Source organism: Streptomyces sp. NPDC030183 (genome assembly GCF_055573455.1).
Genome location: NZ_JBVIBK010000026.1, coordinates 1 through 57,671, shown reverse-complemented (window position 1 = coordinate 57,671; position 57,671 = coordinate 1). Strand labels below are relative to the sequence as shown.

At 69.9% G+C, this 57,671-nt stretch carries 38 protein-coding genes and 4 pseudogenes; 11 read left to right on the top strand and 31 right to left on the bottom strand.

Going from position 1 to position 57,671, the window contains the following annotated elements; genetic code table 11:
• The first annotated feature begins 31 nt into the window (after window positions 1–31).
• Window positions 32–1,043, top strand: a pseudogene (locus ACZ4Z2_RS28665) (flavin-containing monooxygenase).
• 334 nt (window positions 1,044–1,377) lie between these two features.
• Complete coding sequence (locus ACZ4Z2_RS28660; RefSeq protein WP_468079840.1) at window positions 1,378–1,863, top strand: hypothetical protein; 486 nt, start codon at window positions 1,378–1,380, stop codon at window positions 1,861–1,863.
• On the opposite strand, the pseudogene ACZ4Z2_RS28655 reads toward ACZ4Z2_RS28660, so the two are convergent.
• From ACZ4Z2_RS28655 to ACZ4Z2_RS28630, 6 genes and pseudogenes are all read right to left on the bottom strand, one after another.
• Window positions 1,855–2,037 (bottom strand): annotated as a pseudogene (locus ACZ4Z2_RS28655) (transposase); the annotation flags it as partial. The gene ACZ4Z2_RS28660 and the pseudogene ACZ4Z2_RS28655 sit on opposite strands and share 9 nt — an antisense overlap.
• Before the next feature lie 339 nt (window positions 2,038–2,376).
• A complete protein-coding gene (locus ACZ4Z2_RS28650; protein WP_468079838.1) occupies window positions 2,377–2,598 on the bottom strand; it encodes a hypothetical protein in 222 nt (73 codons plus the stop codon).
• A 725-nt stretch (window positions 2,599–3,323) separates the two neighbouring features.
• A complete protein-coding gene (locus ACZ4Z2_RS28645) occupies window positions 3,324–4,763 on the bottom strand; it encodes a GH1 family beta-glucosidase (RefSeq protein WP_468079837.1) in 1,440 nt (479 codons plus the stop codon).
• A gap of 126 nt (window positions 4,764–4,889) precedes the next feature.
• Window positions 4,890–5,807 (bottom strand): carbohydrate ABC transporter permease, encoded by a 918-nt coding sequence (locus ACZ4Z2_RS28640; RefSeq protein ID WP_468079835.1) that lies wholly within the window; start codon window positions 5,805–5,807, stop codon window positions 4,890–4,892.
• Window positions 5,808–5,819: 12 nt separating this feature from the next.
• Window positions 5,820–6,791 carry a carbohydrate ABC transporter permease gene (locus ACZ4Z2_RS28635; protein ID WP_468079833.1) on the bottom strand — a complete coding sequence of 324 codons (972 nt, stop codon included), beginning with the start codon at window positions 6,789–6,791 and terminating at the stop codon, window positions 5,820–5,822.
• Between the two features lie 94 nt (window positions 6,792–6,885).
• On the bottom strand, window positions 6,886–8,196 hold the full coding sequence (locus tag ACZ4Z2_RS28630) for an ABC transporter substrate-binding protein (protein ID WP_468079831.1): 1,311 nt from the start codon (window positions 8,194–8,196) through the stop codon (window positions 6,886–6,888).
• A 317-nt stretch (window positions 8,197–8,513) separates the two neighbouring features.
• On the opposite strand from ACZ4Z2_RS28630, the gene ACZ4Z2_RS28625 reads away from it, so the two are divergent.
• Window positions 8,514–9,527 (top strand): LacI family DNA-binding transcriptional regulator, encoded by a 1,014-nt coding sequence (locus ACZ4Z2_RS28625; protein WP_468079829.1) that lies wholly within the window; start codon window positions 8,514–8,516, stop codon window positions 9,525–9,527.
• A gap of 113 nt (window positions 9,528–9,640) precedes the next feature.
• On the opposite strand, the gene ACZ4Z2_RS28620 is transcribed toward ACZ4Z2_RS28625, so the two are convergent.
• Complete coding sequence (locus ACZ4Z2_RS28620; RefSeq protein WP_468079827.1) at window positions 9,641–10,438, bottom strand: LamG domain-containing protein; 798 nt, start codon at window positions 10,436–10,438, stop codon at window positions 9,641–9,643.
• 487 nt (window positions 10,439–10,925) lie between these two features.
• Here ACZ4Z2_RS28620 and ACZ4Z2_RS28615 point away from each other — a divergent pair, with 487 nt between their 5' ends.
• Window positions 10,926–11,183 (top strand): hypothetical protein, encoded by a 258-nt coding sequence (locus ACZ4Z2_RS28615; protein ID WP_468079825.1) that lies wholly within the window; start codon window positions 10,926–10,928, stop codon window positions 11,181–11,183.
• Between the two features lie 519 nt (window positions 11,184–11,702).
• Here ACZ4Z2_RS28615 and ACZ4Z2_RS28610 read toward each other — a convergent pair.
• Window positions 11,703–12,908, bottom strand: a complete 1,206-nt coding sequence (locus ACZ4Z2_RS28610) for a cytochrome P450 family protein (RefSeq protein WP_468079823.1) — start codon at window positions 12,906–12,908, stop codon at window positions 11,703–11,705.
• Between the two features lie 188 nt (window positions 12,909–13,096).
• Between ACZ4Z2_RS28610 and ACZ4Z2_RS28605 the strand changes: the two are divergent.
• Together ACZ4Z2_RS28605 and ACZ4Z2_RS28600 are read left to right on the top strand one after the other, a co-directional pair.
• Window positions 13,097–13,517: pseudogene (locus ACZ4Z2_RS28605) on the top strand (helix-turn-helix domain-containing protein); the annotation flags it as partial.
• Between the two features lie 262 nt (window positions 13,518–13,779).
• The gene (locus ACZ4Z2_RS28600) at window positions 13,780–14,592 is read left to right on the top strand and encodes a methyltransferase domain-containing protein (protein ID WP_468079821.1); all 813 of its coding nucleotides are present in this window, start codon (window positions 13,780–13,782) and stop codon (window positions 14,590–14,592) included.
• Here ACZ4Z2_RS28600 and ACZ4Z2_RS28595 read toward each other — a convergent pair.
• A pseudogene (locus tag ACZ4Z2_RS28595) lies at window positions 14,589–15,063 on the bottom strand (integrase core domain-containing protein); the annotation flags it as partial. The gene ACZ4Z2_RS28600 and the pseudogene ACZ4Z2_RS28595 overlap by 4 nt on opposite strands.
• Before the next feature lie 12 nt (window positions 15,064–15,075).
• Window positions 15,076–15,495 carry a MarR family transcriptional regulator gene (locus ACZ4Z2_RS28590; RefSeq protein ID WP_468079938.1) on the bottom strand — a complete coding sequence of 140 codons (420 nt, stop codon included), beginning with the start codon at window positions 15,493–15,495 and terminating at the stop codon, window positions 15,076–15,078.
• Between the two features lie 124 nt (window positions 15,496–15,619).
• Between ACZ4Z2_RS28590 and ACZ4Z2_RS28585 the strand changes: the two genes are divergently transcribed.
• The gene (locus tag ACZ4Z2_RS28585; protein ID WP_468079819.1) at window positions 15,620–16,492 is read left to right on the top strand and encodes an alpha/beta fold hydrolase; all 873 of its coding nucleotides are present in this window, start codon (window positions 15,620–15,622) and stop codon (window positions 16,490–16,492) included.
• Window positions 16,493–16,741: 249 nt separating this feature from the next.
• Here the strand turns inward: ACZ4Z2_RS28585 and ACZ4Z2_RS28580 are convergent, their stop codons facing one another.
• The 9 genes from ACZ4Z2_RS28580 to ACZ4Z2_RS28540 all read right to left on the bottom strand — a co-directional run bounded on the left by ACZ4Z2_RS28580 (window position 16,742) and on the right by ACZ4Z2_RS28540 (window position 30,668).
• Window positions 16,742–18,382 carry an AMP-binding protein gene (locus tag ACZ4Z2_RS28580; RefSeq protein ID WP_468079817.1) on the bottom strand — a complete coding sequence of 547 codons (1,641 nt, stop codon included), beginning with the start codon at window positions 18,380–18,382 and terminating at the stop codon, window positions 16,742–16,744.
• 77 nt (window positions 18,383–18,459) lie between these two features.
• Window positions 18,460–19,383, bottom strand: a complete 924-nt coding sequence (locus ACZ4Z2_RS28575) for an NAD-dependent epimerase/dehydratase family protein (RefSeq protein WP_468079815.1) — start codon at window positions 19,381–19,383, stop codon at window positions 18,460–18,462.
• Window positions 19,384–20,412: 1,029 nt separating this feature from the next.
• Window positions 20,413–23,265 (bottom strand): glycosyl hydrolase family 95 catalytic domain-containing protein, encoded by a 2,853-nt coding sequence (locus tag ACZ4Z2_RS28570; RefSeq protein ID WP_468079813.1) that lies wholly within the window; start codon window positions 23,263–23,265, stop codon window positions 20,413–20,415.
• Window positions 23,266–23,293: 28 nt separating this feature from the next.
• Window positions 23,294–24,751 carry an RICIN domain-containing protein gene (locus ACZ4Z2_RS28565; protein ID WP_468079811.1) on the bottom strand — a complete coding sequence of 486 codons (1,458 nt, stop codon included), beginning with the start codon at window positions 24,749–24,751 and terminating at the stop codon, window positions 23,294–23,296.
• Window positions 24,752–25,215: 464 nt separating this feature from the next.
• Entirely contained in the window at window positions 25,216–26,472 is a 1,257-nt protein-coding gene (locus ACZ4Z2_RS28560; RefSeq protein ID WP_468079810.1) for an RNA polymerase sigma factor, read from the bottom strand.
• The gene (locus tag ACZ4Z2_RS28555) at window positions 26,469–27,671 is read right to left on the bottom strand and encodes a mandelate racemase/muconate lactonizing enzyme family protein (RefSeq protein ID WP_468079808.1); all 1,203 of its coding nucleotides are present in this window, start codon (window positions 27,669–27,671) and stop codon (window positions 26,469–26,471) included. Before ACZ4Z2_RS28555 ends, ACZ4Z2_RS28560 begins: the two co-directional genes overlap by 4 nt.
• 3 nt (window positions 27,672–27,674) lie before the next feature.
• Complete coding sequence (locus ACZ4Z2_RS28550) at window positions 27,675–28,502, bottom strand: carbohydrate ABC transporter permease (RefSeq protein WP_468079806.1); 828 nt, start codon at window positions 28,500–28,502, stop codon at window positions 27,675–27,677.
• Window positions 28,502–29,383, bottom strand: a complete 882-nt coding sequence (locus ACZ4Z2_RS28545; protein ID WP_468079804.1) for a carbohydrate ABC transporter permease — start codon at window positions 29,381–29,383, stop codon at window positions 28,502–28,504. The genes ACZ4Z2_RS28550 and ACZ4Z2_RS28545 overlap by 1 nt, the downstream gene beginning before the upstream one ends.
• Before the next feature lie 13 nt (window positions 29,384–29,396).
• A complete protein-coding gene (locus tag ACZ4Z2_RS28540; RefSeq protein WP_468079802.1) occupies window positions 29,397–30,668 on the bottom strand; it encodes an ABC transporter substrate-binding protein in 1,272 nt (423 codons plus the stop codon).
• 158 nt (window positions 30,669–30,826) lie between these two features.
• Here ACZ4Z2_RS28540 and ACZ4Z2_RS28535 point away from each other — a divergent pair, with 158 nt between their 5' ends.
• Complete coding sequence (locus tag ACZ4Z2_RS28535; protein WP_468079801.1) at window positions 30,827–31,597, top strand: FadR/GntR family transcriptional regulator; 771 nt, start codon at window positions 30,827–30,829, stop codon at window positions 31,595–31,597.
• 7 nt (window positions 31,598–31,604) lie between these two features.
• Here ACZ4Z2_RS28535 and ACZ4Z2_RS28530 read toward each other — a convergent pair whose 3' ends face one another.
• The 6 genes from ACZ4Z2_RS28530 to ACZ4Z2_RS28505 form a co-directional block, all read right to left on the bottom strand.
• Window positions 31,605–33,908 (bottom strand): RICIN domain-containing protein, encoded by a 2,304-nt coding sequence (locus ACZ4Z2_RS28530; RefSeq protein WP_468079936.1) that lies wholly within the window; start codon window positions 33,906–33,908, stop codon window positions 31,605–31,607.
• 84 nt (window positions 33,909–33,992) lie between these two features.
• Window positions 33,993–34,883 carry a sugar phosphate isomerase/epimerase family protein gene (locus ACZ4Z2_RS28525; protein ID WP_468079799.1) on the bottom strand — a complete coding sequence of 297 codons (891 nt, stop codon included), beginning with the start codon at window positions 34,881–34,883 and terminating at the stop codon, window positions 33,993–33,995.
• 4 nt (window positions 34,884–34,887) lie between these two features.
• A complete protein-coding gene (locus ACZ4Z2_RS28520) occupies window positions 34,888–36,075 on the bottom strand; it encodes a substrate-binding domain-containing protein (RefSeq protein ID WP_468079798.1) in 1,188 nt (395 codons plus the stop codon).
• Between the two features lie 22 nt (window positions 36,076–36,097).
• Window positions 36,098–37,069, bottom strand: a complete 972-nt coding sequence (locus tag ACZ4Z2_RS28515) for an ABC transporter permease (protein ID WP_468079796.1) — start codon at window positions 37,067–37,069, stop codon at window positions 36,098–36,100.
• Window position 37,070: 1 nt separating this feature from the next.
• Window positions 37,071–38,042 (bottom strand): ABC transporter permease, encoded by a 972-nt coding sequence (locus ACZ4Z2_RS28510; RefSeq protein ID WP_468079794.1) that lies wholly within the window; start codon window positions 38,040–38,042, stop codon window positions 37,071–37,073.
• The gene (locus ACZ4Z2_RS28505; protein WP_468079792.1) at window positions 38,039–39,622 is read right to left on the bottom strand and encodes a sugar ABC transporter ATP-binding protein; all 1,584 of its coding nucleotides are present in this window, start codon (window positions 39,620–39,622) and stop codon (window positions 38,039–38,041) included. Before ACZ4Z2_RS28505 ends, ACZ4Z2_RS28510 begins: the two co-directional genes overlap by 4 nt.
• A 592-nt stretch (window positions 39,623–40,214) precedes the next feature.
• On the opposite strand from ACZ4Z2_RS28505, the gene ACZ4Z2_RS28500 reads away from it, so the two are divergent.
• The 3 genes from ACZ4Z2_RS28500 to ACZ4Z2_RS28490 all read left to right on the top strand — a co-directional run bounded on the left by ACZ4Z2_RS28500 (window position 40,215) and on the right by ACZ4Z2_RS28490 (window position 46,692).
• Complete coding sequence (locus tag ACZ4Z2_RS28500; protein WP_468079791.1) at window positions 40,215–43,766, top strand: ThuA domain-containing protein; 3,552 nt, start codon at window positions 40,215–40,217, stop codon at window positions 43,764–43,766.
• Window positions 43,767–43,835: 69 nt separating this feature from the next.
• The gene (locus tag ACZ4Z2_RS28495) at window positions 43,836–45,329 is read left to right on the top strand and encodes an arabinofuranosidase catalytic domain-containing protein (RefSeq protein ID WP_468079789.1); all 1,494 of its coding nucleotides are present in this window, start codon (window positions 43,836–43,838) and stop codon (window positions 45,327–45,329) included.
• A gap of 73 nt (window positions 45,330–45,402) precedes the next feature.
• Window positions 45,403–46,692 carry a ricin-type beta-trefoil lectin domain protein gene (locus tag ACZ4Z2_RS28490; protein WP_468079787.1) on the top strand — a complete coding sequence of 430 codons (1,290 nt, stop codon included), beginning with the start codon at window positions 45,403–45,405 and terminating at the stop codon, window positions 46,690–46,692.
• Between the two features lie 67 nt (window positions 46,693–46,759).
• Here the strand turns inward: ACZ4Z2_RS28490 and ACZ4Z2_RS28485 are convergent, their stop codons facing one another.
• The 6 genes from ACZ4Z2_RS28485 to ACZ4Z2_RS28460 form a co-directional block, all read right to left on the bottom strand.
• On the bottom strand, window positions 46,760–48,472 hold the full coding sequence (locus tag ACZ4Z2_RS28485; RefSeq protein WP_468079786.1) for a lectin: 1,713 nt from the start codon (window positions 48,470–48,472) through the stop codon (window positions 46,760–46,762).
• A gap of 29 nt (window positions 48,473–48,501) precedes the next feature.
• Window positions 48,502–51,339 (bottom strand): RICIN domain-containing protein, encoded by a 2,838-nt coding sequence (locus ACZ4Z2_RS28480; RefSeq protein WP_468079784.1) that lies wholly within the window; start codon window positions 51,337–51,339, stop codon window positions 48,502–48,504.
• 339 nt (window positions 51,340–51,678) lie between these two features.
• A complete protein-coding gene (locus tag ACZ4Z2_RS28475; protein WP_468079934.1) occupies window positions 51,679–52,986 on the bottom strand; it encodes an RICIN domain-containing protein in 1,308 nt (435 codons plus the stop codon).
• 98 nt (window positions 52,987–53,084) lie between these two features.
• Complete coding sequence (locus ACZ4Z2_RS28470; RefSeq protein ID WP_468079782.1) at window positions 53,085–54,518, bottom strand: endo-1,4-beta-xylanase; 1,434 nt, start codon at window positions 54,516–54,518, stop codon at window positions 53,085–53,087.
• A 582-nt stretch (window positions 54,519–55,100) separates the two neighbouring features.
• The gene (locus ACZ4Z2_RS28465) at window positions 55,101–55,409 is read right to left on the bottom strand and encodes a hypothetical protein (protein ID WP_468079781.1); all 309 of its coding nucleotides are present in this window, start codon (window positions 55,407–55,409) and stop codon (window positions 55,101–55,103) included.
• A 130-nt stretch (window positions 55,410–55,539) separates the two neighbouring features.
• The gene (locus ACZ4Z2_RS28460; RefSeq protein WP_468079780.1) at window positions 55,540–57,279 is read right to left on the bottom strand and encodes a VanW family protein; all 1,740 of its coding nucleotides are present in this window, start codon (window positions 57,277–57,279) and stop codon (window positions 55,540–55,542) included.
• Window positions 57,280–57,671 lie beyond the last annotated feature (392 nt).

Genomic DNA, 57,671 nt, shown 5'->3' with positions numbered 1-57,671 from the left:
CGTAGGCCGTGGTCTGGCGTTGTAGGAGGCGATGCCCCCCACACCACAGCGAGACTTCCGTGCTCCCACGATCGTGATCGGAGCCGGCCCGCACGGCCTGGCGGCCGCCGCACTGCTGAACCGCTCCGGCGAGCCGACCGTGATCCTTGATCGGTCGGACCGCGTGGGAGCGAGCTGGGCGCAGCGCTATGACCACCTGCGCCTGCACACCACTCCCGGCGGGCCACCGGCCGCTGCCACACGCCCAGGACTCCGCGCTGGCCGGGGCGTTCGACGTTCACCAGCACCCTGCTGCACTCGGCCCACTACCGCTCTCCGGGCCCCTACCGGGGGCGAGACGTGCTGGTGGTCGGCGCCGGCAACAGCGGTACCGAGATCGCGAGCGTCCTGGCCGGCGCCGGAGCCGAACGGGTACGGATCTCAGTTCGCACCCTCGCCAACCCAACATCCTGCCCCGTTCCAGCGCACGATGGCATGCGGTCGGCCGGCTGACGGAGGTCCTTCCCCTGGCGTGGCGTGACCGCACCTCCCTGCTCACGCAACGTCTCGCGGTGCCCGACCTGACCTCACGGGGACTGCCCCGGCCCCGCATCGGTCTGTACACCCGCAATGTCCGTGAAGGGGTCAACCCGGTGCTCGACCACGGCTTCGTGGACGCCGTCCTGTCCGGCCGGGTCGAGCCGGTCGCGGCCGTCGAGGCGTTCGACGGCCCTGACGTGGTGCTGGCCGACGGCACCCGGCTGCGACCCGACACGGTCATCGCCGCCACGGGGTTCCGGTCCGACCTGCGCGACCTGGTGGGGACCCTGGGCGTACTCGACGACGCCGGGCAGCCCCCCGCCGTAGGCGGGCAGAGCCACCCTGCGGCCCCGCGCCTGTACTTCACCGGATACACCAACCCCCTCACGGGCGTCCTTCGCCAAGCGGGCGTCGAGGCGCGCGCGATTGCTCATGCGTTGCGGCGGGAGAAGGCGCGGACAGCCCTGCGCCGGCCCGGCGGCCGCACAGCCGACGCACTCGACAACGGTCACGCACCGGGCTGACGGAGGCTGTCGGGCTCGGCTGCAGGTCGACGCCAGGGCGCCGCGGCCCAACTCGCCGATCGTTTCCCGGATGGGTTTGCACCGGGGGGCGGGACATGCGTCGGGCCACTCGTGGTCGGTGCGAGCGGGGCGGTGCTGCTCAGATCGCGGGTCACCGGCGAACCCGGCTGTGCGCGGCCTTGCGGCCACTGACTGAGATCAGACCGATGCCGGTGTCGGTGAAGGCTCCCCGGCAGGCATCGGACGCTCTGAGTGGGGTGAGCTCGCCGACGCTGAATAAGACGTCGTTTCTCATGGTGGTTCCTGGGGCCACTGGCCATGCGGGGATACTGCTGTGGTGCTGCTGACATGGATCGCTGAGGTGGCGGACGAGCCTCTGGTGCTGGAGCCGGCTGACCGTCGGACGGAGTGGGAGACCAACACCTGGTGGTTGAGTGCGGAGGTCGAGGACAGGAGGTCGTTGTCCCTCTCCTCGGTGGTGGCCGCCTTCGAGCGGACTGCCTCCGCCCTCCAGGTTCGTGTCCGCCAGATGGGCTATCCCGGGGTGGCGACGTTCTACGTGTGGCATGACGAGCAGGCCGGGCAGCTCCGGTGCTCGACGGGATCGGTTGCGGCGGATGCGTTGCCGTTCGGTGGCGCCTACATACTTTCTGACGACCTCGGGCCGGTCATCGAGGGGTTCCTGGTCGACGGTGAGCCGGGCGTCACGGCCTGGTCGGGCCTGGATGGCGTGCGGAACTCCTCGGAGCAGACCGCAGCCGAGCCAGATCTCGTGCCCCTCCGGGTTTGGGCGAGCAGTGTTGGAGCAGTCTCACGCTGACTGGTTCCGCGCGTCCGCACGGGCGAGGCGGCGGTGGCAGATGAGGGCCGCGGAAATGCCCGCGAAGGCGAGGAAGTGCTCAGCCTTGCGCTCGTATCGCCGGTGCGGGTGACGGCAGTCGGCAAGCCAGGACATCGTGCGTTCCACGACCCACCTTCGTCCCGCGGGCCGCGCGCAGCCGGGCCGTGGCCAGCCCGATGCCGCTCGACCCGCCGGTCACGATCGCATGAGCCGAGCCGAGCTCCAGAGAACCGCTGCTTGCTGTGGTCGTCTTCACGGGATGCACCTCTCCCCTGCGCGCCGTCACTGTTGGTCCGACAAGTCCTGGTGTGCTCGCCCTACCAGATCCACGGAGCCTTGGGGATACCGCAGCGGAAAATGGTGACCGCCGCGGACGTGGGTGAGCCGTCCCAGTGCTCCCGCCCGGCGCAGAGCGTCGAGGAAGGTCCGCGCCCCGGCGGAAGAGGCAGGACCATCGGCGCCACGATCAGACATTCGCCGATCGCCGATCGCCTACGAGCACCGCGGCTCTCTCCTCCAAGCACGCCGCACGGTAAGAGCCTTGAGTTCGTCGAGCGATTCCCGCATCACCTGGGCCAGCTCGCGTTCCTCGGTGGCCGAGAGCCAGAGCTGGAAGCCGGCCTTGAAGACGGAGATCCCCGCCTCGGCGGTCAGGGGCGCGGACGGCTCCGCGACGCCGCGTCGGCGCAGGGCGTCGGCCATCGCGGCAGACATCGAGGCCGTACTTGGTCAGCTCGCGTTCCTGGGGTTCCGCGTTCGCCGCGATGACGGCCTGGCGCTGCTGGTACTCGCGGGGGTCGACGAATGCCTGGGCGATCGCCTCTAGTCCCGCCGCCACGGCGTCGATCGGCGCCATGGACTGCGGTGACTCAGCCACCGCGGTCATGAACTGCTCCTGCAGCGCGCCGGATTGAGCGACATCACCTCGCAGGTGGCGGAGATCGCCAAGCGGGCGGGCCTCTCGTAGTCGCGCTCACCGAACAGCTCCAACGCCGCTTGCGCCAGGCGACCGCATGCGTTCGGCTCCCACTGCCAGTGCCACGTGGGACCGTGACTGGGTCGACTTCGGGCGTCGCGTGGCACTGAGCGCCCCGTCCGACGAACCGCATCGGTCAAGACGCGGACCATACCCGGGCCGGCGATCCCGCCGAAGCCGAGACGGGCACCGTTTACGCTGGTTAGCGACACGCTGCCGCTGTACCGCCAGCAGACGAAGAACCTGCTGGTGTCGTACTCGCCGGAGAAGCTGGGCTTCTTCCAGAGACACGAACAAGGCGACTGGGCTGAATCTTTGCCTGTCAGGCGCCTTCCTCTCGGCGCGATGAGGCGGTGGGGCGCCCGGCACGGGTCCGCCTCTGCCCGCGCTTCCGCGGCGGGCGGAGGCGGTCCCATGGTGCGGCACACCACGCGGGGATGCTGTGTGTGCCGCACCGGCCGGGTCAGGCGCCGGGCAGCACGCCGGTACGGGCGACCTCGGCGTACCAGCGGGCGCTGGCCTTGGGGATGCGGGTGCCGGTCGGGTAGTCGACGTACACGGCACCGAAGCGCTTGCTGTAGCCGTGGGCCCACTCGAAGTTGTCCAGCAGGGACCACAGGAAGTAGCCGCGCACGTCCGAACCGTCCAGGATCGCCTGGTGGACGGCGGCCAGGTGCCCGCGCACGTAGGCGATGCGGGCGGGGTCGTTGACCTGGCCGGCCGGGTCGGCGTAGTCGTCGAAGGCCGCACCGTTCTCGGTGATGACCAGCGGCAGCCCGGGGAAGTCGACGGAGAGGCGGCGCAGCAGGTCGTACAGCCCGCTGGGGTCGACGGCCCAGCCCATAGCCGTGGTCTCGCCCGGCGGCTGGTGGAAGGCGACCCGGTCGGCGGCCGGCCAAGGGCTGTGGGCGCTGTCGCCGTGTCCGTCGGAGGTGTGGGTGCCGCTGCCGTCGGCCTCGGAGACCAGGGTGGGGCTGTAGTAGTTGACGCCCAGGAAGTCCAGCGGCTGGTGGATGTCGCGCAGGTCGCCGTCCTGGACGAAGGACCAGTCGGTCAGCTCGGCGGTGTCCTTGAGCAGGTCCCCCGGGTAGGCACCGTTCAGCATCGGGCCGGTGAAGACCCGGTTGGCGAGGGCGTCGATCCGGCGGACCGCGTCGGCGTCGCCGTCCGAGTCGGTGAGCGGGCGCACATGGTGGATGTTGAGCGTGACCGAGACCTGAGCGTCGGCGCGCAGGCGGTCGCGCAGCGCCTGGACGGCCAGGCCGTGGCCCAGATTGAGGTGGTGGGCGGCGCGCAGGGCAGCGACCGGGTCGGTGCGGCCGGGGGCGTGCACGCCGGAGCCGTAGCCCAGGAAGGAGCTGCACCAGGGCTCGTTGAGCGTGGTCCAGGTCGTCACCCGGTCGCCGAGGGCGTCCGCGGCGAGGGCCGCGTACTCGGCGAACCGTTCCGCCGTGGCCCGCTCGGGCCAGCCGCCCGCGTCCTCCAGTTCCTGGGGCAGGTCCCAGTGGTAGAGGGTCGCTACGGGCTGGATGTTCTTCTCCAGCAGTGCGTCGACCAGCCGCCGGTAGAAGTCCAGACCCTTCTGCACGGCCGGGCCGCGGCCGGTGGGCTGGATCCGGGGCCAGGCGAGGGAGAAACGGTAGGCGCCCAGACCGAGTTCGGCCATCAGGGCGACGTCCTCGTTCCAGCGGTGGTAGTGGTCGGTGGCGATGTCACCGGTGTCGCCGTTGCGGACCCGGCCGGGGGTACGGGCGTAGGTGTCCCAGATCGACGGCGTACGGCCGTCCTCCGCGGCGGCCCCCTCGATCTGGTAGGAGGCGGTCGCGGAGCCCCAGAGGAAACCCCGGGGGAAGGTGCGTGCGGCGTCCGGGGCGGACGGGCTCTGCTGTGCTGCGGTGACCACGTAAGTCCTTTCGGGGGGCGGGGTGGTGGTGTGCGGGGGTGCGGTGGGTGGCGCCCGGCGCGGTGGGTTCCGGGGCGGGCCGGGCAGGGGGCGGGGCCGGCTTGTTCGTGGCCGTGCGCGGGAGGGTCAGCCCTTGACCGCGCCCGCCATGATGCCGCTGACGATCTGCCGGCCGAAGACGATGAACATCGCCAGCAGCGGCAGGGTGCCGAGCAGCGCGCCGGCCATGATGAGCGACTGGTCGCGGACATAGCCCGCACTGAGCTGGGTGAGGGCGACGGGGACGGTCGGATTGGTCATGTCGAGGACCACGAACGGCCAGAAGAAGTCGTTCCAGGCGTGCACGAACGTGATCATGAACAGGACGGCCATCGCGGGTCGGGCGACGGGCAGCACGATGCTCCAGAAGATCCGCAGCGAGTGCGCCCCGTCCACGCGTCCGGCCTCGACGAGTTCGTCCGGCAGCGCCTCCGACAGGTACTGCCGCATGAAGAACACCCCCACCGCGCTCACCAGCGTCGGGAAGATGACGGCGGGCAGCTGCTGGGACCAGCCCAGCTCGGCCATCATCATGAACAGCGGTACGACACCGAGCTGCGGCGGCACCAACATCGTGCCGATCACCAGCATGAGCAGCGCGTTGCGGCCCTTGAACCGCAGCTTGGCGAAGGCGAACCCGGCCAGCGTGGCGAACATGACCGTGGACAGGGCGATCACCCCGGCCACGATGAGGCTGTTGACCATGGCCTTGCCCATAGCCGCCTCGTCCCAGGCCCTGGCGAGGTTGCTGAACAGGTTCGGCCCGGGCAGGAAGGGCGGCGGTGTCTGGCTGACCCGGGTGTTGTCGGTGGAGGCGGCCACCATCGTCCAGTACAGCGGGAAGATCGACAGCAGCGCCATGACGCCGAGCAGCACATAGGCCAGGGGGCCGGCGTGGTGCTGGCGGCCGGCGCGCTGGCGCAGCAGCCGGCCACCGCGACCGGTCGGCTTCGGGGAGGTGCGGACCGCGCTGCCGGTCCGGGCCGGGAGACTCTGAGTGGTCATGGTGACTCCAGGTCAGGACGTGCCGGAGCGCAGGCGCTTGACGAGGCGCTGCACGAGGAGGGCGAGGACGAGCAGCAGGAACATCACCCAGGCGACGGTGGCCGAGCGGCCCATCTGGTAGTTCTTCCAGCCCTCCTCGTACAGCAGCAGGCCCAGCGTCTGGTACTGGTTGTCGGCGCCGCCGGTGACGCCGTTCGGGCCCTGCCCGAAGATCAGCGGTTCGCCGAACAGCTGGGTGGCGCCGATCGTGGAGAGCACGATGGTGAAGACGATGGTGGAGCGGATCCCGGGCACCGTGACGTGGGTGAACTGCTTCCAGCGGGAGGCGCCGTCCAGGGAGGCCGCCTCGTAGCGGTCGGCGGGGATGGCCTGCATGGCGGCCAGGTACAGCAGCGCGTTGTAGCCGGTCCAGCGCCAGATGACGATGGTGGAGATCGCGATCTGGGCGGGCCACTTGCCGCCCTCCCAGTCCAGGGGGTCGATCCCCACCGTGCCGAGCGCCCAGTTGATCATGCCGAAGTCCCGCTCGAAGATCATCGTGAAGACGAGGGCGGCGGCGGCGACCGAGGTGGCGTAGGGGACCAGGGAGGCGACGCGGAAGAACAGCGAGAACCGCATGCGGTAGTTGAGCAGGTGCGCCAGCCCCAGGGCCATCAGCAGTTGCGGCACCGTGGAGATGACACCGATGGTGATCGTGTTCTGCAGCGCGTTCCAGAAGCGGGAATCACCCCACAGCTCCACGTAGTTGTCGAACGCCACCCACTGCATGACGTCGAGGGTCGCCAACTCCACGTCGTGCAGCGAGATCCACGACGTGTAGAGCAGGGGGTAGAAGCTGAACGCGGCGAAGACCACGAAGAACGGCGCGACGAACGCGTACGGGGCGCCCTTGAGGTCGAGGCGGTGCAGGAGCGCGCCGCGCCGCCGGGCCGGGCCCTTGGCCGGGGAGTGCCCGGTGGGGGCGGTGGTGGTGGAGGTGGCCACCGGAGGATCCTTCCTGCGAGCGGATGGGTGAGCCGGCCGTCCGGGCCCGCCGGCGAGAGGCGGGCCCGAACGGCCGCGGCCGGGCGGACGGGGGTCAGCCGACCGCCTTCTCGATGCGCTCCGCGGTGGTCTTCCACGCCTTGTCCCGCGTGGTGCCCTGCTGCTCGATCAGGGTGAGGCCCTGGGAGAAGGTGTCCTTGATCGTGCCGTCCTTGCGGCCGAGGACCTGCTTGTCCGGTATCTCCTGGGCTGCGGCGCCGAAGATCTCGCCGATCGGCGCGTCACTGAAGTACGCCGACTTGGCGTTCTTCACGTCGGCGCTCTCCAGTGCCTCGCGCGAGGAGGGAATGTTGCCGATCTCCTTGAAGATGTGGGCCTGCTGCTCCGGCGCGGTCAGCCAGGCGACGAGCTTCTTGGCCTCCTCCTTCACCGGGCTCTGCTCGATCACGCCGAGGAAGGACCCGCCCCAGTTGGCGCCCTTGGGGGCCTTGGCCACGTCCCACTTGCCCTTGTTCGCCGCACCGGCCTTCTCGCTGATGTGGCTGAGCATCCACGCGGGGCACACGGCCGTGGCGAAGGTGCCGTTGGCCAGACCAGGGTCCCAACCGGGCTGGAACTGGCGGAGCTTGGCCGTCAGGCCGTCCTCCGCGGCGTCCGCGGCGAGGTTCCACGCCTGCTTGACGGCGGGATTGGAGTCGTAGATCAGCTCGCCCTGCTCGTCGTAGTACTGCTCGGGGTAGCCGTAGACCATGGCGTTGAAGAGGCCGCTGGCCGCGTCCATGTAGGCGACCTTGTCGCCCTTGAAGTCCTTCTTGAAGGTGCGGCCGACCTCGACGTACTTCTTCCAGTCGCCCGCCCAGAGCTGCGCGACCTCGTCGCGGTCGGTGGGCAGGCCCGCCTTCTCGAAGTAGTCCTTGCGGTAGCAGACGGCCATCGGGCCGATGTCGGTGCCCAGGCCCAGCACCTTGCCGTCCGCGGTGCTGATCTGGGACTCCTTCCACGGCAGGAAGTGGTCGGTGCCCGACGTCCCGGCGAAGTCGGCGAACTTGGACGCCTGTGTCTCGGTGATCTCCTTGGCACGCCCGATCTCGATGCCCTGGATGTCCTTCAGGCCCTTGCCGGCGGCGAGCCTGGTCTGCAGCGCGGTGTAGTAGGTCTGCTCGTCACCGGCGACCTCCGCCTTGATGTCGACCCCGGGGTTCTCCTTCTCGTACTGCTCGAGAAGGCCCGTCTCCTTGATGCCCATCACCCCGAACAGGCCCATGGTGATGGTGACCTTGCCGTCCTTCTTGCCCCCACCGGTGACCGAGTCGTCGCTGCCGCTGCAGCCGACGAGAAGCGTCAGCGCGCCGACGGCCGCGACCGTCGCCACCGCCTTTCTGTGCGACCAACCGAAAGTGCCCATGGATCTCCTCCCAGCGGCGGCGCCGGCACATCGGAGTGACGAGTTCTGCGATGGCTGCAGCGATGCCGGACAGCGGCTCTGACAAATGGCGGTGGGAACGTGCCCAACTCTGGGTGGGCACGTTCCCACCGCGCATCGAAGACTCGTCGGAGCGGGGCTGGTCTGTCAATGACTTGAACGCAACTCGTCCTGAGGACGCGGCTTGCGCGGTCGGCACCGCGGCGTCCCGGGGTGCCGTGCCGAGGGCCGGGTCTGCAAGAATTGCCGCAGGTCACCTCCGCGGCAGGCACCGCCGCGCGACGCCGAGGGGGAAGCGCATGTCCGGCAACCGCCGCCCAACGATCAAAACGGTCGCCGCCCGCGCCGGTGTGGGTCGCACCACCGTCTCGCGTGTCGTCAACGGCTCCGACCTCGTCAGCGCCGACGCCCGCGCCCGGGTCCTCGCGGCGATCAAGGAACTCAACTACGTGCCCAACTCGGTCGCGCGGGGCCTGGTCACCAACCGCACCAACGCCGTGGCCCTGGTGATCCCGGAGTCCGAGAGCCGGCTGGGATCGGAGCCCTTCTTCGCCGCGCTCATCCGCGGCGTCAGCGGCGCCCTCGCCGACAGTCGCACCCAGTTGCAGCTCATGCTCGTCCGTGACCAGGCCGAACGCGATCAGCTGACCGAATCGGTGGCGACGCGCCGTGTGGACGGCGTGCTCCTGGTCTCCGTGCACTCCACGGACCGACTGCCCGGCATGCTCGAGGAGATGGGCCTGCCCACGGTGCTCGCGGGCCGCCGCGACGCCGGCGAACAGCTGAGCTACGTGAACGCCGACAACGCCGGAGGCGCCACCGCGGCGGTCCGGCACCTGCTCGAACGCGGTCGGCGGCGCGTGGCCACCATCACCGGCCCCCTGGACATGGACGTCAGCCGCAACCGGCTCGCCGGCTGGCACACCGCGCACCGCGAGGCGAACGTCCCCGCGAGCGAGTTGCTCGTCGAGGAAGGAGACTTCACCGAGGAGAGCGGCACCCGCGCGATGCGTTCGCTTCTTGAACGCGCCCCTGACCTCGACGCGGTCTTCGCCGCCTCGGACCTCATGGCCGTCGGCGCCCTCACCGAACTCAAGCGGCAGAAGCGGCAGGTGCCGCGCGATGTCGCCGTCGCCGGATTCGAGGACTCCGTTCTCGCCCGCCACACGAACCCGCCGCTCACCACGGTGCGCCAGCCCGTCGAGGAACTCGGCCGCACGATGGCCCGCATCCTCACCGACATCACCCAGCGCAGTGCGCCACGCCGGCAGGTCACGCTGCCGACCGAGCTGGTGGTGCGCGAGTCCACGTGACGGACCCACGCGTTCAGGCGGCCGGTCCCGCAGTGCGGTCCACGGCCCTGGCGCGCCCTCGGGCACCGTGATTCCCGGCGGGCGCCCTCGACCCCGCCTGATGAGACGTCAACTCACTCTCCGCCGCTGTCGGCCCCCGCCTCGGCCTCCGCCTCCGCCTCCGCCTCCGCCTCCGCCTCCGCCTCGTCGGACAGTACCTCCGAAAGCGCTGCCGGCCGCCTCACCACGAGGCGCTTGACCTGGTACGACATCTCCTTGACGTGCGGAGCCGGTCGGGGGTGATAGCGGCCCGCGCACACGGACAGGTTGACGATGAGGTAGGCATGCCAGGCGCGTCCCACACCTCGGCGGTCGGCGAACACCTGGCTGCCGTTCACCCACCAGATCACGGACCTCGGGCCGAACTCGACGCGAAGGTCGACCCACGCACCCGGGCCGATGGCGGGGTCGCGGTAGTAGAGGTTGGCGCCGCGGACGTGGTTGGTCAGCTCCAGGAGGTCGGGGTTGTCGGGGTGATACTCGAAGACGTCGATCTCCTGGTCGCCGTCGCGCCAGGTCCAGATGGCGGGCCAGGCGCCGACCTCGTACGGCAGTCTGACCCGCGCCTCGAGAACGTCCCCCGCGCGGACGGTGAACGCCTCATCGCTCCCCTCTGTGGTGAGCAGACCCGTGTCCCACCGACCGTCCTTGCGGAGGGTGGCACGGAAGGTGCCCGAGCGGCTGTACGCGGGGTCCGCCGTCAGGTGATCCAGTTTGTTGTCCCCCGGATTGATCGGTCCGCCGTTCGGATACGCCCACGAACGCCCTGCCACCCATTGACGGGTGGACGCGAAGTCCGCCGTGAAGACAACCCGGAGTCGGGACGAAATCTCCTCTGCCGACGGTGTTCCGTCGCATGCAGGATTCTCCATGCGCGGATGCTGCTCCTTATACGAGTTCGGCATGCAAATACCGCTGAAGCCGCAGAAAAGGCAACTCGGGCGGGTGATTCTGTTCGTCATCCCTTGCGCGAACAACTCGCCAGCTTCGAACAGTCACCTCCGCTGCGCACAGCAGGTGTCGCGACGTCGCCCGCGTGTTGTGCCCCACCACGTCTCCGAGGGACTTACCAGCTGTCTCAACGCGAACTGTGGCCGCGAGTCCCTCGGGCTCCCCGACACCGCCGCGACCGAGCCCAGCTCATCCGCCACATCCGCCTCGCTTTCACGATCGAGTCCCGGCTGGCGCCGATCGTGTCATGGGACTGAAACAGCCCCACTGCCCCCATCGAGCGGTGACGGCCGATCGGCTCGATGTCCTCTGCCGTTCGGCGAGGGCGGGTCCGGAGGCTCGGCAGACGCGTCAGGGCGTGCGGACCACGCATGATCCCATCGACAACACCACGTCCTTGGAGGCACCATGCGCACTCGCACAGCCGCCTGCGTCGTACTGCTCGCCCTCACCGCCCTCACCACCGCCTGCGGAAGCCCCGAGAGCACCAGCAAACCGAGCAGGCCCAGCAGCACCCCGACCACCGCCGGCACCACAGCGGCAGCCGCCAGCGCCGAAGATCTGAAGGCCTGTACGAAGGCCCTTGAGGCCGCACTCGACGCGGACTCCGGGGACGAGGAGTTGAAGAAGACCGCCGAGTGCGACGGCCTCAGTGAGAGCGACTAAGAGAAGGCCGCGGCTGCACTCCTCAAGGGCATGAGAGGCTGCGACGCACTCCAGGACGCCATCGACGAAGCTTCCACGGCCGCGCCAGCTCTGGCCGGCCCCGACGAGGCCGTGCACGAGCCGGCCCGACCGTGGCGGGCTGAAGGCCCCTGAAGAGGGCCCCGTGCGGCTCCGGACGACCTGTGCCATCGCCTGGAGTGGCCGGTGCGGGGAGTGCTGAGCGACGTCGGCCGCGGCGGCTGGGCGGCGATGCCGGACGCGCCGCTGTCGTGGTACGGGGCAAGCCGCTTCCGGGAGGTGAGGGGGACGTCCTCCCGCGCGGGCCCCTCCAACGCCGCCGGTGCGGGCCGAGCTCGAGGAGCACGTCGCCGAGCAGGGCGGAGGGGCCCGCCCCGCTTGCTGGCCGCCGACGCGCAAGCTCCGCCCGCTGAGTTGTCGCTGTGGGCATGAGGCCCACCGGCGCCGAAAGGGAGGCTCGGCGCACAGATCGGCGTTCGTCCTGTGCGGCGGGGGGCGCGTTCACCAGCGCACCGGCAGCTCTCGCAAACTCCGCATGAGACTGGGGCGCCACTGTGGTGTGCCGTCACCGTCGAAGGCCAGGCGGGGGAAACGGTCCAGCAGGATACGCAGGGCCAGGGTCGCCTCCAGTCGTGCCAGCGGGGCGCCCAGGCAGTGGTGCAGGCCATACCCGAAGGCGAGATGAGCACGGGTCTCGGTCGGATCACGGCGGATGTCGAACCGGTCGGGGGCGGGGAAGCGCGCGGGGTCGCGGTTCGCGGCGGCGATGGAGAGCACGACGCGTGCGCCCGCCGGTATCCGGGCGCCGCCGAGAGTGATCGGTTCAGCCGCGTAGCGGTAGGTGCCCGCCGGTGCGGGCGACTCGAAGCGGAGCGTCTCCTCCACGGCGCCCTTCAGCAACTCGGGGTCGGTACGGAGGGCGGCGAGCTGCCCGGGATGGCCGAGCAGGAGCTGGACGGCGTTGGCGATGAGGTTGACGGTGGTCTCGTGCCCTGCGACGAGCAGCAGGAAGGCCATTCCGAGGAGGTCCTCCGGGGTGAGACGATCGCCGCCGTCCCTGTCGTGGGTGCGGACCAGGGCGTGCAGCAGATCGCTGTCCGCGGCGTCCCGAAGCCGCCGTTTCTCCTCCGCCAGCCCCGCGAGGTACGCGGCCATCTCCTGGCTGGCGCGGGCGGACTGCTCCGCATCGTCGAGGGCGACGACCTTCGTGGACCACGCCCGGAAGGCATCCCGGTCCACGTCCGGCACGCCAAGCAGCTCGCAGATGATGGTGAGCGGCAACGGATAGGCGTACGCGGCCACAAGGTCGGCACGGCCGTCGGGGGCCACGGCGTCCAGAAGCGCACCGGCCGTCTCCTCGACGCGGGGCCGCAGCGCCTGGACGCGGCGGGCGGTGAACTCACGGGCCACGAGCGTCCGCAGGCGGGTGTGATCGGGCGGGTCGACCTGGAGCATGTTGCGGCCCACGGAGTACAGCCCGTCGTCCTCGAAGTCGACAGAGTGCCGTACGTCGTTGCGCAGCCTGGGGTCGGTGAACGCGACACGCACTTCCTCGTGCCCGACCACCAGCCATGACTCGTCCCCGGTGGGGAAACGCACGTGGTGGACGGAGCCGCGGGAGCGCAGCGAGTTGAAGGCGGAGTAGGGATCGGCCGTGAAGTCGTCGGTGAGGTCGGCGAGTCGGACGGTACGGCGCTGCGTGCGCATCGGCGGCTCCCGGGAAAGAAGTGGGGACCATCCCCCGTTTAGGCTTGGACTGCGACCGTAACACGAAGTGGGGAGCAGTCCTCGTTTCCCTCTGCGAGGGCAAGCCCGCACGTGTCCGGATGACGACTGACGCCCGGCGCCGATCCGGGCGACTGCGGCAACGAACCGTCTTTTTGGCCTCACCCTCCATGGAGAAGAAGGCGATGCCCTGGACAGGCCCGTTCACCGAGCTGAGCGCGCGCCGCTTCGGCAAACCGGTGACCGCCTTGCGCCACCAGGGAGCGGACACGGTCGGCAGCCGGGGCCCGACCCTGGAGCCTGCCCCTGGAGGATCGTGTCCTGCCGGCTGCGGCTCACTGGCGCGCCGACTTGACGCTTCGTCAGCTCGTTCCCCTGTTTGGAATCTTGTCGTCATCGACGCCGATACACGGCTGGCCGTCGCCGTCGACCGACCTCTGCCGGCAACCGCAAGGATGGCAAGGCACGGGGCTTGTCCGGAGCGAAGACCGCCGTCGGAAATTCCATGGTGGCCGCTGACAGCGGATACGCGGCACTGGCCTGGTGATCCCGCGTCGCCATGAATCAGGCCAGGCCGAACTCCCGGCCTGGACCGTCGACCCGAAGGCCGGAGGCCCCGTTGCGGAGCCACGAAAAGGGTAACGGGGAGGGAGCGGTGTGCTCCGCGAGGTACACGTCGGGGCCGGACAGTCCCCGCCCGTGACCGCGCCGATCACAAACCCGGCCGACGGCCCCGACAGACTTCGATTGCAATCTCGTGGTCCCCAACTCCCTTGCTGTTACTCTGCTTTGACTTTCAACTAGCGCCACTCGTTCGCAGCATCCGGCACCCCCTGACGGGAGACAGCAGCACGTGGACACCACCGGACCACGCACGGCCGAGAGCCTTGCCGCACGCTTCCACGACGTCGACTCCTCCGGCGTCCCCGAGGACTTCATCGCCTATCTGCGGAAGATGGAGGAGAGCGAGAGCGGTCGCGCGGTGCGGGAGGCCACCTACCGCGCCCTGGAGACCGCCGAGGGCAAGGGAACCGACATCGGGTGCGGCGCCGGCCGCGCCGTGGCGGATCTCGTACGGCTCGGAAAGGACGCCGTGGGAGTCGACAGCAGCCAGGCGATGGTCGACGCGGCCCTGGCCAGGTTCCCGCACTGCCGCTTCGTCCAGGGCAGCGCCTTCGAGCTGCCGTTCGAGGACGGTGAACTGTCGTGGTACCGGTCCGAGCGGACCTTCCTCCACTTCGGCGATCCCGCCGAGGCACTGTCCGAGGCCCGCAGGGTGTTGAGGCCGGGGGGCACCATCGTTCTCGCGGACCCCGATCTCGGGTCGATGGCGGTGAGTTCACGGATTCCCGAGACGACCGAGGCGGTCAAGCACGCATTCTGTTCCGCTGTCCCGAATCCCCACTCCGGCACCCGCAGCGCCTCCCACCTCGCCGACGCGGGCTTCACCGACATCGAGGTCGTTCCCCTCATGGCGGCGCTGAACGACCACGCGTCCGCGTTCGGCGTGGTGCTGGAGCCTGCCCTGACGGCGGCTCTCACCCAAGGCGTCGTCAGCGAGGAGGAGGCGGCGCGGTGGAAGGACGACCTGAGCGATCTCTCGCGCCAGAACGCCTTCACCGCGACGGCGACCTTCTTCGTCACCACGGCCCGCAAGGCGTCCTAGGTGTATTGACCCGCAGCGTTGTTGACGCGGCTGAGGGGTGGCTTGCCTCCGAGTGCGGTGTGGCAGCGGTGGTGGTTGTAGGTGTGCGGGAAGTCTGCCAGGGCGGCCGTGCGTTCGGTGTTGCTGGTGCAGGGCCGTAGGTAGGCCCATTCGTCGAGCAGGGTGCGGTTGAAGCGCTCGACTTTGCCGTTGGTCTGTCGGCCGGTTGCTGTTGGCGAGGCGGGTGTGGTCGTCGACGGCGGAGTGGATGTAGTCGAAGCCCATGCTGCTGCGCCGGGCGCGGCAGCCGGCCTGGCGGCCCAGGACCTTGTGGCCGCCGCCGTCGGGGATGCGGCCGAGCTTCTTGACGTCGACGTGGATGAGTTCGCCGGGCCGGTCGCGTTCGTAGCGGCGGATGAGCTGGCCGGTGGGCCGGTCCAGGTGGGCCAGACGGTTCAGGCCGTGGCGGACCAGGATGCGGTGCACGGTCGAGGCGGACGGATCCTAGACCGCTGCCTTCCGCATCCCCGTCAGAAAGCGCCTGATCGCGGCCAGTTCCCGCTCGTCGTATCCCCGCAGCAGGTCCACCGCCCGGTCGATGAGTGGTCCGAAGTGGGACCAGCCGAGGGCGACCGCCCGCTCGTCCACTTCGATGGTTACCTTGCGGCGGTCCCGCGCATCGCGCACCCGCCGCACATGCCCGGCCCGTTCCAGCCGGTCGACCAGTGCTGTGGTTCCTGCCGAGTTGAGCCCGAGAGCGGTGCCTAGGTGCCCTGCTGTGGTCTCCTCGCCGGCGCGGGCGGCGTCCATCAGGGCGATCAGCGCACGCACGTCGGTGGGGTGCATGCCGTTGCGCTGTGCGAACCGGGTGCTGTGCCTGCCCAAGTCGACGGCCACCGCGCGCAGCAGGTGGACGATCTCCATCTCGGGCCCTGGCTCGGCTCGTTCGACGAGTTCCTCACCCTCCTGATCGGGCACGGACCACCTCCACGTATCATCTCGCCCAACAAGTATCTTGCTGAGCGAGATAATAGAGGAGTAGCCGTTCATGAACGGTCGGGATACGTACGACGCCGACAGCTTCCTCATGGCCTACGACAAGGTCATGACCAAGTGGCCTGCCGCTCGCGAGACGGCGACCGTTCCCACGCCCTTCGGCACGACACACGTCAACGTATGCGGCCCGGCCCACAGGCCCTCGCTCGTCCTCCTGCCCGGCGGAGGGGGCGCAACCTCCGCGTCCTGGTACGCGCAGGCCGCCGAACTGTCCCGCACCCACCGGGTGTTCGCCGTCGACTTGATCGGCGCCCCCGGACGCAGCACTCCCGACGGCGACCGCCGCCCCCGTACGGTCGCCGACCTGTCGGCCTGGCTGGACGCGCTCCTCGACGGCCTCGGAGTGGCCGAGACCGACCTGGGCGGACACTCGTACGGCGCCTGGATCGCGCTGCATCACGCCATGCGCGCGCCCGACCGGATACGCCGCCTGGCCCTTCTGGACCCGACCCAGTGCTTCGCCGGGTTCAGCCCGGCCTACCTGCTGCACGCAATGCCCATGCTGCTGCGGAACACACCCCGCCGGGTCCGCGCCTTCCTGGAGTGGGAGACCAAAGGCTCCGCCCTCGATCCCGACTGGCTCGCTCTCCAAGAGGCGGCCGCCGGTTTCCCCTCTCTCCGACCCGTAACCGGGCCGCGCCCGGCACCGGACGCCCTGCGCGGCCTGGACCTGCCGGTCCTGTTGCTCCTCGCCGGAAGCAGCAGGACCCATGACCCCTCCAAGGTGGCCGCCCGCGCCCAGGCGCTGCTGCCACGCGTCGCAACGACCGTGCTGCCGGATGTGTCCCATCACGCGCTTCCGCACGCCATCCCGCCCGGGGCGAACCGTAGCCTCGCCGGCTTCCTGGAACGGTCCGGTGACTGAGTCTCAGCCCGCCCCGGGCACCGCCCCCTGGAAGTCAACCCTCGTTCAGCTCCGCTGACAGCACTTCCGATACACGGCCCTGCGCCCTTCTCCAGCGGTTCGCGGCACCAGCGCGACTCAAGGGTCAGGGCCACAGACCCGCCGCGTCTTCCTCTGACGGAGCCGAACCCACGCGGGGGCGGCCCAGGGCCCGCTGCGTGACAGTCGGGTCGCCCGGAGGTGGTCTCCCGGGCGACCCGAGCCTCTCGGTCAGTCCGAGCGGGGGCGAAGCCGTTCCCGGAGCAGGTTCTTCCGCACCTTTCCGGTCTCGTTGCGAGGCAGTCGGGGCAGGAATTCCAGGCGGGAGGGCTGGCACCATTCGCTCATGCCGAGCCCGCCGAGCCAGTCGCGCAGGGCTTCGAGGGTGGGCGTCCGCTCCCCCGCGACGACCACCGCGCAGGCGAGCTCGCCGCCGTGGCCGTCCGGGTAGCCGACCAGGGCGACATCCCGTACGTCGGGGTGGTCCAGCAGTGCCGACTCCACATCACTGACCGGGATCATGATGACGCCGATCCGGTCCTCGGCACGGCCGTGGAGCCGGATGCCGCCGTGGCCGTCCGGCGCCGCGAGGTCACCGGTGTCGTACCAGCCGTCGTCATGCTCGGCCAGCACGGTCAGACGGCCGTCGTCCCGGCCCCAGGTGGCCAGGCACAGCGAAGGGCTGCGCACGAAGAGGCGCCCGGGTCGGTCGTCGCTGATCGGGTGGTCCGCCCGCAGGTCGATCTCGTGGCCCGGCGCACCACGCCCGACCGTGCGTCCGGCCAGCTCCGGGTGCTCTCCGGCGCGGGTGAAGGTGTTGGCGCCCTCCGTCATGCCCCAGCCCACGTCCAACGGGATGCCGAAGGTCTCCTTCACCCGCCTGAACAGCGGCTGCGGGACCGTGGTGCCTCCCGCGCGGATGATGCGCACGGTGTCCGGTCGCCGCGAGGTGCGTTCCATCGCGTCGATCAGCGCGGAGAGGTGGACCGGGACGATGACCATCCAGGTGACCCGGGCCTCGGCCAGGAAGGGGACGACGGCCTCCGGCGCCCAGCGGTCCGTCATGACCGCGCACCCCCCACGGTGCAGCGGCATGAAGATCCCCATGGTGAGGCCGACGATGTGCGTCGCCGCGTTCGGTGAGTAGACGCGGCTGTGCGGGCCGATGCCATCGGCGGCGGCAACGGGGGCGTACCAGGCGTACAGGGTGTTGAGGGTGTGCAGTACGGCCTTCGGTTCACCGGAGGTACCGGAGGTGAACAGCACCAGGGAGACCCGGTCCGGGTCCACCACGGACGGATCAGGCAGGGTGCCGTGCTCCGTGTGCTCGAAGAACTCGCGGAAGTCGAGTTCCCCGTCGTCCCCGTCGGCGGTTCGCTCGCCGAGCACCACGCGGTGGCGCAGTGCGGGCAGCCGGGGTGCCATGTCGGCCAGGGCCGCGGCGTGCTCGAAGTCGTCCCACCGGTCGATGGTCACGCAGACGACGGCGTCCAGTCGACGGAGCATCCGCTCCAGCTCACGAGGGCGGAACGCGCACATGATGGGCGCGGCGACGGCCCCGAGCCGGGCGCAGGCCAGGAGCAGTGGTCCGACCTGCCAGACGTTCGGCACCTGCATCGCGACGACGTGACCGCTGCGCACGCCCAGCGTGTGCAACGCGCCGGCGAAGCGGTCCACGTACTCGGCGTACCGCTCGTAGCTCATCTGTACGACGCCCCGACCGGCCTCCGACACGAGAACGGCAGGTGCGTCGGGAGTCTCGGCACGCCACCGCGCCAGGTCGTCCAGGATGGTGTCGGGGCGCCAGAGGCCCTCCTTGCGGTACCGCTCCACGGTGTCGGCGGTCGGGCGTAACGTCGTGATCGGGTTCACGGTTTCCACTTTTCTTGGATGATCGCGTCAATGCATTGCGTGGGGGCGGCCCTTGGTGCCGCCCCGGACCGTGCCGGTCATTCCTCGCCCAGTCCCTCGCGCCAGCTCGGCCGCAGCGGCTTCCAGCCCAGAGCGGTACGGGCCCGGTCATTGGCCGCGCCGTGCGCGGCAGTGAGCTGATGGGCCAGGAACCAGCCGAGCAGTTGGGGCGCCTGGTCCGCCGGGATCCCACGAGGGGCCGGGCCGCCCAGCGCTTGGGCGTAGTGCGGCAGCCACTGCGCGGCCGTGGCCGGGTCGTCGTCCGTCACATGAAACACCCCGGTGGCCTCCGACTCGACGGCGGCGACCGTGGCCGCCACGGCGTCCTCCACATGCAGGAACGACGTGATCCCGGTGCCGTTCCCGGGCAGCGGGAGGTGTCCGGCCCGTACCGCCTGGGCCGCCCCGCCGTCGCGGGCGTACAGGGTGCCGGGGCCGTACAGCGTGCCGTAGCGCAGGACCGCGCCGGCGAGCGGTCCGCTGTTGAGAACCAGCCGCTCCAACTCGGCGACAGCCCGTACCGTGGCGGCCCAGCCGGGATCGGGTGCGTCCACGTACAGCGGTGCGTCCTCGTCGAGGACCATTCCCTCGGCCGGGGCGGCCGCGAAGGCGATGGACTGCGCGACCAGCCGTCCCGCACCGGCCGTCCGGGCCGCCTCAATCAGGTTGGCGGTGCCCTCCGTACGCAGCCGCGCGGTCAGGGCGAAGGCGGCCACCGGGTCGTCGCCCATCAGGCGCAGCGCCGTCATCTGATGGACCACCACCTCGGGGCGGACGGCCGACACCGCCGACAGCAGGGCCTCGCGGTCGAGGGCGTCGGCGCTCACGACGCGGTCCGCCTCCGGGGCCCGCTCCCGCGACTCATGGCGTACCAGCGCGCTCACCTCGTGGCCTCGTGCCCGCAGCGCTCCCACCAGGGGGTGTCCGATCACTCCGGTGGCGCCGGCGACGAGAATACGCATGCTTCGTTCCTCCGTATCGGTAGGGAAAGGGGAGCGGCGAACCGCCTCAGCGGACGCCATGCCTTGTCACGCCTGTGCGGCTCGCTCTCAGGCAGGGGCGCGCCTGGTCCCTCGGACCGGCTCGCGTGGATGTCGCGCACGGGCCGCCGTGGCCTTCCGGCGAACCGCCCGTCCGCGCTCTGGCGGGGGCGACGTTCCGCCGGAGCGTGCGGACGGTTCCGGGGCCGGCGCGGCGCGAGGTGTCCGGGAGGAGGCCCTTGGTGGACGCATCCGCCGCTTCTCCGCCAAGGCGGCGACCAGGCGGGCCGCCTGACACCCCGTTCGCTGCCGCGTGCCGTCCTCCTGGCCCGCCGCGCCGGTGCCGCGTGATGCCCGTGATGCATGTGTGGCGCCATCCGTCTGCAGGTGGCGAGCACGAGGCGCCGCGCCCAGCCCTCGATCGCGTCGAGCCGGGAGGCCGGGAGGCAGTCCTTTACCCCGGGCCCGGGCATCTTGCGGCAGGGACGGTAACTGGGCCTCCATACTCATGCCTTCGCCCCGCGCCGGACGTCCTCGCCTCCGAATCCGCCGAGGCACGGCGGGACCAAGGAGCCGATGTCGGGGATCGGGACATCCACGCCTGAGCGTGACTCCCGTCGCAGGGGCGGGCCCGATCGGCTCGGCGAGTCGAGACCTGACGCTCCGGCAGCCACCGTGGTCACGTGTGGACACCGGCCAACGACAGTCACCTTGAGTGAAATCGTGTGCCCCGTTCTCGCATCCCGCCGCCATTTCCCCACACGAAGAGCGATGGTCGTACAACTTTCAATAACCTGCCGGTCAACAGCATTCCCCTTGTGATCACACGTTGGCAAGGCGTAGTCACAGGTGGATTTTTATGCCGAGCAACGCATGATTCCCGCAGAGAAGAGGAGGAGGCAAAGGCGACCGCTGTCAGACTCGGACGGCCCCCACACCGCGCCGCTGTCGCGTCGCGCCGCAGGCCACGGCGAACACCGCACCGGTGGGCAACTCCGGCAGGACGCCTGACTACACGCGCTGGAGTTGGAATCGCTGATTGGCGCTGCCTCCGGCGGACCACTGGGAGATGCGGGCTCCGTCTGCGGTGGAGGCTTGCCACACGTCCAGGGCCAGGCCGCTCTGTCGGTTGATCAGGCTGATCACGGCACCGCCGTGGTCGACCACCCGCCACTGCTGGCCGGCGGCGTCGGTGACCGGCTGCTGGGTGATGTCGGCGCCGCTGCTGCTACTGGCGGCGTGCAGGACCAGACCGCTGTGGCCCACCCGGATCTTGTAGTGTCCGTCGTCGGAGGGCAGGAACTCGAAGTGCTGGTTACGACCGGTGGTGATCTGCCACTGGATCAGCAGCGCGCCGGCGGCCGACGACGCACCGTTGATGTCGGCGGCCTTGCCGCTGTGCTGGGCCACCAGCCGGTACGCCACGCCGGCCTCCACCGGCCCCGACCTGAGTGCGGACGCGCGGTAGGTCTTGCCGGCCTGGCCGGTGAACTCGATGAGATCGGTCTCGATCCGCTTCGGCTGGACCGGATCGCCGCTCGCGTCGTCCCGCAGTGTGAAGTCGCCGGTGAGGATTCTGCTGCGCACGCGGACGGTCCCGGTTCGGTCGGGCGTGACGACGAACTCGATCCGGCCGCTGCTCCACTCGGCGCCGACGGTGTACCCGCCGCGGCCGCGCAGTCCGCTCACGCGCCCGGTGGGCCAGGCTGCCGGCAGCGCCGGCAGCACGTGCAGTTCGCCGTTGTGGCTGTGCAACAGCATCTCCGCGATGCCCGAGGTGGCGCCGAAGTTGCCGTCGATCTGGAACGGCGGGTGCAGGTCGAACATGTTGGGCGCGAGCCGGTCCGTGCGCACCAGGTCCCGGAGCAGCTTGTGGGCCCGGGCACCGTCCTCCAACCGCGCCCAGAAGTTGATCTTCCAGGCGAGCGACCACCCCGTCCCGTCGTCACCGCGCAGCTCCAGCGTCCGCCGTGCGGCCTCGTGCAACTGGGGTGTCCCCCGCTTGGTGATCTGGTTGCTCGGGTGCAGGCCGTACAGGTGGGAGACGTGCCGGTGGTTCCGCTCGGTCTCCACCCAGTCGGCCAGCCACTCCTGGACATTGCCCCGGGAGCCGACCCGTGTCGGGGCCAGCCGGTCCCGGGCCGCCAGTGCCTGAGAGCGGAAGGCGGCGTCCACGCCGAGGGTTTCGCCGGCGCGGGCGACGCTGTTGAAGAGGTCGCGCAGGATCTGGTTGTCCATGGTGGGCCCCGCGCAGACGGTGGCGTTCGTGTGGTGAGGGAGCTCCGGAGAGTTCGACGGGTTGGTGACCAGGTGTCCGAGCGTCGGGTGGGCGACCAGGGTGTCGAGGAAGAACTGGGCGGCGCCCTTCAGGGCCGGATAGTTCGAGCGGAGGAAGTCGATGTCACCGGTGAACAGGTAGTGGTCCCAGATCAGCGTGGCCAGCCATGCGCCGCCGGTCTGCCACATCCCCCACTGCGCCCCGTCGACGACCGAGGCGCCCCGCCACGCGTCGGTGTTGTGGTGCGTCACCCAGCCACCGGCGCCGTACTGCGCCTGGGCCACCCGGGCGCCGGTCACGGTCAGGTCGTCGATCATGTCGAAGACCGGGCGGAAGCATTCGGACAGGTTCGTCGTGTCGGCGGGCCAGTAGTTCATCGGCAGGTTGGCGTTGATGGTGAACTTCGAGTCCCAGGACGGAGCCATCTGGTCGTTCCAGATGCCCTGCAGGTTGGCCGGCTGCGTGCCCGGCCGCGAGGACGAGATGAGCAGATACCGGCCGAACTGGAACAACAGGGCGGAGAACTGCGGGTCGTTCACTTGTGCGTGCTGCGCGATCCGTACGTCGGTGGGCTGGTCGGCCGCCGCCGTACGTCCCAGGTCGACCGACACCCGGTCGAACAGCGCCTGATAGTCGGTGCGATGCCGGCTGCGTAATGCGTCGATGCCCAGGTTGCGGGCAGCGTTGAGGTGGCTCCGCGCGATCCCCTGGTGGTCGCCGTCGACCCTCCGGAAGTCGACGTAGCTGGAGCCGATCGACACCAGGACCGTCACGCTGGTGGCGCCGGAGACCCGCAGCGTGCCGCCGGAGCTGCTGACCGTGCCGCCCGTCACGGCTGCGTGGGCCAGGGCGAGGAACCGGACCCGCCCGGCGATGCCCTCCATGGTGCCGGAGGTGCCGTCGAGGGCGATCGTGGCCCCGTCCGGGCTGGACAGCGTGGTCCGTTGGGGACTGTCGAACGTGGCGCTGAAGGTGAGGGAGTTGGCCCGGTCGGCCGTCAGCCGGACCACGATCACCTGGTCGGGGGCGCTGGCGAACACCTCACGCTGGTACCGCACGCCGTTCAGCACGTAGGTCGTGATGGCCGTGGCGGTGGTGAGGTCGAGTCTCCGGTTGTACTGCGAGGCGCCGGTGGCGCTGCCGAAGGAGAGCAGGAGGTTTCCGACCGGCTGGTAGGCCAGCTGTCCGGCCGGGCTGCCCAGCATCGTCTGGTTGATCAGGTCCTGCGCCGGGCCCCACTGATCCGCGAAGACGCGCCGCCGGATCTCAGCGATGTTGGCCGCGCCGCGGGTGTTGGCGGAGTCGTACGGACCGCCGGCCCAGACAGTGTCCTCGTTGAGCTGCAGCCGTTCGGTGTCGACGTTGCCGAACACCATCGCGCCGAGGCGTCCGTTGCCGATCGGCAGTGCACGCAGCCATTCCGCGCCGGCGGGCTTGTCGTACCACAGGGCGAGATCGTCTGCGGCCCGAACCTCCGGCGGCGCGGCCGAGCCGCTCCTGGCCCTGGCCGTCCACCCACCCGGCACGATCCCCGCTCCAGCCGCCGCCCCGGCGGCGAGGAACCGTCTGCGTGTCACTTCGGACATGTCGTTGTCCCTTCACGACTGGAGCAGGTCAATGACTTGGGTGAGCACCGGTGTTCTGGGTCTGCCATGTCTGGTTGTCGCCGCCCCAGCACGTCCACAGCTGCGCCTTGAGGGTGGCGGTGTTCACGTCGAGGCAGAGCCCGGATCGAACGCTGCGGATGGTGCCGTCACCGCCCACCGTCCAGCGCTGGTTGTCGCCGCCGTTGCACGCCCAGGTGCCGACCACGGTGCCGTTCGTCGTCCCGCCGCTGTACGCGTCCATGCATTTGAGGCCGCCCAGTGCGGTGATCTGTCCGCCGGCCGTCACGGTCCACTGCTGGCCGACCGTGTTGGCGCAGGTGTTCACCTGGAGTTGTGTGTTCGCCGTGGTCCCGCCGGGGATGTCCAGACAGCGCCCGGTGCCGACGTTGCGCAGCAGGCCGGCCGGGGCCGGTACGTCGCCGTCCAAGCCCCAGCCGTACCTGAGGCGCTCGCGGCCGCTGGTGCTGGGGGTGCTGAGCGTGAGGTTGGTACCGGTGCCGTGCAGTTTCTGCATGGCGTACCAGTCGTCGCCCTGACCGGCGCGTATCTTGCCGCCCAGCCCCGGCCAGTAGACGGAGCCGATCCGCAGTTCCCGGAGCACCGTGGTGGTGGCCCGGAAGTAGCGCACGAAGTTGTCGGTGCTGCCGGCATCGTGGTAGTTGAGCCCGGTGTCCATCGGCGCGCCGAACTCGTCGACGACAGTGCGGTCGGCGCAGGAGCCGATCGCGTTCCGCAGGTACGCCACCCACTGGTCGTAGGTTTTGGCGCCGCTGAAGAACGTGTAGTGGTGCAGCGACAGGAACGTTCCGTCAAGGCGGCGGTCGGCGCACATGGATGTGATGTCGGTGTTCAGGCCGGCGCCACTGACGAAGATGCGGTTCCGGGGGATCGAGGGGTGGCTGCTGATCCAGTTGCTCGCCACGTTCGCCCACTCGGCGGCGGTGTGTCCCCCGGGTTCGTTCATGGGCTCGAAGTAGACGAGGCTGTTGGAGCCGTACCGTGCCAGCACCGTGTTCCACATGGCGTCGAAGGCGCTCGGGTTGACGATGCGTCCGTCGCGGGCGGCCACCCCGTCGTCCCAGTAGGAGAGGACGACCTTGAATCCCTTCGCGGTGGCCGCGTCTATCGCGCCCGTGTAGGCGCTCCACCAGCTCGTGCCGACGGTGTAGGTGTTGATCGGGAGACGGACGGTGTTGGCGCCGAGGTTGTTCTCGAACCCGGTGTAGATGGCGTTGGCCTTCGCCACGACCGTCTGGTAGCTGTCGGAGCCGCTCAACCCGTGCAGGACCAGCGGTCCCGCGTGGAAGTTGTCACCGAGCCGGGCCCAGTTGACGCCGCGGAACTGGGCCGTGTCGGCGGCGGTGGCCGAGGCGCTCTCGTGCTCGGCGGCCGCCAGGACGCCGGGGACGGTCAGGATGTAGGCGAGCGCCCGGGCGAGGTAGCGCCGGCGGCGGGTGTGGGGCATGGTCGCGCCTTCCCGGTTGGCGGTGTGGTCGCGTCTGCGCGGTGCGGGATCTTGACGTCGGCCGCCTGCCGGCAGCCGGTCGAGCCGGCGCGGAGCTTGCCCTCTCCGCGCCGGCCCCCTCCCAGATCGCTCGCGCAGCGAGCATGTCAGCGTCATGCCGCTGCCGTGGCGTCTGGAAAGCCTTGCTCCCCGGCCTGGCCGGATCTCCGGTCAGCAGGTGGAGTGGCGGCGTTACGGTCCATGCGTTCGTGCAGGAAATGCAACTGACACGGGTTCAACCACGCGCTTCACGCGGTACCGTGCCGGGATTCCGCGGATCTCTTTCGGCTTTCGCCTTTAGAGGTCATGAATGGGGAACGTTCCGCGTGGACGACTAAAAGATTGACAGATTGCCATGGTTCATTCAAGAGGGAAACTGCGGCGAATCGGGAGTGGCGGACGCATATGAATTGCGGCAGTTTTCGTTATCGGTGACCGGCTTGGACAGTCGCCGCCGCCGTAGTCCCGAAAAGCATGGCCTTGTCGCCGAACGCGAGGACTCGGGTGCGGCTCGAACGGCTTTCAGGTCTTCTGTCGAGCACCGTGGCGGACCGCGCATGCGGGACGGGGAGCAGTGCCAGGGCGACGATCAGCCGTTCAAGGGGCACCAGTTCGTCGGCGGCCCGGCCGCAGTCCGCACAGGATCGGGTGTGCCGGGTGATGCGCTTGCGCCACAGCGCGCTCGGTACGCCGTCCCAGCCCCCCAGCGCGGCGGTCAACTGTGGGCACCGGGGGTCGGCTTCCAGCGCCGCGACGAGTGACCGGCTCAGCTCCAGTTGGTTGCGCATCCGCTGGACGCGCACACCCGCGTGGGCCACGCTCGTTCCCAGCGCCGCCGCGAGCTCCGCCCTCGTGAGCCGGCCCGCGGTCTCCAGCCACCACAGCGACAGCAGCGCCCGGGCGTCCGGGTCGAGCCACCGACTGGCGCGTACGGTCTCTCGGCGGTGACCGGACAGCTCGACGTGGATCAGGGCGAGGTTCTCGGCGTCGGCGTCCGGCGGGTCGGTCATCTCGTCGAGGGGGGCCGTCCGTTCGGCGTCCGTGTGCCGCCGGTGCAGATGGGTGCTGATCTGTCGTGTCGCGATCGTGGCCAGCCAGGGCCGGAAGCATTCCGGGGTGCGTAACGTGCGCAGTTCGGGAAGGGCCCGCAGCATCGTCTCCTGCACCACGTCGTCGACGTCCGCGGGGTCACCCAGCGCCCTGCGCACGATCGCGTACACCAGTGGCAGGTACGTCGCGGCCAGGTCGTCGAGCGCTCGTGGATCTCCGGCCTGTGCGGCGACGACCAGGCTCGTCTCGTCGCCTCGGCCGACTCGGCCGGCTCGGCCCGCTCGCGTCATGAGCCCGTACATGTCGCCCAGGGCAACGGCGCCGCGCACGTCGCCACTCTCGGGTTCGCGCGCACGATCGGATCGGGGGCGGCCGGGTGGTGATGCCGGGCGGCCCGTCATCGCCCCGGCGAGATCGTCGGCGCGGCTCCGGCGACCGGTCGGGATCCGGCCGGGGATCGCCCGGTCGCGTGGGGGGTCCGTGCGTAACGTCTCGGTGTCGACGGTGGCGATGCGGCCTGGTGTGATGGTGCTGACGCCGCGCCCGCTCCGCTCCTTCGCCGGGGCCGGCGCCTCGGCGACCCGGGTCTCGATGTCGTGGGTGCGGGCCGCGCGGTGGACAATCGCGTTCACCGATCCTCCATTCCCATGGTGTCGAACGTCCCTTCCGCGGTGGATCCGCGTGGTCCGGGGGTGACCGCGAGCAGCCGCCGGCCGGCGTGCTCCGGCCGTATGTGCGGTCCGTCGGGTGTGTGTGCCGTTCGCTGACGGTCTGCGGTCATCGCCGTCTCGTCGATCCGGATGCCCAGGCCCGGCGTGTCGCCGAGCACGAAGGCTCCGTCCTCGATGTGCAGGTCCATCGCGACGCCGATCGGCGGCCGCAGGGCCTGTAGTTCGCCGGCGAGGTGGTTGGGCACCGACGTCGCGGCGTGCAGCAGCGCGACCGGCGTGTTGCCGATCGGGCTGACCGGCAGGTCGTGGGCGTGCGCCAGCGTGGCGACGCGCAGGAAGTGGGTGACTCCCCAGACCGCGGCCGTCTGGACGATGTCGACGCCTCCCGCCGCGATCAGCGGGCGGAACTGCTCGAGCCCGGTGAGGTTCTCCCCGGTGGCGACCGCCGTCCGTACGCCGCGGCTCACAGCGGCCAGGCCCTCGGCGTCCCAGCGCCGGACCGGCTCCTCGATCCAGGTCAGGTCGAGTGTGCGTTCCAGTTCACCGACGTGGCGTACCGCCTGCTTGCGGCTCCAGCACTCGTTCGCGTCCAGCATGAGCCCTGGCCGGGCCCCGTGCGCGGCCTCGGTCAGTACCTCGCGTACGAGCGACAGCCGGTGCCGGTCACGCTCGATGTCCAGACCGCCCTTGAGCTTGGCCGCCCTCAACCCGTGTTCGGCGTAGACCTGGTAGGCGGCGACGAGTTCGTCGTCGGTGAGACCGATGTCCAGGCCGGAGGCATAGGCGGGGACCACGCGGTCGTTGCCGCCGAGCAACCGCCACAGCGGCTCACCGGCGGCCTGGGCCTTGATGTCCCACAACGCCGTGTCGAACGCGCCGATCGTGCCGAACACCACGCCGGCGTGCCCGGCTTTGAAGGTGTGCCGCAGCATGCGGTCGTAGAGGGCGGTCACCGCGCGCGGGTCCTGGCCGTCGAGGGCGGCGAAGATCGCCTCGGCCTCCACGTGCGGTCCCAGGCCGACTCCGGTGATCCCCTCGTCGGTCTCGACGATGACGACCGGCACGGACATGACGCCGTCGGCGTAGACGCCGTTGGCGTCGCCGACGGGTCGGCCCCATTGCTGCGTCGTCGTCAGGGTTCTGTACCCGGTGATGCGCATGCGTCAGCCCTTCGTCGCGCCGGCCGTCACGCTGTCAGCGATCTGGCGCTGCAGGAACAGGTAGGTCACCAACACGGGCAGCCCGGCGATCAGGACACCGGCTGCGAAGGTGGGGATGTCTGCGGAGTACTGGCCGCGCAGTGAGGTGATGCCCACCATCAGGGTGCGATGGTCGGCCGACGGCATCATCAGCAGGGCGATGAGCACGTCGTTCCAGCAGAACAGCGCGTCGAGGATGCCCACCGACAGCAGTGCGGGAGCGCCCATCGGCAGCATGACGCGCCGGTAGACGCCGTACAGGGTGTTTCCGTCGATCCGCGCGGCGTCGACGAGCTCGGTGGGCACGGCTCGGTAGTAGCTCGTCATCAGGAAGACGGTGAACGGCAGGAACTGCGCGACGTAGGCGAGGATCAGGCCCGGATAGGTGTCGATGAGACCGCCGTCGGCCATGATCCTGGCCAGCGGCACCATGATCACCTGGAACGGGACGAACAGGGCCGCGAGGCAGACCAGAGCCAGCGTGGACGAGCCACGGAACCGCACCTGGGCCAGCGCGAACCCGGCCATGGACCCGATGAGCAGGAGCAGCGCCACGGCGCAGGCCACCACGAGGACCGAGTTGAGGAAATACCGGCCCATGCCGACGCTGTTCCACGCGGTGCCGAGGTTGTCCCACTGGAGAGTGCTCGCCAGGGAGAACCGGTCGAGGATGTACTCCCGGCGGGTCTTCATCGCGACGTTGGCGGTGAACAGCAGCGGGTAGATCGTCGCCAGCGCGAGGAGCGTCATCGGCACGGCGACCAGCCATCTGCTCGGCCCCGGGCGGGACATCAGTCCTCCCTCCCCGCCCGGCGCAGCAGGCCGACCTGCAGCAGGCCCACGACCAGCATGACGAGGAAGAGGACGGTGGACGCGGCCGAGGCGAGCGCCGGGCGGCTCATCTGCCCCTGTTGGACCCAGATGTAGTACTCCGGCAGGTAGGTCGACCCTTCCGGGCCGCCGCTGGTCATGACGTAGAGCAGCCCGAACATCGAGGTCAGCATCCCGATCATCGTCGTGACGACGACGAACCGGATGGTGCGGGCCAGTCCCGGGATGATGACGTGCCAGATCATGCGGGCGAGCGAGGCGCCGTCGACCCGGGCGGCGTCCAGGAGTGCGGGGTCCAGGGTGGCGAAGCCGGCCAGGAACACCACCAGCGCCATCCCCGACGTCGCCCAGATGTGCACGCCGACGACGGAGAAGATGGCTATGTCGGGGTCGCCGAGCCAGTCCACCGGGCCGATGCCCGAGCTGGCGAGCACGGCGTTCAGCGGTCCGTCGAAGGCGAGGAGCAGGTTGAAGATCGCGCCGACGATCACCGGTGAGAGCACGGCCGGGAAGAAGTAGACGCTCCGGAAGAACGGGTGTCCTGGCACCCGCAGATGGATGAAGGTGGCGAGCAGTCCCGGGATCGCGACCGCGACCGGCAGCAGCAGCACCAGCAGTCCGACGTTGCGCAGCGCGGTGGCGAACAGCGGGTCGTCGATGAGTTCCGCGTAGTTGTCGAGCCCCACGGTGGCGCCGTTGCGTGCGCCGTCACCGGTGAAGGAGAAGCTGACACCCAGTCCCAGGGGCCACAGCCGGAGCAGCACGATGATCAGGACGGCGGGAGCGACCAGGACGTAGGGGGCGAGGCGTTCGGCGCGCCGGCCGCCGCGGACTCGCGTCATGGGTGACATGGCCTCAGCCCGCCTGGTCGGACGCCGCCAGCTGCTTCACCGCCGCGTCGACCGTGACCGATCCGCTGAGCAGTTGCTGGGACAGCCGCCCCATCAGGTCCAGCGTCTTGGACGACAGGGCCACGTGCAGGGCGGGCTTGCCCCCGTCGACCTCGGACACGATGGCGGCGACGGCCGGGCCACCGCTCGAGACGTCCACGGTGCGGTCGGCCGCGATGGCGCCCGCGTCGGCGGAGAACGACTCCAGTGCGTCGGTCGAGGTCAGTGAGCGCACCAGGTCTGCGGCGGCCTGGGGGTCATTGGTCCACTTGGCGACGGCGTAGCCGATGCCGCCGTCGTAGGGAAGGCTCGGCGTGGCGCCGGCCGTCACGACCGGCGCCTTCATGACGCCGACATCGGCGGCGTCGAGGAATTCCGCGAAGTCCTTCCAGTGCCCGACGTCCGACATCAAACCGATGACGTGGGCGGCCTTGTGGGACTGGAACACGGCGAACGCGTCGTTGAACATCGCCGTCGAGTTCGCCCCGTCGTTGTTGAGGCCCTTGTCGTTGGCCTCTTTCCACAGGGAGAAGACCCGCTTGACCGCCGGGGAGGACCAGTCCCGCTCGCCGGCGATCCAGTTGTCGTACTCCGTGGGCGACAGGACGCCCGAGCCGAGCCCGGACAGGAAGAACTGGATTCCGATGCCTTCCTTGTTGCCCTGCGCGAAGCACCGGGCACCGGTCTTCCTGGTGATGGTCCGGCAGTCGGCGACGAACTCGTTCCAGCTGGTGGCCGGCTGTTCCGGGTCCAGTCCCGCCTTCCGGTAGAGCGACTTGTTGTAGTAGATCGGGTGACCTTGCAGGGTCACCGGAGCGGCGTACGTCTTGACGCCCTTGGTGAAGGCGTCCCACCCGGCGAGCCGCTTCTTGTCGTCGCGGACGTACTTGTCCAGCGGCAGAAGGGAGTCCGCGCGGTCACGGATCTGCCCGCCGCCGTTGAAGAGCATGACGTCCGGCCCTTTGCCGGCCTGGATGGCGGCCCCGAGAAGGGTGTAGTACTGATCGAACGGCTGGGCGACGAACTCGACCGTCACCCCGGGATGCCGCTCGGCGAAGTCCGCCTTGGCCTTCTTGACGTACGAGGACGCCGAGGCGTCGCCGGACTTCCAGTCCCAGACGACGAGCTTGCCCTTCGAACCACCGGGCGCCGCGTCCGGGTCGGAGGCGCTTCCGCAGCCGGCTAAGACAAGGAGCCCGGCGACGAGGATCGCCGACCACAGTGTTCGCTGCTTCATTGCTGCCCCACTCTCCTGAGGTGGCCGGCTGTCCGGCAGTTGAGGTTGAGGAGGAACGCAACTCGTATGACGTATGTAACTCGTATGACGTATGACGTCAACCGGATGCCGTATAGTGAGCGGGAATCCGTGGCATGGCGCGGGTCCCGGGGGGTGTCATGACGGCAGTACCGCAGTCATCCGCAGGGGCCTCCGAGGTCCCCGCCTGGAGTCGGCGCCCGGCGAACCTCGCCGCCGCGGTCACGGCTGAGCTGGTGGAGCGGATCGTCCGCGGAGTCCATCCGTCCGGTTCGCCGCTCCCCCCCGAGCCCGTGCTCTGCGCGACCTTCTCGGTCAGCCGCACCGTCGTCCGCGAGGCGGTGAAGATCCTTCAGGAGAAGGGGCTGGTGCAGGTCCGCCAAGGCGCCGGCACGATGGTCACCCCACCGGCGATGTGGAACATGCTCGACGAGATGGTCCTCGGCGCGACCATCGCCGAGGACGAGAGCCTGGCCATCCTGGATCACCTCGTCGCGACCCGCCGCGTGCTGGAGTCCGACATGGCCAACGTCGCCGCCCGCCTGGCGAACGCCGAGGTGATCGACCAGCTACGCGGTCTGGTGGAGCGGATGGATGAGCTGGTCGACGACCCCGCCTCGTACCACGAAGTGGACCGGGCGTTCCACGACACCGTCATGCAGGCGTCGGGGAACCGCATCGGCCGTGCCGTGGTCCGTTCGCTGGAGCGCCAGGTCATCGACTCCGCCCGTTACGTGGGCCGAACCGGCCGCGCCCTGTGCGTCGCGTCCAACCAGGGCCATCGGCGCATCTACGAGCGGATCGCCGAGCACGACCCCAGGGGTGCGGCCGAGGCGATGTTCACCCACATCACCGAGGCGTGGGTGGTGCGCCGCAGCGGGCCGGGCGAGCCGACCCGGCTGCGGCGTTAGAGGCGCGTCAGCGCAGTGCCCACTGCTGGTTGGTGCCGCCGTTGCAGGACCAGAGGATGATCCGGGTGCCGTTGGCCGTGCCGCCGGCGTTGGCGTCGAGGCACAGTCCGGACTGGACGCCGGTGATGGTGCCGTTGGGGTTGACGTTCCACTGCTGGTTGCTCTGACCGTTGCAGTCCCAGACGATGACGGCGGTGCCGTTGGTGGTGCCGCCCCCGCTGGCGTCCAGGCACTTGCCGCCGGGGACGGTCAGTTGCTTGTCGGCGGTGTGGGTCCAGGTCTGGCCGGCCGCGCCGGTGCAGTCCCCGAGTTGGGTCTGGGTGCCGTTGGTGGTGCCGGCGCCGGGGACGGTCAGACAGCGGCCGGACTGCGCGCCCACGATCTGCCGGGGCGTCGTCGGCGGCGGGGTGGTGTCCTTCGGCCCGGCGGACGCCATCACCTCCTGGGCGCCGGAGGGCCAGTTGCCGTTGGAGACCGTGACATTGCCGGACACCACGTTGCCGCGGTCCCCGTTGGTCACGTTCGTGCTGCCGTTGGTCGACCAGTTGTTGGTGACGGTCCAGTTCCCCATGTTCTCGCCACCCCAGTAGTTGGCTGTCGCCCACGTACCGGTGTTCGCGAAGACATTGTTGTCGGCCTTGTAGTACTTCGAGCCCTCGTCGAAGTACAGCCCGAAGTGACCGTTGGTCCGCAGACAGTGGTTCCGGCTGATCAGCGCGTTCGGGCTCCAGCCGAGCGTGTAGATGCAGCCGCCGTCGTTCATCTGCTGCATGACGTCGTGGATGTAGTTCCCGATGATCCGGTTGTTGGACGCGGTGGTCGGCGTCGTGTAGCGCGGCTGGTAGTTGTACAGGCCGCGGTTGGCATAGTGGTTGCTGCCACCAGCGTCGTTGGCGCCCCAGCCGAACCCGATCGACATGCCGGTGTACGGCATGTTGTAGACCTCGTTCTGGGCGACGGTGCTGTTGGTGACGTACGTGGTCAGGACGGAGACGATGCCCCGGTGGTCCGCCCCGAGGTCGTGGATGCGGTTGTTGCTGATCGTGATGTCCCGGTTGACCATGCGCTGGTCGCTGGGGTGGTGGGCGTCGGCGCGCACGCCGCCCACGAGGATGCCACCGGCTGAGTTCCGGGCTATCTCCGACCGGGTCACCGTGATGTTGCCGGCGCCCAGGCCGACACCGCTGGTGTGCGCGTTGGCGTCGTTGCCGATACCGATGGCCGTCTGGCCCAGGTTGACGAACCGGGAGTCGGTGAAGGTGATGGTGTTGGCGGCGGAGACCTGCACGGCGGCCGGCATCTGCCGCCAGTGAGGCCGGGCGGCCTCGAACTGCGTGCAGCCGTTGTGGCAGGAGTCGAAGCCAGGCCAGCTCCAGTCGCCGGCCAGGTACGCGCCGGTCTGCTGGTCCGCGTACCCCTGGTTGCTGCTCGGGCCCAGCCAACTCGTCCCGGTGAAGGTGATCCCGCTGAACGTGAGGTGGTGCGTCGGCTCGCCGTAGGTGCCGCCGACGTTCACCAGCGACTGAAGCCTCGGCAGTTCCACGCTGACGGAACTCATGTTCTGCCCGGCCAGGGGCTTGTAGTACAGGGTTCCGGCCGTGGGGTTGAGGTACCACTCGCCGGGCGAGTCCAGGAACTCGTACGCGTTGGTCAGGTAGAACGGGCCGGCCCGGTGTGGCTTCATGAGGGTGTCGTAGCCGAAGTTGTTGTTGTTCCACGCCGGCTGCTGCATCGTGAGGAAGTTCCCGCTGATGCTCTGCACCGGTGAGTACCGGTCGGTGAAGGAGTTGACGCTCTCCACCTCGATCCGGCTCTGGTCGGCCAGGTTGTTCAGATAGCTCAGCGCCCCGCTCGAGAACCTCAGTCCGGCGCTGGAGGCGGTGAAATCGGCCCTGTTCACCTGCGTGCGTGCCCGGGTGGCGACGGCTCCGTCGACATAGAGCTGCCGGGCATCGAGACCGGCGGGCACCTCGGCCTTCCAGATGTTCTTGGCCGTGTCGGCCACCGACCAGCCGGTGACCGCCCGGGCACCGGTGATCACCGGACGCGCCGACGGGGCGGCCCGCCACACGACCGTGTGACCACCTGAGCCGGAGTCCTCCGCTGTCAGCCGCAAGGGTCGGTCCAGCCGGTACACACCGTCCGCCAACTGCACCACGATGTCGTCCGACATGGCGTCGTTGAGCGATCGCACCGCCGCCTGCGCGGCTGTCAGTGAGCACGGCTGCGCGCTGGAGCAGTCGGTGCCGGTGCCGGACGGCGAGACGTACACGGTGTGTGCGGCCGCGGACGCGGGCGTGGGGGACGCCATCACGGCGGTCGCGGCCAAGCCGGCTGTGGCGGCTCCGGCCAGGAGCCGCCTTCGTAGCGTGAGCATGGTCAACACGTTGTCTCCTTAGGGCGGTTCCCGCCCGGTCGAGGGAGCGTTTTCCAGTCCGTGGAGGACGGTTCGGAGGTACGACAGCCCGTCGCGGGCGAGGGTGTCCTGCGTCGGGGCGAGCGGCCGCCAGATCGAGGCCGCGGTGGCGATGGCCTCGTTCTGCGCGGTGAACGACTCGATGCACACCGCGCCGCCGTAGCCGGTCGTGGCCAGGCGGGTGAGGAAGCGTGGCCAGTCGAAGTGGTCGGCGCCCGGGGCACCGCGGTCGGTGCCGCTGACCTGGACGTGCTTGATGTGCGGACCGGCCGTGACGAGCGCCTCGTAGGGGTCGGCCTCCTCGATGTTCATGTGATACGTGTCGATCATCAGACCGACGTTGGCCGGCAGGCCATTGATCAGCTCCACCGCCTGCTCGACCGTGTTGACGACGCTCGTCTCATAGCGGTTGAGGGCCTCCACGCCGATGCTCACGCCCCGCTCCCCCGCGTGGTCGGCCACCGGCAGCAGGGCGCGGCGGACGTCCGCGTAGCAGGCCGCGCGCTCCCCCGGTGACATGCGCCAGGTCCGCCCCACCGCGGCGTAGACCGGGCCGCCGACGCAGGGCGCGCCGACGGCCACCGCGCTGTCCACACAGGTCTTCAGGTACGCCACGGTGGAGGCGACGGCCTCCGGTGGGGCGTTCACGAGGTCGCGTCCGGGCGAGGTGACGGCACAGACGCCGGCCGCGCGCAGGCCGTACGCCGCGAGCAGGTCCCGCGTGCGTGCCGGGTCCCAGTCGCCGGGTCGCTCGATCGGCAGCTCGACCGCGTCGAAACCGAACGCGGCGATCCGCGGCACCAGTTCGGCCAGGACCTCGTCGTCGACGGGCGAGGCCCAGACCCACGGGTTGACGCCGATGGCGTACACCGGACTACTTCCAGCGCTTGGGGTAACCGGGCAGGTCGGTGCAGCCGCACATCGCGTAGTGCAGCGGCGGCATGCTGGGGTCGACGTACTCGTCCAGGTTGTCCTGGGTGATGGTGGGCTGTGGCAGCTTCCACGGGTTCGGCACCCGCTCGCCGTCGAGGATCTTCAGTGCGGCGATGACCGGGGTGCGCCACTGGTAGGTCGGGTAGGTCGGGGCGATCGCCGTGAGCTTCTTGTCCTTCCACAGTTTCAGGAAGTCGAGCTGGTCCTCGCCGTTGATCGGCGGCACGGGCTTTCCCGCGTCCTCGAACGCCTCGACCGCGGCGCCCGCGACCGCCCCGGCGTCCATCCAGACGCCGTCGATCGTGCCGTACCGCTGGATGTAGTCGTTGACGATCTTCTTGGTCCTGGCCGGGTCGCCGTCGGTGAACTCGACGCCGACGACGTCGACGCCCGCCTTGTCGAAGGCGATCTTCGCCGCGGACCAACGGGTCTCCAGCACGTCGACACCGGGCAGGATGCGCAGCGCGAGCAGCTTGCCGCCCCGCTTCATCTTCTGGGTGACGAACTCCGCCGCGACATGGCCGAATCCGTAGCCGCCGATCGGGTTGATGAACGTCACCGGGCAGGTCGTGTCGACGCCGCGGTCGAAGACGACGACCGGCAGGCCCTTCTGGCAGGCGGCCTCCACGGCCGGGGTGAGCGTCGCGGTGGTGTTCGGCGAGACGATGAGCGCGTCACAGCCCTTGCCGAGCAGGTCGTTGATGTCGGCGATCTGCTTCTGGTCCTTGCCTTCGGCGTCGACGTGGACGAACTCGGAGATCCGGTCGCGGTGTGTGTCGACCTCGGCCTGCATGGTCTTGAAACCGACCTGACGCCACGGGTTGTTCAGCCCGGCGTTGGAGAAGCAGATCTTGTGCGGTCCGGGCTTCTTGAACTTCGCGGTCTTCACCATCACCGGGTCGAGCGCCTGCTCCCAGGGCTTGCCGGTGGGCCCGGTGGGCTCCGTGTCCAGGAGCGCGAGCTGCTTGTCGTAGTCGGCTCGTACGAAGAACTTCGACTGCTTCCCGGTGCCCGATCCGGTGCCCGACCCGCTGCCCGCGGAGGGTGAACCCGATGCGCCGGTGGAGGTGGGCTCGTCGGTGGCGCAGCCGGCCAGCACCAGTAAGGTGCTCACGACCAGCACCGTCATGGAATGCCTCACTGGATCCCCTTCATCTGGACGGGACACGGAAGGACGCCGCCGCCACGGCGAACAGGATGATGGCGCCCTGGACGGCCGGTTTGAGGGCGCCGGAGACGCCGTAGAAGTTCATGAGCGTGAAGAGCGTCTCGAGGGTCAGCGCGCCCAGCATCGCGCCGACGACCGAACCCCGGCCCCCGCCCAGCGCGACACCACCGAGGACGGCCGCGGTGATCGCGCCGAACTCCAGGCCGGCACCGGCCTGGAACGACACTCCGCTGTACCCGCCGATGAGGACCGCCGCGAGCGTGGCGGCGAGTCCGCTGAGGACGAACGCCATGGTCTTGGCGCGCCACACGCGCACCCCGCTCAGTTCGGCGGTCCGGGGGTTGCCACCGACGGCGACCAGGGTGCGGCCGAAGTCCGAACGCGTCAGCACCAGCGCCGCCCCGGCCGCCGCCAGCAGGACGAGCAGGGCGTACGGCACCCGCCCCAGCACGGGCACGTCCTCGAACGCCGACCGGCCGAGCCGGCGGAACTCCTCGGAGAGGCCGCCCTTCGGGGCACCGTCGGACCACAGGTACACGGCGCCGACGAGGATCAGGAACATCCCGAGGGTCGTGATGAACGACGGCACCCGCAGCCATGTGGTGACGAGGCCGTTGACGAGGCCGACGGCGACGCCGAACGCGAGCAGGAGCACGGCGACAGGCCAGCCGGCCGACGGATCGCCGTCGATCAGCCGGGCCGCGACGACCACCTGCGCGGTGACCAGAGAGCCCACGGACAGGTCCAACTCGCCGGAGACGATCACGAAGTACTGGCCGGCGGCGAGCAGGACGATCGGCGCGGAGCGGCCGAGGAACGACATCAGCGACGGCGGGGAGAAGAAGTCCGGTTGGCGGGCGCTCAGCAGCACCAGCAGGACCGCCAGGATCACGACGATCGGTGCGAGACCGCCGGAGCGGAACCCGAGGAGCCGTGGTGGGCGCGCGATCCGCATGCTAGGACGCCTTTCGCATCGCCCGGCGGGCGTAGACGGCGACCGCCGCGATGATGATCACACCGCGGATCACCTGCTTGAAGAACACGTCGACCTCTAGCTGGTTGAAGACGGCGTCGATGCTCGCGAGCAGCAGCACGCCGCCGACCGTGCCGACCACGCCGCCGCGCCCGCCGGCCAGGGCGGTGCCGCCGAGCACCACCGCGGCGATCGACTCCAGGTCGTACAGTCCCTCGGTGCCCACCCTCGGCGCTCCGGCGCCGAGCCGGCTGGCGAGGTAGACCCCGGCGAGGCCGGCGCAGAGGGCGCACAGCACATGGGCGGTGACGAGGACCCGGCCGCCCCGCACACCGGAGAGCCGGGCGACCTCCGGGTCACCGCCCACGGCGATCAGGTGGTGGCCGAAGCGGGTACGCGCGAGCACGAACCAGGCCGCGGCGGTGACGGCGAGCAGCAGCAGGAACGCCACCGGCACCGGGCCGACGCGCTGGTACCCCAGGCCCTGCACCAGAGCGGGTGCGGTCTTGCCGGCCGGGCCGTCGTAGCCGTTGTCGAGGTATCCCTTCAGCAGCAGTCCGACGCCGACGGTCGCGATGAAGGGGTTGATCCGCGCCATGGTGACGAGCAGGCCGTTGACGAGGCCGATCGCGGCGCTGACGGCGAGGGTCAGGCCGATCGCCGGCAGCAGCGCGGCGTCGTCGCCGGCCATGGTCTCGGCGGCGACGAGGGTGCTCAGACTGACCGTGTACGCCACGGACAGGTCCAGCGAGCCCCCGACGACGACCAGTGTCTGGCCGACCGCGACGAGGCCCAGACCGGCGGCGACGTGCAGCAGGCTCACCGTCGTCGGCAGGCTGAACAGCCGGCCGCCGTCGACCGTGACGACGAGCCAACCGACCGCCAGGGTGAGGACCAGGGCGACGAACACGCCGGGCGGGGTCCGCCGGGCCGACGGAAACAGCGCGCCGCTCATCCGGCCGCCTCCCGCGCGGTGCCGACCGCCAGGGCGACGACATCCTCCTCCGTCGCGCCCGCGGACAGCTCGCCGGCGATCCGGCCGTCGCGCATGACGACGATCCGGTCGCTCATGCCGAGCAGTTCGGGCAGCTCGGAGGAGACCATCAGCACGGCGGCGCCGTCGCGGGCCAGCCGGCGGACGAGATCATGGATCGCCGACCTGGCTCCCACGTCGATGCCCCGGGTCGGCTCGTCGAAGAGCAGGATCCTCGGGGCGAGCGCGAGCCATCTGGCCAACACGACCTTCTGCTGGTTGCCCCCGGACAGGAAACGGATCTCCTGGTCCTCCCGTGCGGCGCGCAGCTCGACGGCCGCGAGCAGCTCCCGGACCCGCGCGGTCCGGGCACCGCGGCCGATCCGGTCAGGGCGGACGTCGGGGGCGGCGGGGTCGGTGCGCACGGCGCGTACGGCTCGAACGGCTCGGACGGCGCGGACGGCGCGGACGGCGCGGACGGCCAACAGCGCGTTGTCGAGCACCGACTGCTCCGCGACGATCCCCTCGCCCTTGCGGTCCTCGGAGACGTAGGCGATACCGGCCCGCATCGCGGCGCGGGGCGAGCGCAGCCGGACCTGGGCTCCGTCGACGGTCACCTGGCCGGTGCTGAACGGGGCGGCGCCGAACAGGGCGCGGGCCAACGCGGACCGGCCGGAGCCCTGCAGGCCGCCGACGCCGAGCACCTCGCCGGCGCGCAGCCGCAGGTCGATGCCGCGCAGCTTCCGGTTGCCCGCGCCCCGGACGGTCAGGCGCACCGGTCCCAGCTCGTGCGGCTCCGCCCGGTCGGGGTAGTAGCTCGACAGTTCGCGGCCGACCATGTGGCGCACCAGCCGATCGGCGCTGGTGTCCGCGGTGTCCAAGGTGGCCACCGCCCGGCCGTCCTTGAGCACGGTGATCCGGCTGGACAGGTCGAAGACCTCCGTGAGGCGGTGCGAGACGTACAGCACGCCCAACCCGTGCTCCTGGAGCCGCCGTACGAGCGCGTAGAGCTGGTCGACTTCGTGGTCGGCGAGAGCCGCGGTGGGCTCGTCCATGATGAGCAGCCGCGCGTCGAGGGCGAGCGCCTTGACGATCTCGACGACCTGTTGTCGCGCCACGCCGAGTCGTCCCACGCGCGTGTCGGGCGGTAAGGAGCCCTCCCCGACCGAGGCGAGGAGCGCCGCGGTGCGGCTGAGCATCGCTCTGCGGTCGACGAGTCCGCGGCGCAGGGGCTCGCGGCCCAGCCAGACGTTCTCGGCTACGGAGCGCTCGGGCAGCAGGGTCAGCTCCTGGTGGACGAGGCCGATACCGGCCCGCTGGGCCTCACGGGGGCTGCGGAACGTCCGCGGCGCACCCGCGAACTCGACGGTTCCCTCGTCGGGCTGGTGCACACCGGACACCACCTTCATGAGCGTGGACTTTCCGGCGCCGTTCTCGCCGACGACGGCGTGCACCTCGCCCGGCCGGACCTGGAGGTCCACGCCGTCCAGCACCCGCACACCGAGGAACGACTTGCCGATGCCTCGCAGAGCGAGCAGCGGCGACGGCAGCGGGCCAGACATCGTGGGAGCCTCTACATTCGCGTCGTCAGCAGGAATGAGCACACCGATAGCCGAATCGTTCGGGTGCACCCGGCATGTAATGGCAGCTCCCGTCCGCGAGCTGTCGTCGAATGGCTTCGAACTTTCACCGTGCGCAAGGGCGATATCGCGGCCCCGAGGGTAAATGCCTCGATGAGCGCCTGGCAATACCATCGGGGCCAACTTCCCCATGGCGACCGGCGATCGGCCGACAGAGATCGATACGCCGAAATCTGTTATCGAATCGCCCCGACGACAGTCGCGCGCCGAACCATGAAGACTTCCGGTCCACGAAGAATGATGCGCGAAATGTGTTATGGAATCAGCCGCACCCAATGCTTATTGACTGTTGCGAAACCCCGCTGCATGCTGACCCGCAGACCACGGGAGACGGCCGCATCCGGCGTCACGCCCCCTCTCCTCGTAGGGACTTGACTGCCCGTCACGGCGGACGGGACGACGAGCTGACGGCACACGCACGCCTCCGACGCGCTCAGGGACTCCGGCGCGTCGAAGGCGCGGCCGGCGCGTGCCCGTGGTCATGCCATCGTTGCTCCGCCGAATAGGAGACGGCATGCGTCGCATCACACTTATCTTCGGGGCGATCGCGAGCGTGCTCCTGTCGCTCGTCATCGCCCAACCGGCGTCAGCGGCGCCGGCTTTCCGAGCCCTGGTCTTCACGAAGACGGCCGGCTACCGGCACGATTCGATCCCGGCCGGCCTGGCGATGTTCCGCGAGCAGGCGGCGGCCAACAACTTCGAGTTGGTCCACAGCGAGGACTCGAGCGTTTTCACTCCGGCGAACCTCGCCACCTTCGACGTGCTCATCATGTTCCAGACCTCGGGAATGGTGTGGACCACGGCGTCCCAGCGTCAGGCCGTGGAGGGCTACCTTGCCAGCGGCAAGGGCATCGTCGCGATCCACAACGCCACGGACATGGGCGTCGAGAACGAGTACCCGTGGTGGGACCAGACCATCAACGGCGGGGCGCACATGCCGGAGCACTCCCCCGGCGTGCTGTCCGGCACCGCGATCGTCGCGGACAAGAAGCACCCGTCGACGGCCGGTCTGCCGGACCGCTGGAACCGCAGCGAGGAGTGGTACAACTTCGACCGCAACCCCCGCGGTGACGTCCATGTCCTGGTCACCGCGGACGAGCGCACGTACAACCCGGGCCCCCGAGCCATGGGCCCGGACCATCCCATCTCCTGGTGCCGCAACACCGGCGGCGGCCGCGTGTGGGCCACCGCCATGGGGCACTCCAGCGCGGCCTACAGCGAGACCGGGTTCCGCAACCATGTCCTCGGGGGCGTCAAGTGGGCGGCCGGCAACGAGCCCGGCGACTGTGGCGGCACCGTGTGGGGCAACTTCGAGAAGCGCACCCTCGACGACAACACCGCGGACCCGATGGCCCTCGCGGTCGCCCCGGACGGGCGGGTCCTCTATGTCCAGCGGGGCGGGCAGCTGAAGATCTTCAAGCCGACCACCAACCGGACGGTGACGGCCGCCACGCTCCCCGTGTACACCGGCGGCGAGGACGGCCTCACCGGACTGGCGCTCGACCCCGACTTCGCCAAGAACGGCTACGTGTACCTGTATCACTCCCCGGCCGGAGTCCCCAACGACATCAACCGGGTCTCCCGGTTCACGCTCACCGGCGACACCCTGAACATGTCGAGCCAGGTCACGATCATCGACATCCCCGCGACCCGGGACCGCACGTTCGCCGAGCCCGGGCACACGGGCGGGTACATCGAGTTCGGCCCCGACAAGAACCTCTACATCGGCACCGGGGACGACGTCCCACCGAACCTGGACCCCAACTGGCAGGGCTACGCCCCGCTGGACTGGCGGCAGGGCAAGGCCAATCTGGACGCCGCCCGCACCGCAGGCAACACCAACGACCTGCGGGGCAAGCTCCTGCGCATCCGGCCGTCGGCCGACGGCGGCTACACCGTCCCGGCCGGCAACCTCTACCCGCAGGGCACGGCGCAGACCCGGCCGGAGATCTACGCGATGGGCTTCCGCAACCCGTTCCGCTTCTCGATCGACCCGCAGAACGGGTGGGTCTACCTCGCCGACTACGGCCCGGACCGGAACCCGCCCGCGACCAACCGCGGCCCCGAAGGGCTCGTCGAGCTGAATGTCATCAAGACCCCGGGCAACTACGGCTGGCCGTTCTGCCACGGCGACAACCAGCCCTACGCGCCCTACAACCCGAGCACCGGCGCCGTCGGCGCCAAGTTCAACTGCAACGCGCCGGTCAACAACTCACCGAACAACACCGGCCTGACCAGCCTCAAGCCGATCGTCGCGCCGAACATGTGGTACGGCTACGGCGTCTCCCCGAACTTCCCCGAACTCGGTTCGGGCGGCTCGGGGCCGATGGGCGGACCGGTCTACCGCTACGACGCCGCGAACCCGTCCGAGACGAAGTTCCCGCCCTACTACGACGGGGTCCACTTCTTCTACGAGTGGTCGCGCCACACCGTCAAGGAGGTCCACTTCGACTCCGCGACCGCGGTCACCAGGACCAACTCCTTCATGCCCGGCGCCAAGTTCCTCAAGCCGATGGACATGGAGTTCGGGCCCGACGGCTCGCTGTACCTGCTCGAATGGGGCAACAACTTCTCCGGTGGCAACAACGACTCGGGTCTCTACCGCATCGACTACAACCACGGCGGACGGTCACCGATCGCCAAAGCCGGCGGAACGCCCACCAACGGGGACGCGCCACTGGACGTGCAGTTCAGCAGCGCGGGGTCCACGGACCCGGATCCCGGCAGCACGCTCACCTACCAGTGGACGTTCGGCGACGGCAGCACGTCGACGGCGGCCAACCCGTCGCACACCTACACCGCCAACGGCAACTACACCGCCCAGCTCAAGGTCACCGACAACACCGGCAGGACGGCCTTCGCCAACGTGCCGATCACGGTGGGCAACACCGCACCGACCGTCACCCTCACCATTCCGTCCAACGGCGGCATGCTGGACTTCGGTGACCGGGTGCCGTACAAGGTGTCCGTCTCGGACCCCGGCGGCGCGCCCGTCGACTGCGCCAAGGTGTTCGTCAACCCCGCCCTCGGCCACGACGACCACCAGCACGAGACCACGGACCACCCGGGGTGCTCGGGCACCATCGACACGACGCTGCTCGGCGGGCATCCCGACGGCGCCAACCTGTACTACGTCCTCAACGCCCGCTACACCGACGACGGCGGCCCCGGCGGAGCCAACCCGCTGACCGGCTACGCCCAGGTGATCCTGCAGCCCAAGCACAAGCAGGCCGAGTTCTACTCGGACCAGTCGGGTGTGCAGATCGTCGAACAGGCGGGCGCGGAGAGCGGCAAGCGGGTCGGCAACATCTCCGACGGCGACTGGATCTCGTTCAAACCGATGAGCCTGTCGGGCGTCACGAACGTGCGCTACCGCCTGTCGTCGCCGAGCGGCGGAGGATCGATCGAACTGCGCGCCGACTCCCCGACCGGCACGCTCCTGGCCACGACACCGGTGCCCGGCACCGGCGGCTGGAACACCTACCAGTCCACGTCGGCGGTGAACACAGCCGATCTCTCCGGCTCGCACCCGCTCTACCTGGTGTTCAAGGGCACCTCGAACAACTGGTTCGACCTCGACTCGCTCACCTTCGGCGGCAACGGGGTCGGCGAACCGGGCAGCGGCGGCGGTGGCGTCGCCGGTCGAACCTGGACGGTCGCGGCGCAGCACAGCGGCAAGTTCATGGACGTCAGCGAGGCCTCGACCGCTGACGGCGCGCAGGTCGTCCAGTGGCCGTCCACCGGCGGCAACAACCAGAAGTGGCAGGCCGTCGACGCCGGTGGCGGCGCCGTCTATCTGAAGGCGGCGCACAGCGACAAGTGCCTCGCCGTCACGGGCGGGTCCACCTCCCAGGGCGCGTTCCTGCAGCAGGCCACCTGCAACAACGGCAACCCGCAGAAGTTCCTCGTCACCCCGTCGACCACGGCGGGCGTGTACACGATGAAGAGCGTCCCCAGTGGACTGTGCGTCGACGTCAACGGCGCCTCGACGGCCGACGGCGCACGACTCCTGCAATGGAGCTGCCACAGCGGCACCAATCAACAGTGGAAGTTCACCGCCGTGTAACCCGTCCGGTGGAGGCCCGGCGCGGTCGCGCGCCGGGCCTCCCTCCCTACGACCAGGTGAGGAACCGCCATGGTGTTTCGGATACCTCGGCCCCGCCGGTACGGACGTCTGTCCGCGCTGGTCACCGCCCTGGGACTTGTCGCCGTCGGTGCCACCGCGGTGGCGGCACCGATCGAGCCCGGGCAGAGCGCCCCCATCGTGGGCACGCAGTCCGGCCGCTGTCTGACCGTCCCCGGCGCCGGCACCACCAACGGCACCCAGACCCAACTCCAGGACTGCACCGGCGCGGCCGGCCAGACCTGGACCCACACCACCGGCAAGCAACTGACCGTCCCCGGCGGCAAGTGCCTCGACGCCAGCGGACGCGGCACCACCAACGGCACCGCCGTCATCGTCTGGGACTGCAACGGCCAGAACAACCAGCAGTGGAACGTCAACCCCAACGGCACCATCACCGGCGTCCAGTCCGGACTGTGCCTCGACGCCAACGCCGGCGGCACCGCCAACGGCACCCGGATCATCCTCTGGTCCTGCAACGGCGGCACCAACCAGCAGTGGAGCTCGCCGACCACGCCACCGGACCCGCCGGTGCCGGGCGGCGCGGGCACGTGCGACATCTACGCCTCGGGCGGCACCCCGTGCGTCGCCGCCCACAGCACCGTACGGGCGCTCTACGGCACCTACAGCGGCAACCTCTACCAGGTCCGGCGCTCGTCCGACGGCACGACCCGGAACATCGGCGTCCGGAGCGCGGGGGGCGCCGCCGACGCGGCGGCGCAGGACTCGTTCTGCGCGGGGACCGCCTGTGTCATCACCGTCGTCTACGACCAGTCCGGCCGCGGCAACGACCTGTGGTACCAGGGATCGAGCGTGGTTCCCGGCTCCCCCCAGAGCCGCCCGGCGACCGCGACGTCGGAGTCGCTGACGGTCGGCGGCAGCAAGGCCTACTCGCTCTACATCAACCCCGGCAACAGCTACTGGCGGGACGGCCACCTGACCGGCGTGCCGACCGGCAGTGCCCCCGAAGGCATGTACATGGTGACCAGCGGCACCCATGTCAACGGCGGCTGCTGCTTCGACTACGGCAACAGTGAGACGACCCGAGCGGCCGACGCGGCCGGGGCGATGGACGCGATCAACTTCAGCACCCAGTGCTGGTTCGGCGGGTGCGCCGGCAACGGTCCATGGGTCCAGGCCGACCTCGAATGGGGGCTCTACTCCGGCGGCAGTCAGACCTGGAACCCGAACCAGCGGGCCTTCACCAGCAAGTTCGTGACGGCGATGCTGAAGAACAACGGGACGAGCCGCTTCGCGCTCAAGGGCGGCAACGGCCAGACCGGAAGCCTGACCACGCTGTGGGACGGCGCGCTGCCGCCCGGCTACAGCCCCATGAAGAAGCAGGGCGCCATCATCCTCGGCAGCGGTGGTGACTGCTGCAAGCCCGGCGGCGGCGCGAATCTCAGCGCCGGCACCTTCTACGAGGGCGCGATGGTGTCCGGCTACCCGTCCGACGCGACCGAGAACGCGGTACAGGCCAGCATCGTCGCCGCCGGCTACCGCTGAATTGCTCATCCATGATGGGAGAAACGCGATGCGACAAGGCAACAACCGTCACCGATGGCGCACACCGATCGTCATGGCCATCACGCTCCTACTCGCGGCAGCCGGCATCAGCGGCATCGGACTGACGTCCGCCGCGGCGGCCGAGGCCCCCTCCGCCGCCCCGAGCGCCGGATGCGGCAAGCCCCCCACGCTGTCGAGCGGTCCGCGCTCGATCCAGAGCAGCGGAAAGACGCGCAACTTCATCCTGCGGGTGCCCGCCAACTACGACAACAACCGCCCGTACCGAGTGGTCTTCGGCTTCCACTGGAACGGCGGCACGGCAGGCGACGTCGACTCGGGCGGAACCAGCGGATACTCCTGGTCGTACTACGGCCTGCGGGCGATCTCGAACGACAGCGCGATCTTCGTGGCGCCCCAGGGCCTCGGGAACGGCTGGGCCAACTCCAACGGCGAGGACCTGACCTTCGTGGACGACATGGTCAGGCTGATCGACGCGGGCCTGTGTGTCGACACGAACCAGCGCTTCGCCGGGGGCTTCAGCTACGGCGGCGGCATGAGTTTCGCACTCGCGTGCGCCCGGCCGACCGTGTTCCGCGCGGTCGCCGTCTACGCGGGCGGGCAGTTGAGCGGGTGCAACGGCGGTACCCAGCCGGTCGCGTACATCGGACTGCACGGCTTGCGGGACCCGGTGCTCCCGATCGCCACGGGACGTTCGCTGCGGGACAGGTTCGTGCGGAACAACGGCTGCACCCCTCAGAACCCGCCGGAGCCCGCACGAGGCAGCCTCACGCATGTCGTCACGACCTACTCGGGGTGCCGCGCCGGCTATCCCGTGGCATGGGCCGCCTTCGACGCGGGTCATACGCCCGGTCCCGTCGACGGATCGGCCGGCGACTACGAACCGGGTGAGAGGTCGTGGACCCGGGCGGTGGTGTGGAACTTCTTCACGCAGCTCGACGGCTCGACGCCCACCCCGCCCGACCCGACCACGTTCCGGCTGCGCAACGAGGGCTCGGGCCGTTGCCTGGACGTCAACGGCGCCAGTGCGGCCAACGGCACGCCGATGATCGTCTGGGACTGCCACGGCAACGCCAACCAGCAGTTCACCCAGAACGGTCAGGCGCTGCAGGTGCTGGGCAAGTGCCTGAACGTCCCGTCCGGCGCCGCCGCCGGTACACGGGTACAGATCCAGGACTGCAACGGTGCCGCCGGCCAGCAGTGGGCCTTCAACAGCAACGGCACGATCCGCAACGCTCAGAACGGGTTGTGCCTGGACGTCAGCGGCGCAGCCACCGCCAACGGCTCCGCGGTCGTCGTGTGGAGCTGCCACGACGGCGCCAACCAGCGCTGGGCGCGGGCGTAGACACACAAGGGAAGGGCCACCCGACACCGCGCGGTGTCGGGTGGCCCTTTCGGCGTTCGGCGTCAGCTCAGGGCAGGGTCCATTTCTGGTTGGCCCCGCCGTGGCAGGTCCACAGGTGCACGAGGGTGCCGTCCGAGGAGCCCCCGCCCGACACGTCCAGGCACTTGCCCGACCGCGGGTTGCGCAGCGAACCGTCCGAGGCCGCCTGCCAGTTCTGGTTGGCACCGCCGTTGCAGGACCACAGCACGACCCTCGCCCCGTCCGCCGTACCGCCACCGCTGACGTCCAGGCACTTGCCCAACGCCTTGACCGTCGACCCCGGCGTCACCGTCCACTGCTGCCTCGCCGAACCGGTGCACGACGAGATCTGCACCGCCGTACCATCCGCCGAGCCGCCGTCACGGACATCCAGGCACTTGCCCGCGACCCCCACGATCGGACCCACGCCGGGGGTGGGTGGCGGGCTGCCGCCCAGCTCCTTGATCCGGACGTTGCGGAACGACACGTCGTCCCCCGTCCCGTGATTCTGGATGCCGACGTGGCCGGCGAGCGAGCGGGCGGGGTCGGTGTTGGTGAAGTCATTGATCTTCACGCCGTTGAGCCAGACCTGGAGCCGCTCGCCCTCCACCAGCAGCTCGAAGGTGTTCCACTCGCCCGGTGGATTGAGTGCCGCGTCCCGGGCAGCCGTGTCCGGGGCCTTCACGGCGTAGATCGAGCCGGTCGTGCGGTCGGGCGCGTCGGTGGCGTCGATCTGGACCTCGTAGCCGTTGTCCAGTGCCGACTGCGGGTTGCTCGTGGGTGGGAAGCCCACGATCACGCCGGAGTTGTCGTCGCCGGGCATCTTCCAGTCCAGCTTCAGGGAGTAGTTGGTGAACTGCTTGGCGCTGTACCAGAGCATGCCCATGCCGCCGAACGAGGCGAGGGTGGCGTCCGCGTTGGTGAAGCCGCCCGGGCCGGCCTGCGACCAGCCGGTGGTCGAGCCGTTGTAGAGGGGCGTGTAGCCGGTCTCGGGCCGGCAGTCGGCCTTGGTCCGGCCTGCCGCGTACCGGATGCCGCCGAGCAGGTGCGCCCGGAACGCCGGCTCCGCGTACGACGCCTGGCTGTGCCCGCCGCCGGTGTAGAAGGCCCGGCCGCCCGCGTGCGGCTTGCACCAGCTGTGCGGGTGGTCGGCACCCATCGAGCCGCCCGAGTACGACGACTCGTCCAGCGCGGTGAGCACGCGTGCGGTGGTGCGGGGGTTGGTCCGGAAGTTGTACCACTCGTCGGTGCGGGTCCAGGTCTGCGGCAGGTGGGCGGTCGCCGCGTGGGCCCGCCCCTCCACCTTGATGTTGGCCTGCTGGACAGCGGGGTGCGAGGCGAAGTAGGCGCCGACCAGGTCGCCGTAGAACGGCCAGTTGTACTCCGTGTCCGCGGCCGAGTGGACGCCGACGAAGCCGCCGCCCGAGCCGATGTACGACTGGAACGCCGACTGCTGGGCGTCGTTCAGGACGTCGCCGGTGGTGTTGAGGAAGACCACCGCCTCGTAGCGGCTGAGGTTGCCGGTGGTGAACTGGTTGCCGTCCTCCGTGGCCGTCACCGTGAAACTGTTCGCCGCGCCGAGGTCGCGGATGGCCTGGATCCCCGCAGGGATCGAGTCGTGCCGGAAACCGGCAGTCTTGGAGAACACGAGGACGTCATAGGCCGTGTCCGCGGCATGGACGGGGTGGGGCTGCCCGAGGAGGACCAGGGTGGCGAGTGCCGTGGCCACCCCACCGAGCAGGGTTCGGGGTCGTCTGCGCATGTGTGTCGCTCCCTTCTTGGTGGCCGGCATCAGGGCAGGGTCCATTTCTGGTTGGCCCCGCCGTGGCAGGTCCACAGGTGCACGAGGGTGCCGTCCGAGGAGCCCCCGCCCGACACGTCCAGGCACTTGCCCGACTGCGGGTTGCGCAGCGACCCGTCCGAGGCCGCCTGCCAGTTCTGGTTGGCACCGCCGTTGCAGGACCACAACTGGACCTTCGCCCCGTCGGCCGTGCTGTTGCCGCTGACGTCCAGGCACTTGCCCAACGCCTTGACCGTCGACCCCGGCGTCACCGTCCACTGCTGCCTCGCCGAGCCCGTGCAGGACGAGATCTGCACCGCCGTCCCGTCCGCCGAACTGCCGTCACGGACATCCAGACACTTGCCCGCGACCCCCACGATCGGACCCGCGGCCGGGCCTCCGCCGGTGTCGAAGGTGAACGCGTCGACGTCGAAGAGGAGTCCGGAGCCGCCGGCGAAGGTCAGGTAGAGCGTGGTGGTGCCGGCCGGCGCACCGGAGATGGAGCCGCCCACGGTGGTGAAGTTCGTCCATGAGCCGGTGACGGGGACGGTGGCGGAGCCGAGGACGGTGCCGGTCGGCGAGCCGGCCCGAACCTGCAACGTGCCGCCCGCGCCGGCTGACGACACCCGGGCACTGAACGATGTGGCGTTGCTCAGCTTGTACGGCTCGAACGCGATCCAGTCGCCGTTGTGGATGTCACCGACGGTCTTGCCGCCCTCGGCGGTCGACTTGTCGAAGGTGGCGATGCCGGACGATGTCTTGTAGTGCTCGGCCTGCCGGTGCTTCGGCTGCAGGATGTGCTGCGTGTGCGTGGTGAGCCCGGCACTGTCGGTGTACTCGGCGTCGAACACCCCGAAGATGTTCGCCGCGTCGTCGTGCTCACCGTCGACCGGGATGGTGATCGTGCCGGTGCACCCGGTCTTCGAGGTGACCGGGTGGCCATGACTGTCGTGCCCGACGATGTACGTCATCTTGACCTTGGCGCAGTCGACCGTGCCGTCCTCCGGATCCGTCACGGTGACACTGAACGGCACGGTGTCGCCGAAGGCGAAGATCTCCCCCGCGGCAGGTCTGTTGATGGTCACGGTCGGCGCGGTGTTGCCGACGGTGATCCGCACGTCGGCGGTGCCGGTGGCGCCCTGCGGGTCGCGCACGGTCAGCGTGGCCGTGTAGTTCCCGTTCCTGTCGTACGTCTTCGTCGGGTTGGCGGCGGTGGAGCTGGTGCCGTCACCGAAGCTCCACGCATAGGTCAGTGCCCCACCGTCAGGGTCGGACGAGCCGGCCGAGGAGAAGGTCACGGTCAGCGGCGCCGCGCCCGACGTCCGGTTGGCGCCGGCCACCGCCGTGGGCGCGCGGTTGCCGACGCCGACGTAGTCGAAGCGGTACAGGGCGGAGTTCTGGTCGCCCTGGTAATACCCGGTGCCGTAGTCCAGCACGTAGTAGGAGCCGTCCGGGCCGAACGCCGAGTCGATCACCTGCTTGCCGGTCCAGGGGAAGCTGTCGATGGTGCCCGGGGAGCCGTCGGCGTTGAGGTGGATCGGCTTGATCCAGCCGCGGCCGAACTCCGTGGCGAAGAACTGCCCGTCGAACGACTGCGGGAACTTCGTGGGCGAGTTGAGGTCGGGGTCGTACCGGTACACCGGGCCCGCCATCGGCGACTCCGAGCCGCTGCCGAACGCCGGCGGGCTGCCTGCGTCGCCGCCGTAGCGGATCCAGGCGGCCTTGGCGGGGGGCAGCGTGCTCAGGCCGGTGTTGCGGAAGGAGTTGTTCGTCGCCCCGCCCGAGCAGTTGTACTTCGCGCCCGCCGTGTTGGTGGCGAAGTCCCACTCGGCGAACGTCTCGGCGTTGGTGTTCGTGCCGTTGCAGTAGGGCCAGCCGTAGAAACCGGGGCCCGTGACGCGGTTGAACTCGACCTGGCCCTGCGGTCCGCGGGCCGTGGTGGCGCCGGCGTCGGGGCCGTAGTCGCCGACGTAGACGACGCCGGTGGCCTTGTCCACGCTCATCCGGAACGGGTTGCGCAGGCCCATCGCGTAGATCTCCGGCCGGGTTTTGGCCGTGCCGGGCGGGAACAGGTTGCCTGCCGGGATCGAGTACGACCCGTTGTCGTTCACCTTGATCCGCAGGATCTTGCCGCGCAGGTCGTTGGTGTTCGCGGCGGTGCGCTGCGCGTCGAACGCCGGGTTGCGGTTGGTCCGTTCGTCGAGCGGGGCGTATCCGGCGGACTCGAACGGGTTGGTGTCGTCGCCGGTGGACAGGTACAGGTTGCCCGCCGCGTCGAAGTCGATGTCTCCGCCGGCGTGGCAGCAGATGCCGCGATCGGCCGGGACGTCGAGGACATCCACCTTGCTGGACTGGTTGATCGTGAAATCGGCGTTGAGCGTGAACCGGGAGAGGCGGTTGACACCCTGCCATGTCGACCAGTTGCCGCCGGTGGTCGGTGCGTCGCCTCCCGGCGTGGACAGCGGTGGGGCGTAGTAGAGGTAGATGTGCCGGTTGGTGGCGAAACCCGGGTCGATGCCGACGCCCTGCAGGCCGTCCTCGTCGTGCGCGTAGACGGGGAGGGTGCCGATGACCGTGGTGGTGCCGTTGGCATCCGTGCGGCGCACGGTGCCGTTGCGAGCGGTATGGAGCACCGACCGGTCGGGGAGCACCGCCAGCGACATCGGCTCACCGACCTCCGACACCCCGCGGGCCAGTTGGACCTGCTGGAAGTCGGCGCCGTTGATCGGGTGCGTCGAGGCGGGTGTCGCACCGGACAGGTTCGCGACGAGAGCGGCCGCGACCAGGAGCAGAGTCGAACCGATGGCCTGCCAGCGCGCGGCTGCGGCCCTCCTGATATTCATGAACATGACAATGCCGTCCCCTTCCTGAACAGATGACTGCCAGGCCTGGGGCGCGCGCTGCCGCGCCGATGCCGTAGCGGGATGTCGCCGCTTCGGCCCGCCGGGTGTGCTTCAGCGGGCCACTACGCCGAGCGGGGGCAACCGCTCGGAAAAAGCGGGAGTCGATGGCTACCGCGCTGTCGGGTCACATCGACGACCGTGATGGTCCGTCAGCAAGGCTAGGAGACTCCGGCCCGACGTGTCCATACTTCCGCCGAACGGCCTCCGCCTGTCTCCGGTTCACCCACCGGAACACAGGGTGGAGCCAGGTTTTCTCCCGGCTCCACCCTGCGCCGCTGGGGCCTGTCACTGGAACTGTGCGAAGAACCTCCAGATCTCCGCCTTGGTCCAGGTGGTCACGCCGCTCTCACCGGAGGAACCGTCGACCGGGCCGGGTATGTGGCCCCCGTCGAACGCGGCCCACTGGACCGGGTATCCGGCACGGCAGCCCGAGTAGGTCGTGGTGATGTGCGTGCGGCTGCCCGGCGCTGGCTCGCGCGGGTTCTGCGCGGTGCAGCCGTTGTTGCGGACGAACCTGTCGCGCAGGGACCGTCCTTGCCCGATGTTGAGGACGGAGTCGCTGATCCCGTGGATACCGAGGTAGGCGATGGGCTGGCTGCCGCCGCTGCAGCCGCTGATCTCCGCCCCGGATATGACCGCGACGGCCCGGAAGACGTTCGCCCGGCTGCACGCGAGCGCGTAGCTCATCCCGCCGCCCCAGCTGAACCCGGTCGCGAAGCGCTGGGCCGGATTGACGCAGAGGCCGCTCTCGATGCGACGGATCATGTCGTCCACGAAGGTGACGTCCTCACCGCCCGCGTTGCCCCAGCCGTTACCGAGGCCCTGGGGAGCGACGAGGATCGCGGTGTTGTTGGACTGCTCCTGCTGGCCGTAGTAGGACCAGGCGCTCCCGCTCGTGCCGCCCGAGGCGACGTCGTTCGCGGTTCCGCCCCGCCAGTGGAACGCGAAGATCAGCCGGTACCGGTGGCTGTTGTCGTAGTTGGCCGGAACCCTGAGGATGAAGCTGCGGCTCTTGCCGCCGCTCTGAATCGTGTGGGTACCGCTCGCCAGCGTCGGTGCGCTGCCGCACCCGCCACCACCGCCGCCTCCGGACGACAGCTTGACCAGCTGCCACTGCTGGTTGGCGCCGCCCTGGTCGGCGTACTGGACGACACTGGCTCCGTCGGCGGTGGAGCCGCCCTGCACCTCCACCGCCTTGCCGCTGGTGCGGTTGATCAGCCGGACGTGGCCCGCGTCGGAGTCGGCCAGGCGGAACTGCTGGTTGGCCCCGTTGTGATCGGCCCACTGCTGGATCGCGGCACCGTCCGCGGTGGAGGCGCCGGCCACATCGAGGACCTTGTCCGAGTGCCGGGCCTTGAGGCGGTAGAAGCCGTCGCCGGAGGCCACGAACTGCCACTGCTGGTTGGTTCCGTCGTGGCGTGTCCACTGGTGGAGCCGCGCGCCGTCGGCGGTGGACACGCCGGAGACGTCCAGCGCCTTGCCGCTGTTGCGATTGACCAGGACGTACCAGGCGCTGGTGTCCACCGTCGCCGCCTGGGCAGGCGCCGGGTTCACCGCGGCGAGCATGCCGATCACGAGGGTCGCCGCCACCAGGGCGGCGATCCGGTACCACCAGCGGTGTCCCGCTGGAGGGGCGAGGGGCGCCGCGTCGTGGGTCGTCATCGATTCACCCTTCGTTCGTCGCCGGCTCATCAGGTGCGGGTCCAGCGCTGGTTGCTGCCGTTCGAGCAGGAGGAGAGCTGGATCTGGGTGCCGTTGGCGGTGCCGTTCGCGGCGGCGGTGAGGCAGAGGCCGGACTGGACGCCGACGATGGTTCCGTCGGAGTTGACGCGCCACTTCTGGTTGTCGCCGCCCCAGCAGCCGTAGATCTGGACCTTGGTACCGCTGCCCGTACCGGCGGCGTCCAGGCACTTGTTGCCGTAGACCCTGAGCTCACCGGCGTCGGTGTACGTCCACTGCTGGTTGGTGCCGTTGTGGCAGTCCCACAACTGGACCTGAGTGCCGTCGGCGGTGCTGCTGCCGGGCACGTCCACGCAGCGGCCCGAACCGACGCCCTTGATCTGCCCGGAACCCGAAGGGGGCGGCGTGGTGGTGCCGCCGTTGAGGGCGTTGAGGACGGCGGTGTAGGCGGGCTTCTTGCTGCCGTCACGGTTGAACAGGAGCGGCGAGTGCTCCGGTCGCCAGGAGTCGGAGTCGCGCACCCCCCAGACGGTGATGCCGAGGCAGCGCTGTACCGCCAGGCAGTCGTTGACCACGTTGGCGTAGGTCGTGGCCGAGGCGCCCTGGATGTCGAGTTCGGTGATGGCCACGTCGACGCCGAGGGCGGCGAAGTTCTGCAGGGTGGTGCGGAAGTTGCTGTTGTAGGGGCTGTCGTTGTTGAAGTGCGACTGGAAGCCGACGCAGTCGATCGGTACGCCGCGCTGCTTGAAGTCCCGGACCATGGCGTACATGGCCTGGGTCTTGGCCCAGGTCCAGTTCTCGACGTTGTAGTCGTTGTAGCAGAGCTTGGCGGCCGGGTCGGCCGCCCGCGCGGTGCGGAAGGCGACCTCGATCCAGTCGTTGCCGGTGCGCTGCAGGTTGGAGTCGCGCCGCGCTCCCGAACTGCCGTCGGCGAACGCCTCGTTCACGACGTCCCACTGGACGATCTTGCCCTTGTAGTGGCCCATCACGCCGTTGATGTGGTTGATCATCGCCTGGCGCAGCGTGCTGCCGCTGAGGCCCTGCATCCAGGCGGGCTGCTGGGAGTGCCAGGCCAGGGTGTGACCGCGCACCTGCTTGCCGTTCTGCACGGCCCAGTTGTAGACGCGGTCGGCGGCGGCGAAGTTGAACTGGCCCCGCTGCGGTTCGGTGGCGTCGATCTTCATCTCGTTCTCGGCGGTCACCGAGTTGAACTCACGGGCCGCGATCGACGTGTACGCCGAGTCGCCCAGCCGGCCCGAGGCGATGGCGGTGCCGAAGTAGCGGCCGCTCTGCGCCGCCGCGGCGCCGAGCGTGCTCTCGGCGGCGTGCGCGGTCGGCGGCACGACCAGTGCGGGGACCGCGGCGAGGACGCCGACGACCAGCGCCGGCAGCAGACCGCGGATCTTTTGGCGGACACCGGGTCCGGGAAGGGCGTGCAAGCCCATGACTGTGCCTCCAAGGTGTACATCACGGAACGCGGCTCGACCGGGGGACCGTCACGCGGCGTCGCGTACCTCTCCGCTGCACGAAGAGCCAGGCTGCGCTGGTGCGAACCTCACCGGAACAAACGGGGTGGCGCGGGGGCTGCGGTGCGCGGACCGGGGGTGGGGGGTGTGGATCCGCCGCGCAGCGCAGTGTGCTCAGGGCCGCCGTGGTTCGACCTCTCGACATACGGCCGGTCACCTAGAAACGGAAGGCTGATGGATTGACGGTGAATCGTCAATACTCATCGCATGGAATGTTTCCGTCTCACATTCGAAACATTCGGAATCCCGTTGCGGCGGACCGAGACGCCTGCGGGCGCCCCCTCGGCCGCACTTGAGCCTGGCGAGACCCCGGCGCGAACTCCAGCCGCGCTTCCGGGAGGAGGACTTTTTGTAGACAGTTCGGCGCCAGATCTTGACCGGACGGCCCCGCATTCCTAGCTTGTTGACATCGGTCGTTCGGGAACATCTTCGAAACTTTCGGGAGGCCGGACGACAGGGGACCCGAGCCCGGGAGAGGCTCGGGTCCCCGTCAAGGACGTGTCATGCGGTGGTGCTGTGCGCCAGCGTGCGGGCCTTGGCCGCCCACTCCCCCATCCTGGTGATGGCGGAGGTCAGTTGCTTCACCGCGGCGGAGATCTCCTTCACCGGCTTCCGGAGGTGCCGGCTCACCCTGACCATGACCCCGGCCGAGGTGCCGAAGGAGCCCATCTGGGCCAGCCCCTGCTGCGCGGCCTCATCCAGGGACATGAGCTGCTCCAGGAACCCGTCCGCGCCGTCGCCCCGTTCGTCGGGCGGCGTCATCTCGATCAGCCCCAGGGCGGCCCGCACGCCGCTGTCCAGCGTCGTCATCGCTCGCCGAACTCGTCCGTCTCCCCACCCGGTCGCGGTGCCACCCCGCCCCCCTTCCGCACGGACGGTACCGCGAGGCGGCCCACGGGAGGCCCACGGGGTTGACGCGATACGAGCCTGCCCGCCAGGGCTACCGGGCGCCGGGGCTCGCGCTGTCCGAGTTCTCGGGGGTTTCGCAGGTGATCTCGTCGCGGGGCGTGTAGTGGGTGCGGAACGGCTCCCGCTTCACCGGCTCGCCGTCGTTGTAGAAGACGCGTTCGACGGTGACGTCGAAGCCCTCCAGCGGGGTCTGCGGTACGCACCGCTCGTCGGTGCTCACCTTCTGCTGCGGCGGCTTCACATGGGTCCGGGGCCCCGTCACCGACTCGATCGCGTCGTACTTCTTGGTACCGAGGAAGGTGACGGTCACCGAGGTGTCCGTGGCCTCGGCCTGGATGTAGATCGCGTGCCCGGAGTCGTTGGCGAACCGCAGGTCGAGGCTGCCCCAGGCGACGGTGGCCTCACGGCCCTCCGGGTACCGCTCGATGTAGAAGGAGTGGGCGCCGTGCTCCACCGGCTTGACCCCGGCGAAGAACATCGCGTTGAACACGGTCGTCGCCATGGCCGAGACACCGCCGCCGGGCGCCTCGGTGAACTTGTCGTCGAGGATCATGATGCCGTCGACGAAGCCGTTGGCCTCGGTGCGCTCCCCCACGGTCCGGTTGAAGCTCCAGGTCTGGCCCGGCAGCACGACGGAACCGTTGATGAGTTGCGCGGCCCGCCCGATGTTCTTGGTGCGGTACGCGGCCGGTTCGAAGTTGACGGTGAAGGAGGACATCTTCTCCTTCAGCCCCAGCCGGGCCGCGTTCTCGCGGGTGACCTGCGGCTCGATCCGTCGCACGGCCACGTCCCCGGTGCGGGCCCCGGCCGCCTTGGTCAGCAGCGGCAGCACGGCCTTGCTCAGCGCCTGGTCGGTGACCTGTGTGCCGACCCGGGCGTCGTCGGCCACCACGACCCGGTCGCCGTCCAGGCCCAGTCGCGCGTTCTCGGCCGTGGTGGTCAGCCCCGCCAGGGGGGCGGCCACCGCCGGGGCGGAGCGCAATCCCTTGCCGTCCAGCTGGGGGACCAGCTTGCCGGAGTCGTCCGGCCGCATCCTCAGGTGCTCGCCCAGGACGGTGGGGGTGATCGTGAACCGCCGGCCGCCCGCGGTGAGCGTGACGGGCCCCGACATGGCCGGCTGCGCGAAGTCGCGCACTGCCCGCCGCACCTCCGCCGCCGCCACCTTCGGCTCCCTCTCGTGTGCGGGCAGCGCCGTGACCGCGCCCGCCCGGCCGCGCAGGAAGGAGGTCCGCAGCGTGGCGACGGCGGCGTCCACGTCCAGTGCGTAGCCGCGACGCGGGGCGACCTGCTCGACGTGGCCCTCCTCGAAGGTCACGGCACCCTCGCGAACCTTCTGGTCGAGGTGGTGCGCCAGCTTTCCGAGGGCGGTGCGCGCCTTGCCCTCGTCGAGACGTACGACCGGCTCGATGGCGTGCCCCGAGCGGAAGAAGGCACCGATCACACTGATCGGATCGGAGGCCGTGCGCGCCGCCCGGTCGACGGTCCGCTCGGCGTCGAAGGTGAGTCCCGCCCGGCGGGGGTCGACGGTCGCGGTGCGGTCACCGACCTTCACGGTCAGTTTCCGCGCGCCGGCCACGGACAGGTGGTCGTCCAGCTTGCGGACGGCTTCCTCGCGGCTGAGGCCGCCGATGTCGACCCCCCGCACCGTCGTCCCCGCTTCTACCTCACCGCCCGTGACGAGCAGCCCGGCCAGATACAGACCGCCGAGGCCGACGGTCAGCGCACCGCCGGTCAGAGCGAGGGGCGGCACGGAGGCTATTCGAGGACGCATGGGTCTCCCGGAGCGGGGTTCGATGATCGGGGGGATCTGGATCGGCGACGCGGGGTGCGGGACGGGGGATGGAGGAGGTGGGATCCGCGGGCGGCGCGCTCGGCGGCGCGGCGCCATGGACGGAACAGGTCGACCAGATCCCTCAAGCTACCCATACCGGGTGAAGGTCGCGTATGTCGCAGATCACTTCCGTCATGGATCACATCGGACAATCCGCCGCACGGGCGGACGCCGGTCCTAGTGCTTTCTTCCCAGGCTCGTTGCGTCAGGAGACCGATTCGCGCGGGTCGGGGCGTCCCTAGGCCCTGTCGTCAAATTCCCGCCGTCGCCCGGAGGGCGGCCCCGCGGCGTCAGGTGCGTGCTCTCGGCGTGCCGGGCCCTGACCCGTGTAC

What these genes read in the sequence shown, in the direction of transcription:
- ACZ4Z2_RS28650 (WP_468079838.1), bottom strand. Translation starts at nt 2,598, where the DNA reads ATGTCTGCCGCGATGGCCGACGCCCTGCGCCGACGCGGCGTCGCGGAG.
- ACZ4Z2_RS28640 (WP_468079835.1), bottom strand. Translation starts at nt 5,807, where the DNA reads ATGACCACTCAGAGTCTCCCGGCCCGGACCGGCAGCGCGGTCCGCACC.
- ACZ4Z2_RS28630 (WP_468079831.1), bottom strand. Translation starts at nt 8,196, where the DNA reads ATGGGCACTTTCGGTTGGTCGCACAGAAAGGCGGTGGCGACGGTCGCG.
- ACZ4Z2_RS28625 (WP_468079829.1), top strand. Translation starts at nt 8,514, where the DNA reads ATGTCCGGCAACCGCCGCCCAACGATCAAAACGGTCGCCGCCCGCGCC.
- ACZ4Z2_RS28620 (WP_468079827.1), bottom strand. Translation starts at nt 10,438, where the DNA reads ATGGAGAATCCTGCATGCGACGGAACACCGTCGGCAGAGGAGATTTCG.
- ACZ4Z2_RS28615 (WP_468079825.1), top strand. Translation starts at nt 10,926, where the DNA reads ATGCGCACTCGCACAGCCGCCTGCGTCGTACTGCTCGCCCTCACCGCC.
- ACZ4Z2_RS28610 (WP_468079823.1), bottom strand. Translation starts at nt 12,908, where the DNA reads ATGCGCACGCAGCGCCGTACCGTCCGACTCGCCGACCTCACCGACGAC.
- ACZ4Z2_RS28590 (WP_468079938.1), bottom strand. Translation starts at nt 15,495, where the DNA reads ATGGAGATCGTCCACCTGCTGCGCGCGGTGGCCGTCGACTTGGGCAGG.
- ACZ4Z2_RS28585 (WP_468079819.1), top strand. Translation starts at nt 15,620, where the DNA reads ATGAACGGTCGGGATACGTACGACGCCGACAGCTTCCTCATGGCCTAC.
- ACZ4Z2_RS28575 (WP_468079815.1), bottom strand. Translation starts at nt 19,383, where the DNA reads ATGCGTATTCTCGTCGCCGGCGCCACCGGAGTGATCGGACACCCCCTG.
- ACZ4Z2_RS28570 (WP_468079813.1), bottom strand. Translation starts at nt 23,265, where the DNA reads ATGTCCGAAGTGACACGCAGACGGTTCCTCGCCGCCGGGGCGGCGGCT.
- ACZ4Z2_RS28565 (WP_468079811.1), bottom strand. Translation starts at nt 24,751, where the DNA reads ATGCCCCACACCCGCCGCCGGCGCTACCTCGCCCGGGCGCTCGCCTAC.
- ACZ4Z2_RS28555 (WP_468079808.1), bottom strand. Translation starts at nt 27,671, where the DNA reads ATGCGCATCACCGGGTACAGAACCCTGACGACGACGCAGCAATGGGGC.
- ACZ4Z2_RS28550 (WP_468079806.1), bottom strand. Translation starts at nt 28,502, where the DNA reads ATGTCCCGCCCGGGGCCGAGCAGATGGCTGGTCGCCGTGCCGATGACG.
- ACZ4Z2_RS28545 (WP_468079804.1), bottom strand. Translation starts at nt 29,383, where the DNA reads ATGACGCGAGTCCGCGGCGGCCGGCGCGCCGAACGCCTCGCCCCCTAC.
- ACZ4Z2_RS28540 (WP_468079802.1), bottom strand. Translation starts at nt 30,668, where the DNA reads ATGAAGCAGCGAACACTGTGGTCGGCGATCCTCGTCGCCGGGCTCCTT.
- ACZ4Z2_RS28535 (WP_468079801.1), top strand. Translation starts at nt 30,827, where the DNA reads ATGACGGCAGTACCGCAGTCATCCGCAGGGGCCTCCGAGGTCCCCGCC.
- ACZ4Z2_RS28530 (WP_468079936.1), bottom strand. Translation starts at nt 33,908, where the DNA reads ATGGCGTCCCCCACGCCCGCGTCCGCGGCCGCACACACCGTGTACGTC.
- ACZ4Z2_RS28520 (WP_468079798.1), bottom strand. Translation starts at nt 36,075, where the DNA reads ATGACGGTGCTGGTCGTGAGCACCTTACTGGTGCTGGCCGGCTGCGCC.
- ACZ4Z2_RS28515 (WP_468079796.1), bottom strand. Translation starts at nt 37,069, where the DNA reads ATGCGGATCGCGCGCCCACCACGGCTCCTCGGGTTCCGCTCCGGCGGT.
- ACZ4Z2_RS28510 (WP_468079794.1), bottom strand. Translation starts at nt 38,042, where the DNA reads ATGAGCGGCGCGCTGTTTCCGTCGGCCCGGCGGACCCCGCCCGGCGTG.
- ACZ4Z2_RS28505 (WP_468079792.1), bottom strand. Translation starts at nt 39,622, where the DNA reads ATGTCTGGCCCGCTGCCGTCGCCGCTGCTCGCTCTGCGAGGCATCGGC.
- ACZ4Z2_RS28500 (WP_468079791.1), top strand. Translation starts at nt 40,215, where the DNA reads ATGCGTCGCATCACACTTATCTTCGGGGCGATCGCGAGCGTGCTCCTG.
- ACZ4Z2_RS28495 (WP_468079789.1), top strand. Translation starts at nt 43,836, where the DNA reads ATGGTGTTTCGGATACCTCGGCCCCGCCGGTACGGACGTCTGTCCGCG.
- ACZ4Z2_RS28490 (WP_468079787.1), top strand. Translation starts at nt 45,403, where the DNA reads ATGGCCATCACGCTCCTACTCGCGGCAGCCGGCATCAGCGGCATCGGA.
- ACZ4Z2_RS28485 (WP_468079786.1), bottom strand. Translation starts at nt 48,472, where the DNA reads ATGCGCAGACGACCCCGAACCCTGCTCGGTGGGGTGGCCACGGCACTC.
- ACZ4Z2_RS28480 (WP_468079784.1), bottom strand. Translation starts at nt 51,339, where the DNA reads ATGTTCATGAATATCAGGAGGGCCGCAGCCGCGCGCTGGCAGGCCATC.
- ACZ4Z2_RS28470 (WP_468079782.1), bottom strand. Translation starts at nt 54,518, where the DNA reads ATGGGCTTGCACGCCCTTCCCGGACCCGGTGTCCGCCAAAAGATCCGC.
- ACZ4Z2_RS28465 (WP_468079781.1), bottom strand. Translation starts at nt 55,409, where the DNA reads ATGACGACGCTGGACAGCGGCGTGCGGGCCGCCCTGGGGCTGATCGAG.
- ACZ4Z2_RS28460 (WP_468079780.1), bottom strand. Translation starts at nt 57,279, where the DNA reads ATGCGTCCTCGAATAGCCTCCGTGCCGCCCCTCGCTCTGACCGGCGGT.